Here is a 57,671-nt window from a genome sequence, read left to right on the forward strand (position 1 = left end):
GGTAACGCCTGTTCGGATATGATTGCCCTTAATAAGGGTGGTATGGCCAACTTTAACCCCGGGAACATCGGTAATGGCATTGAACAGGCCAACAGGTAACACACCAATGTTGATGCCATAGTCTCTGGCCCTCATTTTTTTTTGAGCAGCGCCAATCAGGGGAGACAATAAACACAAGAGGAACAAGGTCTTTCTTAACATGATGCAATATTAACGATAAGCCTGTTAAGATACAATTGATGTGTAGCCGGGGTGTAAATTTAAGCTGCGCTAAGCTATTGGGCTTGTAAAAGGCCTGGTGTAATATATATTTGTCTTTTAATGCCTTGGAACGGGAGAATTATTTAATGAAAAAAACTATGTATGTTATTTTGCTGATCGTTGTGCTGCTTGGGTTGACCACCATTTTGGTACTTCGCCTGCCCGTATTTGGGAGTGTGCCTGCCGGAAAGCGTTTGGAGCGGATAAAAAGCCTGGCCAATTATAAAGAGGGAGCCCTGCAAAACCTTTCGCCCACACCCATGAAACCGGATGGTGTAAGTTACTGGGACATGATCAGGGGAATGATCAAAGGTAATGAAAACAGTTCACCTAAAAAGCCTTTACCGCATAAGGTGCCGGATTTTAGTGGATCTGGGCAGACTAAACTCATCTGGTTTGGCCATTCTTCCTACTTTTTACAGATAGATGGGGTAAAAATACTGGTAGATCCGGTATTTAGTAAAAAACCTTCTCCATTTTCTTTTTTGGGCAGCAGCGCCTACAAGGGAACGGATTTTATCAAAGCAGAAGATTTTCCTGAAACGGATATTATTTTAATTACCCACGACCATTATGATCACCTGGATTATCAGAGTATCTTGAAACTGAAGGATAAGACCAGCTTGTTCATTACTTCTTTAGGTGCAGGTGCGCACCTGGAGCGATGGGGGGTACCTGCAGCTAAAATAAGGGAACTGGTATGGGGCGAAGAAACGCTGGCCAGAGGCTTAAAGTTTAGGGCAGCCCCAGCCCGCCATTTTACAGGCAGAACATTTACCAGAAACCAGACTTTGTGGTCGGCCTTTGTGCTGGAAGGTACAAAACACAAACTGTACCTGGGAGGAGATTCGGGGTATGATACCCACTTTAAGGAGGCCGGAGAAAAGTATGGGCCTTTTGATCTGGCCATACTGGAATGCGGACAGTACAATACTTACTGGCCATTGATACACATGTTTCCGGAACAAACGGTACAGGCTGCCAAAGATTTAAATGCAAAAGTGCTGATGCCGGTGCACTGGGCTAAGTTTAGCCTGGCCATGCATGCCTGGAATGAACCGGCCATCCGAGTGGTAAAAAAAGCAAAGGCAGAAAATTTTAAGCTCACTACACCTTTATTGGGAGAATCTGTTATTTTAGATGAAAGTTATCCTTCAAAAGAATGGTGGCTGGATTAGGCATTATTCATAAACAATAGTCGTGGTTTACTGTTGTAATAGCATATTAACCTGAGAAGATGAAAACAGACTTTATAGAGATATTTCAAACGATCAGGGCTGTTTTACAGCCTTACGCAACTTTGGGCTTTAGCAATCGGATAAACAGTGAGACCACTTACGACCTTTGGAGCGATAAAAATGTAGTAATTGATGGTGAAAAAAGAAATGAGTTATATTTTGCTGCAGTAATGATCCATAAAGGTCATGTAGGGTTTTATTATATGCCGGTATATGCCGAACCGGAAATGAAACGTATTTTTGACCCTTCACTTTTAAAGTTGTTGAAAGGTAAATCGTGTTTTCACATCAAAAAATTAGATGATGCACTTTTAGGGCATATTGAAAATGCGCTTGCTGAGGGTTACAGATTATATAAAGAAAAGGCTTGGGTATAAAATCGGTTTGGCAAAGTAAAGTAGTATTGGCGCTGGAAGAAACAGGCCTGTATGTTGAGCATCCTGAGCATGAAATATACCAGCTGTTACTTTGCAATCAAAAAGTGGTGCTCCATTTGGTACCCCTGGAAAATAATTATGATCCCGCTGGTCTTATTGCATTGCAAGCCGAATATAAGGCTATCGGTAAGATATTATTGCATTTGTGGGAGGATGTATGGCTGACAAGGCAAGTACAGGTGCTGGGCAGGATTTGTTCATTACTCGGCATAAACAAGCGCCTGCATGCGCGCAAGGCAAAAATAAGAGTGCTTACCCAAAAACAAGCCGCTGATTTTATGGACCAGCACCATTTACAGGCATCGGCCAGAGCCAGGTATAAATTTGCACTTTGTATAGATGAAAAAATTGTTGCAGTAGCTTGTTTTAGTGCTTTAAGGTCAATGAAAAACATTTCAGCTACTCATAAATCTGCAGAGCTGATCCGCTTTGCAAGCCTTACCGGCTTTACGATTACAGGGGGCTTTAGTAAGCTGCTTAAACATTTTATAACGCTGATGCAGCCAGATGATGTGATGAGTTATGCCGACCGTGACTGGTCGCTCGGCAATGCTTACGCCCAATCGGGCTTTGTGCTAAAGGAAACTACGGCGCCAGCAAAAATATGGCTGAACAAAAATGAGCTTTCCAGATACTTTGAACATCGCTTACCAGCTGATGCAGCTTCTTGTCTGGCAGATTATGTGCAGATTTTTAACACTGGTAATTTAAAATACATCTTATACTTGTAAATGGAAGCCTCTAAATTATTGATCGTGCTGGGCGCAACTGCATCGGGTAAAACAAAACTCGCCGTTGAGCTGGCCGATGTACTGGAGGCGGAAATCATCAGTGCCGACAGCCGACAGATATTTACCGGAATGGACCTTGGTACGGGTAAAGATCTGAAGGAGTACAATATCCAGGGAAAACAAATCCCTTATCACCTGATTGACATTAAAAAGCCCGGAGAAAAATACAATGTAAATGAATTTAAAGAAGATTTTTATAAAGTATTTGAGCAATTGAACAGTGAGGGCAAAAAGGCCATACTGTGCGGTGGCACTGGTATGTACATACACAGTTTACTGCAAAAACACGATTATACAGCAGTGCCGGTAGATCAGGAACTTAGGCAACAATTATTATCGCTGGATAAGGAGGAACTTAGGAAAAGATTGCTGGCCTATCCTGATGTATTTACAGGACATGCCGATCACTCTTCTGCAAAAAGGCTGATCAGGGCTATAGAAATTGCTTCCTATTTAAGCCGGTACCCACTGAATATACCCGAAAGAGCGGTCATTAAGCCTCTGGTTATCGGTCTTTTTTCGGATGTGGAGAAAAGAAGGGAAAGGATTTTTAAAAGACTGGAGCTACGGCTGGAAACAGGGATGATTGAAGAAGTTGAACAGCTTCTTGAAGCAGGGGTAAGTAAGGAAATGCTTGTTTTTTATGGTCTGGAGTATAAATTTATGGTGTCATATCTGGATAAGGAAATCACTTATACGGAACTTAAAGAGAAACTGGGGACCGCCATTTGCCAGTTTGCGAAAAGACAGATGACCTTTTTCAGGAAAATGGAAAAGGATGGGGTTAACATCCATTGGCTGAACACAGAGGGTAATACAGATCAGCTGGTTAGTAAAATAATCTCTTTGTATAAAATTTCTTAATTTAATGTGTTCATTTTTTCGGCTATGGCATGCTGTTTGCAAAGAACTATAGTGTACGGATTGTTTCTGTATTAAAAATTAAATTAAAACGAATCAAATGATGAAAAAAGTTACAAAATTTTTAGCTTCTGCAGTAGCTGCAGTAGCTTTATTGGTTAGTACAAATGTACATGCTCAGTCTGGAGATTCTAAAGCATGGCGCTTGGGCGTTGGGCTTAATGTAGGTGTGCCTACAACTACCGGATATAGTCTGGCAATAGGTGGAGATTTACGTTTACAAAAAGATTTTAGTTCCAATGTTTCAGGATTATTGTCTGCAGGTTATACCAGCTTCTCATTAAAGGATAGCTATGGTGGTGGAAGTTTCGGAATGGTACCTGTTAAAGCTGGTGTTAAAATTTTCTTAGCCGAGAGCCTGTATGCATCCGGTGAACTAGGTGCAGGGTTTGGTACAGAATCAGGTTCAAAAACAGCCTTTTTGTGGGCTCCTGGAATTGGTTATGGCTTTGACAATGGTATAGATCTTGGTCTGCGTTATGAAGGTGCTGAATTTAGCGGTGCATCATTAGGCCAGGTTGCACTTAGAATTGCTTACGGATTTAAGCTGTAACTGTACCATAGAGCATAAAATTTTACCAGGCTCCTGATTTTTTCAGGAGCTTTTTTATTTATTTAAAATTAAAATGCTATTTTAACCCAAAAATCAAAACATGAGGAAATATCTGGCAGTAATGCTCATCACAGGGATAGTTTCCTGCACCAATACAGAAAAGAAAGTAGCAGGGAATTCGGATACTACATCGGGCGTTGTTGATACCATCGCTAATCATATTGAACTGAAGGACAATAAAGTCCAGGCTATTTACAATGGTTATATCGCTTTGAAAGATGCACTGGTTGCTGCAAAATTTGAGGACGCACAAAAGACTGCCGCAGTGCTTAAAACCGATCTGGCCGCTTATAAAGGTTGTGAAAGCACAGCTTTAACTGCCGAAAAAATTGCTGTTGCAAAGGATATTAAAAACCAGAGGGCCTTGTTTACATCCCTGAGTGAAGATGTAATCGCCTTATTTAAACATGCAGACCTGATTAAAGGGAGCATTTTTGTACAGCATTGCCCAATGGCCAATAATGGCGTTGGGGGCGACTGGCTTGCTTCGGAAAAGAAAATACAGAACCCTTATTATGGAGATGAAATGATGGATTGCGGAAGGGTTGTGGAAGAGATCAGAACTGGTAAGTAATATTTTTGATTCTTACTTGTTTTTGACGCGCATTTAATAATAATTTAACAGCTTTGTTATAATAAGCTAAAAGCTAACCGGAATGGATTAGTTAAGTTTGTTTTTATAAATTTAAGAATATATATGTCAGATATTGCAGAAATTAAGATTGATGGAAAAGTGTATGAATTCCCCGTTATCACTGGAACCGAAGGGGAGAAAGCTATAGATATCTCTAAACTTAGAGATTTAACAGGTCATATCACTTTAGACTTTGGATACAAAAATACGGGCTCTACCAAAAGTGCAATAACCTTTTTGGATGGTGAACAAGGTATATTAAAATACCGTGGCTATCCGATTGAAGAACTGGCAAAAAAATCTACTTTCTTAGAAGTAGCCTATTTATTGATATATGGCGACCTGCCCACACAGGTGCAATTGGATGATTTTCAAAAACAGATCAGCAGACATACACTGATCCATGAGGATATGAAGAAATTTCTGGATGGTTATCCGTCGAAATCACATCCTATGGCCCAGCTCTCTTCACTGGTATGTTCTTTATCTACTTTCTACCCGGAGTCTTTAAATGCAAATTCATCGCCTGAGACGATGGACCTGACCATGATCAAACTGCTGGCCAAGTTTCCGACCATTGTTTCTTTCATATATAAAAAATCTTTAGGCCACCCGCTGATCTATCCTAAAAATAAATACGATTACATCAGCAATTTCCTGAACATGATCTTTGGTCAGCGTACAGAGGAAGTTGAGATTGACCCGGTTGTGGTAAATGCCATGAACACCTTATTGATCTTACATGCAGACCATGAACAGAATTGTTCTACCTCTACAGTAAGGATTGTTGGTTCTTCAGATTGTAACTTGTATGCATCGGTTTCTGCAGGTATAGACGCCTTATGGGGGCCACTTCATGGCGGCGCGAACCAGGCAGTAATAGAGATGCTGGAACTAATTAAACAAGATGGCGGGGATACAGAAAAATGGATCAATAAAGCCAAAGATAAAAATGATCCTTTCCGTATGATGGGTTTTGGGCACAGGGTATATAAAAACTTTGATCCAAGGGCTAAGATCATTAAAAAGGCTTGTGATGATATTTTAGAAAAACTGGGCATCAACGATCCGGTACTGGAAATTGCCAAGAAACTGGAAGAAGCAGCTTTAAGCGATCCTTATTTTGTACAACGTAAACTATATCCTAATGTCGACTTCTACTCGGGGATCATTTACAGGGCTTTAGGTTTCCCTACGGATATGTTTACTGTATTGTTTGCTTTGGGCCGTTTACCGGGATGGATTGCACAATGGAAAGAAATGCATGAAAACAAAGAGCCGATAGGACGCCCGCGCCAGATTTACGTTGGTCATACCGACAGAACTTTTACTGCAATAAAAGACAGGTAATACAGCTATTTAATTCCATAAAAAAAGCCCTGTCATTAACTGACAGGGCTTTTTTTATGGTTTATATTTTAATGGCGCATTGCTTCTATGGCCTTTTCTTCTGCCTTATTGTGTTTGTATTTGAATACAAATGGAAATACAATGGCAAGCAATAGGGTATAGGATGCAAATGTGATCCAGATGCTGTGCCAGTCCTTACTCTGATCGGTATGTGTAAAAAACTTATCAATGATAAAGCCACTGGTAAAGCTGCCGAAAAGTGCGCCAAAGCCGTTTACCATCATCATGAACAGGCCCTGAGCACTGCCACGTATTTTTGCATCGATCTGTGTTTCTACAAATAACGATCCGGAGATATTGAAAAAATCAAAGGCCATCCCGTAAATGATACAGGACAAAATGATCATCCATAGGCCACCGGCAGGATCGCCGTAAGCAAACAGACCAAACCGCAATACCCAGGCCAGCATGCTGAACAGCATTACGTATTTTATTCCAAACTTTCTTAAGAAAAAGGGGATGGCCAGGATAAACAGGGTTTCCGAAATCTGAGAAATGGACATAATGATGGCCGGATACTTTACAGCCAGCAGGTCCTGAAACTCGGGTACATTCTTAAAATCGTGTAAAAAGGTATCGCCATACGCATTGGTGAGCTGCAGGGCGGCACCCAGGAACATGGAGAAAAGAAAAAATACAGCAAATTTCTTTTGCTTAAACAAGGCAAAGGCCCTTAAACCCAGGGCATCAACAAATGATTTTGAATCTACCTTATTGGCCAATGGTGGACATTTAGGTAAGGTAAAGGCATAAAGTCCCAGCAGCAGGGAAACTGCCGAAGCAATGTAAAACTGGTTGGATGTGGCTTCGCTGCCGGAAATGCTGACTACCCATAAGGCAGCTATAAAACCTATCGTTCCCCAGATCCTGATGGGTGGGTAATCCTTTACTACATCTTTACCGTTGCTTTTTAAAGCAGAATAAGCTACTGTAATAGAAAGGGATAGGGTAGGCATGTAAAAGATCATGTTTAACAGTATTACCCAGAAAAAGGTATGGGGGTTATCTACCATTGGTAAACAGAACAATACAACTGCACCACAAATGTGCATCAGTCCGTATAGTTTCTCGGCATTGATAAAGCGGTCTGATATAATGCCGGTTAGTGCAGGCATAAAAATAGCGGAGATGCCCATGGTAGAAAAAATAGCACCAAACTCTGAGCCCGACCATTTCTTATTTTGAAACCAGTATACGCCAATAGTAATCAGCCATGAACCCCAGATAAAGAACTGCATAAAATTCATCAGGGTTAAGCGAAACTTAACATTCATCATAAGCTCATCTATTTTGATCCTCTTTTATTGATTTCATCACGTATCCTGGCTGCTTTTTCGTAGGCTTCTTCTGCAATTGCTTCCTGCAGTTTCTGGTTAAGCTCTTCCAGGGTAAGCGACTTATAACTTGATGAAGGGATAGAAGAGAGGTCTTCCGTGCCCTGTTCTTTAGATATGTTATCGATGTTTTCAAGAAAAAGGAAATCATTGCCTTCTATGACTATGCCTGCAGAGGAAAGGATGAACTCGTAGGTATAAATGGCTGCACTAAACCGGACAGCTAAGGCAATGGCATCTGAGGTACGGGCGTCAATTTCATGGGTTGTTTTTCCGTCAGTACAGATCAACTTGGCATAAAATACGCCTTCTACCAGGTTGTAAATGAGGATCTCCTGGATATCGATGTTATAAATCTGTGCAAAGGTTTTGAACAGGTCGTGTGTTAATGGCCTGCTTGGGGTCATCTTTTCTATTTCAATGGCTATCGCCTGCGCTTCAAAGGCACCAATAATGATCGGCAAACGCCTTCTGCCATTTACTTCTCCCAGTACCAGCGCATAAGCGCCCGACTGGGTTTGGCTATAAGATAGACCAACAATATCTAGTTTTACTTTTTTCATATGAAGTAAAACATACAGGAGCAATAAAATGATTACCCCCGTATGTTTAATTAACCTTTATGTGCTTTTAATGCTTCTATTAATTTTGGTACAACTTCAAATGCGTCGCCAACAATACCATAGTCGGCCACCTTAAAGAAAGGTGCTTCTGGGTCTTTATTGATTACCACAATTACTTTTGATGAACTTACACCCGCCAAGTGCTGGATCGCCCCAGAGATACCAATGGCAATATACAGGTTCGGGCTGATGGCAATACCTGTCTGGCCAACGTGTTCAGCATGTGGCCTCCAGTCGGCATCCGACACCGGCTTGGAACAAGCTGTAGCTGCACCCAGCAGTGCAGCAAGTTCTTCTATCATTCCCCAGTTTTCCGGGCCCTTTAAACCTCTCCCTGCAGAAACAACCAGTTCCGCATCCGGTAAGGATATTTTATTGGTAGCCCTTACTACTTCTTTTACAATAGCAGTAAGGTCTGATGGCTTTAGTTCCGGACTAAAAGCTTCTATGCTAATGTCGGACGCATTGTCCTTCACACCAAAAGCATTTGGGTTCAGGGCAATTACTTTAACTGCAGAGCTGAGTTCAGTTATGGCAAATGCCTTTCCGGAGAAGGCTGTTTTTTTAACCTGGAATTTTCCGGCATCAAGTTGTGGCAATTCTACAGCACCGTCTACCAGTCCTGCATTAAGTTTTACTGCAATTCTTGGCGCTAACCCTTTGCCTGAGAAAGAATTAGATAAAATAATAACATCAGCATTTTCTTTTTTTGCTGCCTCTGCAATCACTGCGGCGTAAGCCTGGTTTACAAAGTTTTTTAACTGCTCATTGGAAACGTTCAATACTTTTGACGCACCGTATTTACCCAGTTCCTTAAGTTCGCTGTCGCCAACGTTACCAATAGAAATCGCAGTTAAATTGCTGCTTTGTTTATCTGCAATGGCTTTTGCATAAGAAACTGCCTCGAATACAGATTTCTTAAATTTACCATCTACCTGCTCTACATATACTAAAACTGACATAAGATCTTTATTAAATGATTTTTTAAAATTTGAAACAGAATGGCTTAAATTACTTTGGCTTCCGTGTGTAACAGTCCGATTAAACTGGCAGCATCTTCTGCCGGTACCAATTTAACTGTTCCGCGTGGCGGAGGCGTTTCAAATTGCTGTATTTTACTCAATTGTGCTATTTCTTTGGCTTCAACCACCTGCAGAGGTTTGGTGCGGGCCGACATGATACCCCTCATATTGGGTATTTTCGGTTCTGCGGTACCCTCGGCACAGCTGGCAATAAACTTACCACTTATAGAAATGATTTCTTTACCGCCCTCTATTTCACGTTCTATGGTAGCTGTGGTTCCGTCATAATCCAGTTTTTTTATGATAGAAACAGATGGGATGTCAAGGAACTCGCCTACCATCGCCGCAACCTGCGAGCCATTGTAGTCGATAGACTCCCTGCCACATAAGATCATGTCAAATTCATTGCTCCTGGCATATTCAGCAATCTGATAAGCTGTAAAATAAGCATCCCTTGGTGCAGCATTGATCCTTACGGCATCATCGGCACCGATAGCAAGCGCTTTCCTGATGGTTGGTTCGGTAGCGCTTTCCCCAACATTAATTACAGTTACAGTTCCTTTACCACCTTCGCAAAGTTCAATTGCCCTGGATAGGGCGATCTCGTCATAAGGGTTTACAATGAACTGAACTCCGGATGTATTGAATTGTGTATTATCGTTGGTAAAAGTTATTTTTGTCGTTGTGTCTGGCACGTTACTGATACAAACTAATATTTTCATAGAGTTATAAATTGATTTTTAATGGTTATGAAGCTATCATGAGCTCAATCGTTTTTAGTTAATTTGTATCTCATGATGGTTTCATAGAGTTATAAATTGATTTTTAAGATGGTAATGGTTCGTTATAAACTACACATTGCCTTTTTGCAAATCTAATTAAAAAAGCAGGGATTTAAAATGCAAAGTACCCGAATAGCAAAGTTATTGGAGTTTTTACAGAGTGATCCGAATGATCCTTTCGTATTGTATGCACTGGCAACAGAATATAATACCTCAAATGATACGGAAAAAGCACTTGAATATTATTTGAGGCTAACCACTGATCATCCTGATTATGTGGGTACCTATTACCATTTAGGTAAACTTTATGAACAGCTGCAGCAAACAGAAAAAGCAATTGAAATTTACCAGAAAGGAATGCTGGCTGCAAGGAATAAACGGGATATGCATGCTTTTTCTGAACTGCAGGGTGCTTATAATTCTGCCGCAGGTTTAGATTACGAAGATGATTAACTGACAGGCAGGTGGGCAAAAGAAAATTGTTGTTTATCAGGAACGTAGTTCTTTTCACCTTTACTGCTTTTGGAGGGGCCCAGGCACACCTGGCACTCCTGCTTAAATATTTTGTTAAAAGCGTTCCTTTTGTTACAGAGGAAGAATTGCTGGAACTGAATGCACTGGCCCAGGTATTACCAGGTCCGGCTTCTACACAGACCCTTGTAGGTGTTGCTTATAAAGTTGGTGGCCTAAAGCTTTCCATCATTACTTTCCTGATCTGGATCCTTCCTTCGGCAGCCATCATGACTTTTGCGGCCATCAGTTTTGCAAAACTGGACCAGCAGGCAAAGTTTACCGAAATACTGGAATTCATACAGCCTATTGCTTTGGGCATTGTAGCTTATGGTGCTTATAACCTGGCAAAAAGAGTGCTGGTTTCACAACTCACGGTTTTTCTGGCCATATCTGCGGCAATTGTAACCCTGGTTTTAAGAAATGCCTACGTGTTTCCTATGGCCATCTTACTTGGGGGAATGGTGTCATCGGCCATAGGGACACCTGCAGAAGAAAGTACCATCAGGCTGAACCTCTTCTCTAATATCAATCCTAAAAAACTGACTTATTTTTTTGGTGTATTGCTGTTCCTGGCACTGCTGGGCGCAATCATCAACCGGACATCACCTTTTAGTCTGCCCATCAGGCTTTTCGAGAATTTTTACCGAAATGGCATTGTCATTTTTGGTGGGGGGCAGGTGCTGGTACCTTTAATGTTCACAGAGTTTGTACAGATGAAGCAGTACCTGAGCGCTTCAGGCTTTTTGTCGGGATTTGCCTTGCAGCAGGCATTGCCGGGGCCCACTTTTTCATTTACCAGTTATCTGGGCGCCCTAAGTATGCGGAATTTTGGTTTTGGGCCAACCGGACAGGTTTTAGGGGGATTGGTGGGGGTGCTCGGTATCAATTTACCCGGGCTGATCCTGGTGCTGTTTATTGTCCCTTTTTGGGAAGACCTTAAAAAGATAACCCGTATTAAACATTCCTTAACAGGCATCAATGCAGTAAGTGTGGGCTTTATTATTGCTGCATTTGTACTTTTACTGATGCCCGTGGCCCTGAATGGTCTGGCTATAGCTATTATGGTGGCTACCTTCCTGATTTTGAATTACACCAAAATCAGTCCGCCTTTTATTGTACTGGCCGGAATACTGCTGGGTTACTTTTTATAAGCGGTTAAAAAGGGGCATCGTCGTGCATATCGTCCATTCGTGATGGTTTAATGATGACATTTCCGGCAGGTCTGTCAAAATCCTGCGATGGAGCCATTCCGGCACTCGGACTGTCCATAGAAAACGAGGTAGGGGCTGCAAAACTTTCTTCCAGATCTGCAAATTTCACGTACTTGCCGATAAAGCGGAGCGGTACAATACCGGTTTCACCATTACGGTGCTTGGCAATGATGACTTCACCCACACCGGCCTGAGATCGGCCCTGTTCATCTTCGGTGATGCCGTAATATTCCGGTCGGTAAAGGAAGAGCACCATATCCGCATCCTGCTCAATAGATCCGGATTCACGTAAATCGGATAACATTGGCCGTTTTCCGTTTACACCTGGTCTGCTTTCTACCGCACGGCTCAGCTGCGAGAGGGCGAGCACAGGTACATTTAATTCCTTGGCCACCGATTTAAGTGCCCTTGAAATGCTGCCAATTTCCTGCTCACGGTTACCACCACCACTCTGACCTTCACCTTTGCCATGCATCAGCTGTAAATAGTCGATAATGATGAGCTGTATATCGTACTGGGCCTTTAATCTTCTGCATTTGGCCCTGAATTCAAAGATATTTAAGGCCGGGGTATCATCTATCAGCAGTGGCGCTTCGGTAAGCCCGCCGATCTTACTGTGCAGTTGCTGCCATTCCCATTCGGCAAGGTTCCCCTTTCTGATCTTTTCCTGTTCAATTTCAGCTTCTCCGGAAATCAGACGGTTAACCAACTGTACGGAAGACATCTCTAAAGAGAATACAACTGCCGGACGTTTAAACTGAACGGCTGCATTTCTGGCGCAGGTTAATACAAATGCCGTTTTACCCATGGCCGGACGTGCCGCAATGATGACCAGATCGGATGCCTGCCAGCCACCTGTAATGCGGTCCAGATCGGTAAATCCGGAAGGTACGCCTGTTAAACCATCACTTTTGCTGCGTAGCTCTTCCAGCGTGGCCAGAGATTGTTTTACAATCTCGTCCATCTTTTGTGTGTCCCGGCGCAGGTTGTTCTGGGCAATGTCAAACAGGTTCTTTTCTGCATGATCCAGGAGGTCAAAAATATCCGTCGTATCTTCATAGGCGTTTTGTATGATCTCTGAAGAAATCCTGATCAGCTCGCGCTGGATGTATTTCTGGGAAACGATCCTGGCATGAAATTCTATGTTGGCTGCTGAAGCCACCCTGTTGGTCAGGTTAGTAATGTAATAAGCCCCGCCAATCATTTCCAGTAGTCCCAATGTACGGAGTTCAGCGGTAACAGTAAGGATATCAACCGGTTTTGATTTCTGGAAAAGCCCCTGTATGGCCTCGAAGATCTTTTTGTGTGCTTCGTGGTAAAACATTTCGGGCTTAAGGATATCAATAACAGTCGATAAAGCATCTTTTTCGAGCATCAGCGCGCCTAAAATGGCTTCTTCAAGATCAATGGCCTGGGGTGGTATCCTACCCATAGTGCTCATGGTATTGCTTAACCTGGTTTTCCTTGCACTGAAATTTGCCTTATCTTGTCCTTGGGGTTGATCGTTACTCATAGGTACAAAAATAGACAAAAAATAAGTCCCTGCTCCATTTCTTTATGCACATTTCCACCGTATACAATATAACCATACCAATATCGTCCTCCTAAATTTTAGCTTTTTGTTCACAAAACTATGTGGAAAAGAATACCTATTTTTGCCGCTCAATTTAATAAAGATGGAAAATTCCAGGAGACCTGCAAGAGGTAAAGAGAGTAACGAGTTTATATTTGGTATACGTGCTGTAATAGAGGCAATTAAGGCTGGTAAAGAGATAGAGAGCATTTATATACAACGGGGCTTGACAGGCGGTATCATTATGGAGCTGAAGGCTTTGCTGAAAGAGGTGGATGCGCCTGTACACAATGTTCCGGTAGAGAAGCTTAACCGGATGACCCTGAAAAATCACCAGGGGGTTATTGCAGTAATTTCGGCCATCACCTTTCAAAAAATTGAAGACATTATTCCTGCAATATATGAGAAAGGAGAAACGCCATTGGTGTTGATCCTGGATGGCATTACCGATGTCAGAAATATGGGTGCCATTGCCAGGACAGCTGCCTGTGCCGGTGTGCATGCTATTGTGGTACCCAGTAAAAATTCGGCACAGATCAATGCTGATGCCATTAAAACGTCGGCTGGGGCTTTGTTTACCATTCCGGTTTGCAGGCACCCGAACTTGCATAAAACAGCATTATTTTTACAGGAATGTGGTTTGCAGATTGTAGCCTGTACAGAAAAAACCAACGACCTGATCTATGTGCCGGATTATACCGCACCTACGGCCATTGTAATGGGGGCAGAGGATGAAGGGATTTCGAATGAGCTGATGCGTATGGCAAACCACCTGGCCAAGATCCCGATGATCGGAGAGATCAGTTCACTGAACGTATCTGTTTCAGCAGGGATTATCCTTTATGAAGCCATCAGGCAACGGCAATAGCGATGTTCAATGGTATAAAAAGACCATACAGGATAAGCCTGTATGGTCTTTTTATATAAGATTGATTAAATGAACTTTGTGCCGAATTTAGCTTTTACATCTGCCACTACCTGTTTGATGGTCTGTTCTTCCGATCTTGGACAGATGAGCAGGGTGTTGTTGGATTCCACCACAATGTAATCGTGCAGTCCCTGTAATATGACCAGCTTGTCCTTAGGTACATTAACCATACAGTTTGAGGAATTGAACATCATGACCTGTTCTGCCGGGATTACTGCATTTCCTACATAATCATGTTCGGCAATGTCGTAAATAGAAGCCCAGGTGCCTAAGTCAGACCAACCGAAATCGGCGGGCAATACGTACACGTTATCTGCTTTTTCCATAATACCGAAATCTATCGAGATATTGGTGCATTGCTGATAGGCATCACTGATGAAATCTTTCTCGTTTTCGGAATTGTATACCGGACCACCTTGTAAAAAGATCTCATGCATTTCAGGCAGGTGCCTGGAAAAGGCTTTATTTATAGACCTGGCAGACCAGATAAAGATACCTGCGTTCCATAGAAAATCACCACTTTGTATAAAGGATTTAGCCAGTTCAAGATTGGGTTTTTCTGTAAATATCTTGACCTTATGAATCTGATTGTCTGTTTTTAAAGTATTTTCAATATACTGTATATAGCCATAGCCGGTATCAGGCCGGCTGGGTTTAATGCCAAGTGTAATCAGGCAGTCGTTCTCTGAGGCTGCCTTCAAAGACTGCCCAATCGCTTCGATAAAGGCTTCCTGATTGGTGATGGTATGATCTGAAGGGGCCACAACGATGGTTGCATCCGGATTAAGGCTTGCAATTTTCATAGAACCGTAAGAAATGCAAGGCGCAGTATTTCGCATGATAGGTTCGGCAAGAATCTGGTTTTCATGCAGGCCCGGCAATTGTTCCTTAATAATATCCGTATAGATCTCGTTGGTCACTACAAAGATGTTTTCGGGAGGGCAGATTTTTAAGAACCTGTCGTAGGTACTCTGAATCAATGTTTTTCCTACACCAAAGAAATCTATAAACTGTTTCGGATATTCAGTTCTGCTTACAGGCCAGAAGCGGCTGCCAACTCCACCAGCCATGATCAATGCGTAATTGTTCTTATTCATTATTAAATTGGAAAGGGTTAAATTATACCTTCCTGAAGAAGGTCGTGCAAATGTACGATACCAAAATAACTTCCGGCATCAGTAACCAATAATTGGGTAATGTTATTTTCTTTGATGATTTCAAGGGCATTCAGGGCCAAAAGATCCTTTTCAATCCTTTTAGGGTTCGGGTTCATTAAGTCGCTCGCTTTAATATTTGTTAAATCTGAATATTTTTCCAGCATTCTCCGGATGTCGCCATCCGTTATGATGCCCAGAATATCATTCCCATCAACAACAACTACTGCACCTAAACGGTTTTGACTAATTTCTATGATGACATCTTTTACAGATGCATCTGCACAGATACTGGGTTTTTGATTTTTTAAAGCCAGGTCGCCGGTTTTTAAGTACAGTTTTTTACCTAGTGAGCCGCCCGGATGGTACCTGGCAAAATCCTGTTCGTTAAAATCGCGGGCATGGAGTAAGCAGATGGCCAGTGCATCGCCCATGGCCAGTTGGGCGGTAGTGCTGGTGGTAGGGGCCAGGTTGTGTGGGCAGGCCTCTTTTTCTACATAGGTGTTTAACACCAGGTCTGCCTGCATGGCGAGTTCTGAATTCAATTGGCCGATCATGCCGATCATGGTATTGCCGGATTGTTTAAGCAATGGTGCAAGTACCTTAATTTCGGGTGTATTTCCGCTTTTGGAAATGCAGATGACGATGTCATCTTTCTGGATCATACCCAGGTCGCCATGAATGGCATCTGCGGCATGCATAAAAATAGCGGGTGTACCCGTAGAGTTAAAAGTAGCCACTATTTTTTGGGCAATGATGGCACTTTTTCCTATTCCTGTGACAATTACACGGCCCTTACTTTCGATAATCAGGTTAACAACCTTAACAAAATCATCATTTATATTATTAATCAGGCCTAAAATAGCCTGGGCTTCCAGCTGTAAAGTGCTGACACCAGCCTCGATAATAGATTTTTTACTTTTCAAACAGAATTAATTAGTATATTGATGCTTTGAATTAGTGCAAAATTATGTTATTTTGAAGTAAAAATAGCACTGAATATTTTATAGACGAAATGGATGTGAAAAAGTCGTTGTTTGACAACTTACAAACCTTTTTTGGTTTTGATAATTTTAAAGGTGACCAGGAGTCAATAATTACCAATGTTCTTGAAAAGAAGAACACTTTTGTTATTATGCCTACAGGTGGGGGGAAATCCATATGTTACCAGTTACCAGCATTGATCAATGAAGGGACCGCAATTGTGATTTCCCCATTGATAGCATTGATGAAAAATCAGGTAGATCAGCTACGGGCTTTTGGTGGGAGTGATAGTATAGCACATTTTTTAAATTCCTCTTTAAACAAGACGGAGATTACACAGGTAAAAAGTGATTTATTGAACGGACAGACCAAGCTGCTTTATGTGGCCCCAGAGTCGCTTTCCAAACAGGATAACATTGATTTCCTGAAACTCATCAAAATATCTTTTGTAGCAGTAGATGAAGCCCACTGTATTTCGGAGTGGGGACATGATTTCAGGCCTGAATACCGAAAGATCAGGCAGGTGATCAGCGGTTTGGGTGAAGGGATCCCTATTATTGCCTTAACTGCAACAGCAACACCTAAAGTTCAGCAGGACATCATAAAAAACCTGGGCATGAGTGACGCCACTTTATTTAAGTCGTCCTTTAACAGGCCCAATCTGTTTTATGAGATCAGGCCCAAGCGTGATGTGCTGAAAGAGATTATCCGTTATATTAAGTACAATACCGGAAAATCCGGTATTATTTATTGCCTGAGCCGTAAAAAGGTGGAGGAAGTAGCTGAATCTTTAAACCTGAACGGTATAAAGGCCCTGCCTTACCATGCAGGCCTGGAACCCAAGGTGAGGGCAGAGACCCAGGATAAATTCCTGATGGAGGATGTAGAAGTGATTGTAGCCACCATTGCATTTGGAATGGGAATAGACAAGCCAGATGTGCGTTTTGTGATCCACCATGATATTCCCAAAAGCATGGAAGGATATTATCAGGAAACAGGAAGGGCAGGCAGAGATGGCGGAGAAGGTGTTTGTATAGCTTTTTATGCGCAGAAGGATGTGGATAAACTGGCTAAGTTTATGAAGGATAAACCCGTTTCGGAAAGGGAAATTGGTACACAGATATTGAAAGAAGTAATTGATTATGCTGAATCCGGCGTTTGCCGAAGGAAGCAGATCCTGCATTATTTTGGGGAGAACTTTAACGAAACCGGCTGTAACTGCATGTGCGACAATTGCAAAAAGCCCAAAAAGCTTTTTGAAGCTGAGGAATCTTTATTGGTGCTCTTAAAACTGATTAAAAAAATCGGGGAAAAGTTTGATGATGCGCACATCATTAATGTGCTGATGGGGCTGGAAACGGCGCAGACCATTGCTTATGAGCACAGCAAGCTGCCGGAATTTGGATTGGGTGTGGTGGAAGGAGAAAACCACTGGAAATCTCTGGTACGGCAGGCAGTGCTGAATAATTTCCTGTCCAAGGACATAGACAATTACGGGCTGCTGGGACTTACCAATTCGGGACGTGATTTTATTGAAAACCCCTACAACCTTAAATTCATACTCAATGAGCCGATAGACAGTGCTGCCGACGATGATGAGGATGATGTAAAACATGGTACCGGAACTTTGGATACGCAGCTGCTGCAGCTGTTGAAAGACCTGCGCAAAAAAATAGCCAAACAAAAAAATGTTCCTCCGTTTGTGGTTTTCCAGGATCCGTCACTGGAAGAGATGTGTACGCATTATCCCATTGCGATGGATGAACTGAAGCAGATCTCTGGCGTGGGTAACGGTAAGGCCTTAAAATTTGGAGCCCCTTTTCTGGAGCTGATCAAAAAATATGTGGAAGACAATGACATTGAACGGCCAATAGACCTGATCATTAAAACCCAGGCCAATAAATCGCAGCTCAAAGTTTCAATCATTCAGAATATAGACAGGAAAATTGGTCTGGAAGACATTGCCAGGGCAAAAGGGATTACTTATGATGATATTTTAAAGGAAATTGAAGCAATAGTAAATTCCGGTACTAAGCTGAACCTCAATTATTTTGTAGATGAAATGATAGATGAAGATCGTCAGGATGAGGTATTTGATTATTTTCAATCAGCTGAAAATGACTCCATTGATGAAGCCCTGAAAGAATTGGGCGAAACAGATTATTCGCGTGAAGAAATCCAGCTGATGCGCATTAAATTCATGTCCGAATTAGGTAATTAACAGCATAACGACCATAATGATCAACTTTTCATTAGATAAATTAAAACATACAGCTTCGGGTAACTTCTTTTTAATGGCAGGCCCATGCGCTATAGAGGGTGAGGAAATTGCTTTGCGCATTGCCGAGAAAATTGTAAATATTACCGATAAACTTGAAATCCCCTTTATTTTTAAAGGCTCTTATCGCAAGGCCAACCGTTCCAAGGGTGGTTCTTTTACCGGTATTGGCGACGAAAAAGCACTTAAAATACTGGAAAAAGTAGGCAAAACCTTTAATGTACCCACAGTTACAGATATCCACGAAAGTGCTGAAGCTGCTATGGCAGCTGCTTATGTAGATGTGTTACAGATCCCTGCTTTTTTATGCCGGCAAACAGACCTGCTGATTGCTGCTGCGCTGACAGGTAAAGTGGTCAATGTAAAAAAAGGACAATTTCTATCTGCGGGATCAATGAAGTTTGCCGTTGAAAAGATTGTAGAATCTGGCAACAACAGGGTAGTGCTCACCGACAGGGGCAATACCTTTGGGTACCAGGATCTGATTGTAGATTACCGTGGACTACCCGAAATGCAGGGTTTTGGTGTGCCGGTGGTGATGGATTGTACACATTCCTTACAACAGCCCAATCAGAGTTCCGGGGTCACCGGTGGTAAGCCCGAACTGATTGAAACAATTGCAAAAGCAGCAATTGCTGTTGGTGCAGATGGTCTGTTTATTGAAACACATCCCGATCCTGCAAATGCCAAATCGGATGGTGCAAATATGCTGCAGCTCGATTTACTGGAAGATTTGCTGGTCAAACTTGTCAGGATACGAAAAGCAGTGATTTAAATGTTTGGGGTATTTGCCCCTGATGGTTTAAATTTTGGTAATGATGAAAGAAGTACGCCTGTTTTGTCTGCGGTGTGCATCGGTATCGTTGGCTGCGATAGGCTTATTTTCTCCATAACCTTTAAAGGTTAGCCGCTGCGGCTCAATCTTTTCCTGTACCAGGTAGTCGTAAACCGCTTTTGCCCTTTGTAAAGAAAGCCTTTCATTCTGCTGGTCGTTCCCTACATTGTCTGTATGCCCCTGTATCTCTATACAAAGGCTTGCATTGTTTTTAAGCAATTGCTGAAGGGTATTCAGTTCTGTTAAGGAGGCCGGTAAGAGTGTGTATTCATTGGTATTGAAAAATATATTCTTTAATACCATGTTTTTTCCTGTGCTCAGCTTCTCCAGGGCAACCTGTACAACATAAGGTTTGCTGATATAAGCACTGTCAAGCTGATAGTTTTCAGAATAAAAAAGATAACCGTCTGCACTTACGTTAAACGCATAATTTCCACCCAGGGGCATTACAGCCAGAAAATCACCGGTCTCTTTGGAAGTATAATCACTGTAATCTACTTTTTTTGTTTTTAAGTTGACCACCTGGACCTTAGCTTCCAGAAATACCTTGCTTTCCTTATCTGTCACAATTCCTTTCACATAAGTAATGGGAAGCGGTTTTTTATTTTCAGGCATTTTAAACTGGTAAATGTCCATATCTCCGTATCCACCCTTTAAATTAGAAGAGAACAGGCCGTAAGTGCCATCGGGAGTAACAATCAAACCGGTTTCTTCATTAAAGGTATTAATGGGGTAGCCCAGGTTTTCCGGACTGCTCCATTTGCCTGCTTCATTCATGCGGCTCATGAATATATCCTTATTGCCCATACCAGGCCAGCCATCTGATGAAAAGTAGAGTGTTTTGCCATCGGGGTGTATAAAAGGTGTGTGCTCATCATAGGGGGTATTGATCTCCGGGCCAAGATTTTCGGGCTGCGACCAGTAGCCGTCTGCTTTTAGCATACTTTTCCAGATGTCGTAGCCCCCCAGGCCTCCGGGCCTGTTGCTTACGAAATACAGGGTGCTGCCATCCGGACTGATTGCCGGCTGCGATTCCCAATAGGACGTATTTACCGGTGCACCCAGGTTAAATGGCTCGCCCCAGTCTTTGCCATTTTTATGGCTCACGTAAATATCGCAGCGCCCCAGTCCATCCGGACGGTTGCAGCCCGTAAAAAAGAGGTACAGCCCATCCGGGGAAATGGATTGTGCGCCTTCATTGTACTTTTGGGTATTGATCTTGTCACTTAACGGAAGTGGCGTACTCCATGATTTGTCCTTTTTTTCTGAAACAAAAAAATCCTCATTGCCATTGATGTTCCGGCTAAATATAAGTCTTGTCCCATCGGCAGTAACCGAGGGAAAATAATCGCGGTGCACCGAATTGATTTCAGGTCCCATATTGATCGGATCGTATTTTACGGGTTGTTTTAAAGCTACGATGGCAAACTCACAATCCCTCAGGTATTTTTTAGCCCTGTTCATGAAATCAGGATCATTGCCTTTATACTGCGCTATGAAAAGCTTAATGTTGTTTAATGCATTTGCATAATCGCCGGTATAGATCTGGGACTCAGCAAAGCCATAGTAGGCCCGGGCATCCGGAATTCCGCCCAATGCAATGGCACTGGTATAGTTTATTTTGGCCTGTTCGTATAATTTTTGTCTTCTGTTGATATCGGCAAGCTGAATAAAAGCAAACTGAAAAGCAGGATCAGCCTTTATGGCTTCCTGTAGCAGGGGGATAGCCTGGTCGTAATCGTTGTTTCTGAGGTACTCCTGGGCTTTATCAAAACTGTTCTGGGCTTTTTTTACAGTTGAAGTCTGGGCCCTGGCAATTTGAAGGATAAAACATAAGAAAAAAAGAAGCGTAACTTTCTTCATCAATGCTACTATAATTTAATAATAGATTAAATGTAGCTAAAAAATCAGAAGGGCAGCTAGGGGATATTTAAAAATTTGTGTGTTTGCAGAGATATTTCCCATTTGGGATTGGCCATGACATAATCGATGATCAGGGGGGTAATTTCTTTGGACTTTGACCATTCCGGTTGCAGATAGAGCTTGCAGTTTGCAGAAACCGTTTCTGCATATTTCTCGGCCCATTCAAAGTCGCTTTTATTGAACACAATAACTTTAAGCTCGTTGGCATAAGGCGTAATGTCCGGACGAGGTGCCTTAAATTTCTTGGGCGATAAACAGATCCAGTCCCAGTCGCCCGAAAGCGGATAAGCACCGGAAGTTTCAATGAAGGTCAGTATCCCTTTTTCACGAAGCCTCCTGGTCAGGTAATCCAGGTTATAGATGAGGGGTTCCCCGCCGGTAATTACTACTGCTTTGCCCGGATAACTTTCTGCTTTTGCCACAATGGCATCCGCGGGGGTTAAAGGATGCAGTTCGGCATCCCAGCTTTCTTTTACATCACACCAGTGGCATCCTACGTCGCAGCCACCTAAACGAATAAAGTATGCTGCTTTTCCGGTATTAAATCCTTCGCCCTGTATGGTGTAAAATTCTTCCATTAAAGGAAGTAAAGTGCCGTCTTCTGGTATTTGATGTGCCATATAAAGGGGGCAAAGGTAAATAAATATCCGTTGAAAATCAGATTATATGTATCTTGACCTGAGATATGACCGAGTTATGAATAAATTTAAATGGCATAAAGTTGAGGGGGAACCGCAGGGAGAGGATTTTGTGCGACAGATTCAGATAGAAGGGAAGAAGCTGTGTCTGGTAAAACACCAGAACGAATATTTCGTGGTACAGAATTATTGTCCGCATGCCGGTGGGGTATTGAGCGGGGGCTGGTGCAAAAACGGATACCTGGTTTGCCCTATTCACCGCTGGGAATATAATTTACATACAGGCAGGGGTGCAGAAGGGCAGGGCGATTACATCGATACTTATCCCGTTGAAATAAGGACCGACGGCATATATGTCGGGATAAAGGAAAGCTGGATCAGCAGGCTGTTTGGCCGCTGAACAATTAACTGTAAATTTCTCCTTTTGCAGATGCCAGTGTGTTTTTTAACAGGCCTACAATGGTCATTAAACCAACACCGCCAGGAACAGGTGTAATCCAGGAAGATTTAGCTGCAACATGTTCAAAATCGACATCTCCGTACAGCTTGTACCCGGATTTGGTCTGATCAGAGGTTTCCCGGTTGATGCCCACATCAATAATGATGGCGCCAGGTTTAACCATGTCAGCGGTTACAAAATTCTTTTTTCCAATTGCAGCAACAATAATATCGGCCTGCAGGACAAGTTCTTTTAAGTTGGAAGTTTTACTATGGGTAAGTGTTACCGTACAATTACCAGGATTGGCATTGCGTGCCATCAAAATACTCATCGGACTGCCCACTATATTACTGCGGCCAACTACTACGCAGTGTTTGCCGGTAGTATCGATCTGATAGGCTTGCAGCATCAATAAAATACCATAAGGTGTGGCCGGGATAAAGCAGGGCAGGTTGCGCATCATCCTGCCTAAATTTACAGGATGGAAACCATCTACATCCTTACGGTAATCAATTTTCTCGGTTACCTTTTCAGGGTCAATATGTTTGGGAAGGGGAAGCTGCACAATCAGGCCATCTACGCCTGCATCCTGGTTAATTTCTTCAATCTTTTGCAATAGTTCGGCTTCCGTTACGGTAACATCATACCTGATCAGTGAAGACTGGAAACCAACCTTTTCACAATTCTTCATTTTACTGGCTACGTAAGTCTCGCTTCCGCCATCGTTACCAACTAAAATTGCTATCAGGTGTGGCTTTCTGCCACTTTTAGCTAAAAAGTCTGCCGCTTCTGCTGCTATTTCCTGTTTAATCTTTTCTGATGCGAATTTTCCGTCTAGTAACTGCATGTATCAATGGTTTTGTTGTTGTTCAAATATAATGTGACTATTAATCCAGTTTTAATACGGCCATAAAGGCAGTTTGCGGGATTTCTACGTTGCCGACCTGGCGCATCCGTTTCTTACCCTGTTTCTGTTTTTCCAAAAGCTTACGTTTACGCGAAATATCACCACCATAACATTTGGCGGTTACATCTTTACGTAAAGCACTGAGCGTCTCGCGGGCAATCACTTTTGCACCTATAGAAGCCTGTATTTTAATTTCGAATTGCTGACGGGGGATTAATTCTCGCAGTTTTTCACAGATTTTCTTTCCAAAATCGTAAGCATTGCTGCGGTGGATGAGTGAAGATAAAGCATCAACAGGCTCTTCATTTAACAGCATATCCAATCTTACCAGATCCGATTTGCGGTAACCCACCTGATGGTAATCAAATGAAGCATAGCCTTTTGAAATTGTTTTAAGCTTATCATAGAAGTCGAAAACGATCTCACCCATAGGCATCTCAAAAATAAGTTCTACCCGGTCTGAAGTGAGGTACGACTGGTTAACGATGATCCCCCTTTTCTGGATACAAAGTGACATCACCGGCCCTACAAACTCGGCTTTAGTAATGATATTGGCTTTGATATAAGGCTCTTCTACAGAATCCAGCTTGCTTGGGTCCGGTAAATCTGATGGATTGTTTACAATAACTTCTTCGCCTTTGGTAGTTCTTGCAATATACGATACGTTGGGTACGGTTGTAATAACCGTCATATCAAATTCACGCTCCAGACGTTCCTGGATAATTTCCATATGCAACATGCCCAGGAAACCGCAACGGAAACCAAAACCCAGTGCAGCAGAACTTTCAGGCTCAAAAACTATGGAGGCATCATTCAGCTGCAATTTGTGCATGGCTTCACGCAATTCCTCAAATTCATCCGTATCAACAGGATAAATACCTGCAAAAACCATGGGCTTAACCTCTTCGAACCCTTGAATGGAGTCTAACGACGGCCTGTCAACAGTAGTAATGGTATCTCCAACTTTTACTTCACGAGCTTCCTTGATACCGGAAATGATATAACCCACATCACCGGTTTTAACTACGCTGCGTGGCGACATATCGAGTTTCAGGATACCCACTTCATCCGCCAGGTATTGTTTGCCTGTATTGATGAACTTAACTTTATCGCCTTTTTTAATCTCACCGTTTACTACTTTATAGTAAGCGATAATTCCCCTGAAAGGATTAAAAACAGAGTCAAAGATCAACGCCTGTAAAGGTGCTTCCGGGTCGCCAACCGGTGCTGGAACACGGTCTACAATAGCCTGGATGATATCTGGAATGCCCATACCTGTTTTGCCTGATGCAGGGATAATGTCCTCACGTTTACAGCCGATCAGATCAATGATCTGGTCTTTAACTTCCTCGGGCATTGCCCCAGGTAAGTCCATTTTATTTAAGATCGGGATAATTTCCAGATCGTGCTCTAAAGCTAAATATAAGTTTGAAATGGTTTGTGCCTGGATTCCCTGAGAGGCATCCACAATGAGCAGTGCACCTTCACAGGCTGCAATGGAGCGCGACACTTCATAAGAAAAGTCTACGTGTCCGGGTGTATCAATCAGGTTGAAATTGTATTCAATATCATCAACCTTATAATTCATCTGTATGGCGTGGCTCTTTATCGTGATCCCACGTTCACGCTCTAAATCCATGTTATCCAGTAACTGGGCCTGGGCCTCACGCTGGCTAATGGTTTTAGTGTATTCCAGTAAACGGTCGGCTAAAGTGCTTTTGCCGTGATCAATATGTGCAATTATGCAGAAATTACGTATGTGCTTCATCAGTGGCGCAAATATAAGATTTTGCCTTGATTATTTTATGGGAATTTAATTGCAGCGTATCTGTACCCTAAATGATCTTAAAGTGATCTGCATCTTTTAAAAAGGGGAAGTTCTGACGGGTTTTGGCCAGTTCTTCATAACCAATACTAAAAGTATAGAGGTCTTCATCTTCCGGCTTGTAATACACAGTTTTGCCCATTGGGTCTATACACATGGAATGTCCGCTATAGTATACTTCTTTGCCATCGTGTCCGATACGGTTGGCCGCGATGACATAACTCTGGTTTTCAATAGCCCTTGCAGGAATAAGTGCTTTCCAGTGTGCAGATCTTTTATCGGGCCAGCTGGCTATCAACAATAAAATATCATATTCTTCCTGTTGGTTGCGCAGCCATACCGGAAAACGAAGGTCGTAACAGATGGCCAGGCGGATCTTCCAACCTTTTAATTCAACAATTACTTTTTCGGTACCAGGACTGTAATTTTTATCCTCATCACCCAAACCAAACAAATGTCTTTTATCATAATGGCTTGATTTACCATCGGGCAGCATCCAGATCAAACGGTTGTAATAGTTGTTGTTTTCCTTAATGATCAGGCTTCCGGCAACAACACATTCATATTTTTCAGCAATCCCGGCCATCCATTGCATGGTCTTTCCATTCATTTCTTCGGCAAGCGCCTCCGCATTCATGCTAAAACCTGTATTGAACATTTCGGGCAGCACAATCAGGTCTGTTTTCTCTTTAACGCCGGTTGATAAACGTAAGGCAAGGTTTTGTAGGTTTTTATCAATGTTTTCCCAAAATAAATAAGCCTGGAAAATGGTGACTTTCAGGTTGTTTATATTTAAAAAGTTAGGGTGTTCCATCATTGTAATTTATAGGGCTGTAAATTATAATTTCATTAATCTTTCAACGGCTTTTTCCAATGTTTCTTGTTTTTTGGCAAAACAAAACCGCAATACCTGGTGGTCCGGGTTCCTGGTATAAAAGGCCGAGACGGGGATACTGGCCACACCATAATTCTTAACCAGCCTTATAGCCATGTCTGTATCCTTTTCTTCGCTTAGGTGCCCGTAACTAACACATTGAAAATAAGAACCGTTACAAGGTAATAAATTAAAATTGGTTTCTGCCAGCAGTTTCCGGAAGAAATCGCGTTTCTGCTGAAAAAAAGAAGATAAACCCATATATGTTCCGGCATCTTTCAGGTAATTCGCAATGCCCAGCTGCATGGGCGTATTTACACTGAATACGTTAAACTGATGTACTTTTCTAAATTCCTTCATCAGTTTTTCGGGGGCCAGGCAATAACCTAATTTCCATCCGGTTGCATGCAGTAATTTGCCAAAAGAAGCCGCAATAAAACTTCTTTCCCTTAATTCGGGATATAAGGCAATGCTTTGGTGTTTGTTGTTGTCAAATATGATGTGTTCATATACCTCATCACTTAAGATGAGGATGTCTGTGTTTTTGGTCAGTTTAATCAGTGCTTTAATATCCTTTTCTGATAAAATACAGCCTGTCGGGTTTTGCGGGCTGTTCAGAATGATCATTTTGGTGTTTGCGGTAAAGAGTTTCTTTACCATTTCCCAGTCAATTTCGTAATTTGGGGGTGCCAGTTCATAAGGTTTAACCAGTCCCCCTAATAATTTAACCGTTGGGGCGTAACAATCATAAGCAGGTTCAAAAATAATAACCTCATCGCCCGAACTGATACAGGAGCTCAGGGCAGTAAAAATAGCCTGGGTACCACCTGCAGTAATGGTTATTTCGGTGTCCGGATGATAATTTGCACCATACAGGTTACTCACCTTTTCTGCAATTAATTCCCTCAGTGCAGGCAAACCCGGCATTGGGGCATATTGATTAAAGCCCTTTTGCATGGCCTCTGTAACAAAACTTAATAACTTTGGATCGCAATCGTAGTCAGGAAAACCCTGAGAAAGATTAATTGCATTGTGTTCTTCAGCTAATTTTGACATTACTGTAAAGATAGTAGTGCCGGTGTGTGGTAATTTTGATTGTATTGCTATCATGTTACAACGAAAATAGAAATAATATTTTATCAGCTTATATCAGATTTATTTAATAATTTCAGCCTGCTATGACTTTTAAAACAAAAGAGAGTAAATTATTGCTCGTTCTCGGGTCTTTTTTTGTTGCCAATGCCATACTTTCTGAGTTCATCGGCGTAAAAATATTTACTGTAGAAGGAACCCTGGGCATCAAACAGTTTGACATTAACTTACTGGGGGTGCCCAACTTGTCCTTTAATATGTCTGCCGGCGTGCTTACCTGGCCCCTGATATTTATCATGACCGATATCATCAATGAGTATTTTGGTGTAAGGCAGGTTCGGTTCTTATCCGTATTAACCGCCATTTTAATCTCTTATGCCTTCATTATAGTAGGGGCTGCCATGCACCTTACGCCATCTGGTTTCTGGGTAAACCAGAACATTAACGGGCAAATGATAAACATGAACGCCGCATTTGCCGGTATTTTTGGCCAGGGTATGTGGATCATTGTAGGTTCTGTAGTGGCTTTTTTAGTTGGCCAGATCGCTGATGTGCTCATCTTTCACCATATAAAAAAAATTACCGGCGAAAAGGCATTGTGGCTTCGTGCCACGGGCTCAACCGTGGTTTCACAGTGTATAGACAGTTTTGTGGTTATCTTTATCGCCTTTTACCTGAACCCCCAGTACCACTGGAGCTGGCAAATGGTAGCAGCCATCGGCCTGGTTAATTATACCTACAAATTTATTGTGGCTATTTTGATGACCCCTATATTGTATCTGGTGCATGGCCTTATTGATGGTTATCTGGGTAAAGACCTTGCCCATCGCATGATCAAAATGGCCGGAAGGAGATAGGTTAACAGGCTTATAGCCTGTTAACTTCCAGTATTTTAAACTCCTGAATGCCGTCAGGCATCTCCCAGTTGATGCTGTCGCCGGTCCTGTAACCAAATAGTGCAATGCCAATGGGTGCAAAAACCGATACTTTCTGTGCTTTTATATTTGCCTCTTCCGGCATCACGAGTTTAAAGGTAAACTCTTTTCCCGTTTTTACATTTGCGATCCTGGCTTCCGATTTTAAGCAAACTACATCCGAGGGCAGCTCTTCTTCAGTATAGATGGTAGCGGCTTTAAGTTCTGCCTGTAATTTTTCTTTGTTATAAGCACTCATGTTGGATTTCTCCAGGTGTTCTTTTAAAAGTTTGAAATCACTTTTTGACAATGATAAGGATTTTGTTTCCATGATAATGATATATTAATAATGTATTTTGATGAAAGGTGGAAAGGCTAAACACTGCGTTTGACCGGTTTAACCGGAAGAACAGCATGTTGTTTAAAAATTAGCAAAAGAATAATTTATCAGAAAAATTCTGAGCCCCTGAACCGAAGAAGGTGAATTTGATTCGGGGCTTAAATAATAAAGTCTTTACTCGTAGTTTGAAAGGTAAAACCCAGTGGATAGTTTTCCCTGAAGAACTTTTTGAACAGGGCATAGGCCTGTAGCTGACTTTTATTGTAAGTCGCCATTAAAGCTTTATATATCCCTTTTTGTTCCATTGTTGCTAATGTCGTCAGCTTTTTTTTAAAATCAAAGTAAATTCAGTTAATTGACATGCTCAAGACTTAATTCGCTGCCAAGTTCTGTACGTTTATTTCTAAAAAAATATATATTTGGCTTAAATTAAAAATCAAAACATGGAAACTGTATAAGCAGGTTCCACACTATTAAAAGAAAAAACATGGAAAAATTTTCAAAAGTTAAAGAATTACTGGCTTCAATTGAAGCAGATGCTGAGAAATTTTACAATGCAGGTAACAACGCTGCAGGTACAAGAGTACGTAAAGCAATGCAAGATTTAAAAGTTCTTGCCCAGGACATCCGTACTGAGGTTACTGAGAAAAAAAACAGCGGTAAATAATAGCTGATCATCTAAATATCCGTAAGTGGTTTATACCGCTTACGGATATTTTTGTCTTAAAATATGTCCTATACACCTGATCCAGCCAGATATACGCAAATGAAATATCGCCGCTGTGGCAATAGCGGATTAAAATTATCTGCCATTTCCCTGGGCTTATGGCATAATTTCGGACATGTTGATCAGCTTGAAAACTGTAGCAACATCCTGAAACTTGCTTTTGACAGTGGCATTACCCATTTTGATCTGGCTAACAATTACGGGCCACCCCCGGGTGCTGCCGAAGAAAATTTTGGCCTGCTCTTAAAAAGGGATTTTCCAGGTTACAGAGATGAAATGATCATTTCAACAAAGGCGGGCTATACCATGTGGGATGGACCTTATGGCGACTGGGGATCTAAGAAATACCTCGTTTCCAGTTTAGACCAGAGCCTGAAAAGACTTCAACTGGATTATGTGGATATCTTTTACCACCATCGACCGGACCCCGAAACCCCGCTGGAAGAGACGATGTCTGCCCTGGACCTGATCGTCCGCCAGGGTAAAGCACTTTACATCGGAATTTCTAATTATAAACCTGCAGAAGCTGCAACTGCAATACAGCTTTTAAAGGAGCTGGGTACACCCTGTATTATTCATCAACCTAAATACTCCATGTACGAACGCTGGATAGAGGGGGGATTGCTGGAGCTGCTCGGAAATCAGGGAGTAGGTTGCATACCTTTTTCTCCACTTGCGCAGGGATTGTTAACGGATAAATATCTTAAAGGGATACCTGCTGATTCAAGGGCAGCAAAAACATCTGGTGCATTACAGCCAGATCAGATTACAGCAGAACGGCTTCGGCAGTTAAACCAGCTGAATGAGCTGGCACAGTCACGGGGACAAAAACTTGCGCAAATGGCCTTATCATGGATATTACGTGATGAGCGTGTGACTTCAGTATTGGTAGGGGCAAGCAAACCTGAACAACTTGCTGATTCTTTAAAATGTCTGGACAATACCACCTTCAGTACAGCCGAATTACATCAAATTGATTTGATACTTTCCGGTTCATCAACCTGACATATTTTATTTATAGCTGATGATTTATATCTTTAGAGATGGAACCATCACAAGCTTTACCTATACTAGACAGCACCGAACTTCGCGTTTTAGGCGTACTCATGGAAAAATCAAAAACAACGCCAGAGTATTACCCTATGACAATCAATGCCATAACACTGGCCTGTAACCAAAAGACATCCAGAAAACCTGTAGTCCAATATGACGAGCAAACCGTAATCCTGGCACTTGATACCTTAAAAAGAAAGAGTCTGGTGTCTACTGCTACCGGAGGTTCAAGCCGGTCTGTTAAATACAAACATAATTTTGCTATTGTATTTCCCGTATTGCCACAGGAGGTCGCAGTCATCTGCCTTTTGATGTTAAGGGGCCCTCAAACCCCGGGCGAATTGAACACCAATTCGGGAAGAATGTATGAATTTGAATCGCTTGATGAGGTACAGGAGGTATTGGAAAGACTTTCCGGACCCGAAATGCCGTATGTGATGCAACTACCCAAACGTGCAGGTCAGAAGGAAATAAGGTATGTTCATTTATTGGGCGGAACTCCTGACCCCGAACAATATGAAAGTCTGGAGCCCGGTTCAAAACCTGCAAATCAACTGGAAGAGCGTTTGACAAAAGTTGAAGAAGAATTTGCAGAACTGAAGACTGCCTTCGACAAACTCATGAAAGAATTGATGTAGATGGGATTTATAATCCTTCTTTTTTATACGTTCAGATTGTTTTTAGTTAATAAACTACTAAATCTATAGATTTTATTTGTTATTCTTAAAAATGCAGTTACATTTGTAAAAAAAAGAGGAAATTATTTTGAACAAAAAAAATGAAAAAACATTTACACCAACAACAAGAAAATAATTTTAATGCTCAGAACAAGATGAAGTTCTTCATCTGCTGTTGTTGCAGTTTCATGCAATAGCATTTCCGTAAACCCTGAAAAAACAAAAGCGGGAATTTCCCGCCTTTGCCTGGTGTTCAGTACGTAAGGCCAATCACTTACTGATACAACCATTGTTTTAACCAATCGATTATTATTAATTAAAACTTTTTAAAGTTATGCAAAATTTTAAAAAGGAGGGGTATGTATCTTATACCGGTTCCTTGTTAAAAAAACTATTGCTGCTAAAAGGCAGTATACTGGTACTCTCATTGTTACCCTTTGTAGCTGCCGCGCAGACCCAGCCACTTATCAATTCAACACTTAAAGGACAGGTAGTAGATTCACTTACAAAACAAGGGATCCCGGGCGTAAGCATACACATTACAGGAACTACCCATACTGTGCAAACGGACGGAGAGGGCAGGTTTGATTTTGTAACCGGACAAAAATTTCCTTATACGCTTGAAATCAGACATGTTTCCTATAGTAAGAAAGATGTTGTCGCCAATGGCAGCCCAATACTGGTGAAATTAAAGGAGCTCACCGGTCAGCTCAATGATGTGGTCATTGTAGGTTATGGTACCCAGCAGCGTAAAGATCTGATTGGTTCAGTTTCCAAGATAGACCCCTCAGGTACAAAAAATATTCCCGAAGCAGGCTTCGATTCCCAGTTACAGGGCAAGGCTGCTGGTGTACAGATCAATTCAAATACAGGTGTACCCGGTTCGGATATATTTATCAGGGTAAGGGGCGCAACTTCCATTAATGCCACCAATGATCCGCTGTATATAATAGATGGCGTTTGGGTAAATAACAGCAGTCTCCAGAACATTGCACAGGAGCGGGGTACCTCTCCACTTTCTGACATTAACCCTGCTGATATAGAAAGTATTGAAATATTGAAAGATGCCACCGCTATCGCTATTTATGGATCCAGAGGAGCAAATGGTGTGGTGCTGGTCACGACAAAAAGGGGCAATTACGGGCAAAAAACAAAGATAGATTTTAATGGATCGGAAGGTTTGGGCAGGGCCCCGGCAGACAGGGTATGGAAAACCACCACCGGACCCGAGCACGCCCGTCTGATTAATGAATACAGCAGAAATATGGGCAAGCCTGAGCCATTCAGGCCGGTAACTGAAGTCATTAACGGCGTTGCCGGCAGGGGATTGCCTGACGGACAGCCAACTTACGACCGCATGAGCTATTTAAACCGTACGGCCACACTCCGCAATTACGATCTCTCGCTGCAGGGCGGATCTGACAGAACACGCTTTTATCTTGGGGGTGGTTATACCTTTCAGGAATCAATCTGGAAACCCATGTCTTTCGACCGTGCAGGTTTAAAAGTTAACCTCGACCATAAACTGAGCTCAAAAATTGCAATCGGTACCAGCAATACCATTTCAAGAAGTCACCGCGACCAGGCACGTCCTGCAAATGGTGCAAACGGAACACTGCTGCAGGCCTCATTGAACATACCTACCTATCTTCCCATCTTTGATGCCAATGGAACTCCTTTAAAATGGGTTAATTTCGACAATATCGATGTGCTGACCAGTACAGTAAACCTATGGTCAAACAGTTATCATTATATTGGCAATATTTACCTGGATTATGCCATCACACCCAAATTAAAGTTCCGTTCTACCTTTGGTGTCGATTACAACAACTATGAAGAGAACGAATACTGGGATACCCGGACCATTCTTGGTAACAGTGGGGGAAGGGGTACACAAAGCATCACCCAGTCTTCCACAGCTATAAACGAACAGACCCTGGCCTACAATGATAAGGCCGGGAAACATAGTTTTGGCATACTGATCGGTAATACCCTGCAGGGTGCCGAAGTGAAGAACGTATCGGCCACAGGTACAAATTTTCCAAACAATTCTTACACACAGATTTCCTCGGCCGCCACACAAATTGCATCGCAGTTTAAAACAAACAGTACCCTGGCCTCTTTTTTCTCGAGGGCAGATTATAATTATGCCGGTAAATATTATGCAGAGTTTACAGTAAGGGCAGATGGTTCTTCCAAATTTGGTAAAAACAATAAATGGGGCTATTTTCCTGCAATCGGTGCTGCATGGCGTATCAAAGAAGAAAATTTCCTTAAAAACGTTTCCCAGATCAGTAACTTAAAATACAGGGTCAGTTATGGCATCACCGGAAACCAGGCCGGTATCAATGATTTTGCTTCTCAGGGCCTTTGGACAGGGGGTTTTGGCTATGCTGATGTGGCCGGCGGGGCCGAATTACCTGGTACAGCCCCTTTACAGCTGGCCAATCCCGACCTGAAATGGGAGAGTACGGCCCAGTTCAGCACCGGACTTGACATTGGCTTGTTCGAAGACAAACTGAACATAGAGTTTAATTATTATAACAAATATACCAGGGATGCTTTATTGCAGGTTGCTGTTCCGGGTACATCTGGTTTTTCTTCCTATCTCACCAATTATGGCGAGATCAGTAATAAAGGATTTGAATTGTCTATCAGTTCCATAAACCTCAGGACAACCGGCTTTACCTGGAAAACGGATTTTAACATTGCCAGAAATAAGAATACCATCGAAAAGATACCTGCCGACATCCCCTTTGCAGGAAGGGACCTCATCCGTTTGCAGCAAGGAAAGGAATTGTATTCCTACTGGTTATATAAACAGCTGTATGTGAATCCTGATAATGGTGAAGCGGTATTTGACGATTATAATAAGGATGGTAAAATAACTGCCGACGACCGTCAGATTGTTGGTAGTACCTGGCCTAAGTTTTTTGGTGGGCTTACCAATAATTTCAGCTATAAAGGGTTGGACCTTAGTATCTTTTTTACTTTCTCTTATGGAAACTATTTATGGAACCACAACAGGATGCTCGGAGAAACAGGGGGTACACTGGATGCGGGCCGGGTATTGCTGAAAAGCCAGCTGGACCGCTGGACTACACCAGGACAGGTTACAAACACCCCAAAACTTAACGACGCCAATTATGCCAGGCAAGAGAACAGCCGCTTTTTTGAAGATGCTTCATTTTTAAGGTTACGTGCTTTAACCCTTGGCTACACCCTGCCTGCAGTGTTTACTGAGAGGGTCAGGATCCGGAAAGTGAGATTTTATGTAAGTGGCAGTAACCTGTTGCTATTTACGAAATATACAGGTGCAGATCCTGAATCAAACCTGGGCACCCAGAACATACAAGGTTATGACTATGGTACCCCGCCACAACCACGTACCGTACAACTGGGCCTTAACCTTACACTTTAATCATTACCGATATGAAACTTATAAAATACATCATCTTCTCATTTTTACTGAGCACCCTCAGCTCCTGCGAGAAGTTTTTAACTACAGAACCCGTAAATGCGGTATCGGATGAAAACCCGATCTACGATAAAGGATCAAGCGAAACTGCCTTAAGGGCTGTTTACAGACAAATGGGCAATATCGGTTATTATGGCGAAACCTATGTAACTTTTGGCTATTTCCCCAGTGGGGACATTAAAAACCTGACCACAGGTGGTTCTGCCAACCTGGTCAATGTAAATTTCAGAACGGATGAGGTGTTTTTCAACACGGCCTGGATTGCCATTTACAACACCATTAACCGGGCCAACCAGGTAATCAGTAAAGTGCCGGGCGTAAACGATCCTTTATTGACACCGGCACTTAAAAACCAATACATTGGCGAGGCTAAATTCATAAGGGCACTGGCGTATTTTGACCTGGCCAGGGCCTGGGGTGGTGTTCAGCTGATCCTGGAACCTACAATATCACTGGAAAACCGGCCCAAAGTGAAAAGAAGTACACTAGCCGAGACCTATGCGCAGGTACAGAAAGACCTGGAAGATGCTGAAGTACTGCTGCCTGATGTTGTAAACCGAATCAGGGCTACCAGGCGTACCGTTTGGGCCCTAAGGGCCAGACTGCACCTTTATAAGCAGGAATGGGCACTGGCCGAAGAATATGCCACCAGGTTAATCGATAAAACAGCCGATTATACGCTGGTAAAACCTTTTAGTGCCTGGTTTGCGAATAATGTAACAGCCAGCAGGGAATCCATTTTCGAATTGCAGTACAGTGTGATCAATCCAAATGCCATCCGTATCCAGATGCAGCACTCTACCAATGGAGGGCAGTACCGCTACGCACCGAACGACAGGTTTGTACAGCTGCTGAATGATCCTGCCGTATCGGGTGGAAGGAGTGCCCTTATCGGTAGTGTTACACAAAGTGGCATCACCAATTGGTTTGGCAATTTGTATTACAGGAAAGACGCTACAGATCCCACCTACATTTTCAGGATTGCAGAGATGTATCTCATCCGCGCAGAAGCAAGGGCCCAGCTCAATAATCTATCGGCCACCAGCGGAGCGCTGTCCGATCTGAACCAGGTGCGTGACCGTGCAGGTATTTTACCTTCAACGGCAGCAGGAAAAGACCAGATCTTACTGGCTATAGAAAATGAACGCCGTATAGAATTTGCCTGGGAAGCACACCGTTGGTTCGACCTGGCAAGAACCGGTCGTGCCAAAGTGGTGCTCGAAGCATTGGATCCCAATACCAAGGTGTCAGCGCACGAATATGTTTTCCCGATACCGGTAACACAGATCCAGCTGGATCCAAACCTGGAACAAAACAAAGATTATTAATTAAAAACAAAAGCCATGAGTTTTTTTAATACCAAAGAAGGCCAGTCCGAAAACTGGAAAAAATACGAAAAAGTACTGCTGCGCTTTCTGTTCCTCTATTTTTTCATCCAGGCCGTACCGCTCGACTGGAAGTTTTACCGCGACCTGTTCTCCATCAACTGGCTTGAACTGCCTTTTTTCGACCTGTTCAAACTGAGTACTTATAGCCCACAGTTCTTTTCTTTAACGGGCTATGCCAACTGGGCAGTTGTTTTGATCATTGCAATAGCCGGTACGTTTGTGTGGCCGCTTGTCTGCAAAGACCAAAAAACGGATTACCATAAGCTGTATTATTTGCTGCGCGTTATTTTACGTTACAGGCTTGCTATTGGCATTATCGCCTATGGGTTTATTAAATTGTTTCCGTTACAAATGCCTTATCCTTCGCTCAGTAACCTGCACACCAATTATGGTGATTTCCTGCCCTGGAAAATTTACTTCCATACCCTGGGCATTGCACAGCCTTATGAAGTATTTTTAGGGGCCGTGGAGGTACTGGCAGGGCTTCTGCTCCTTTGCCGGCGTACCACAACTTTTGGGGCCGGTATTATACTTGGGTTTACCGGCAATGTGTTTATTGCAAATCTTTCTTACCATGCAGGGCAGGAAGTGTACAGTGCTTACCTGAGTCTGATTGCTGCGGTATTGTTTGCTTACGATGTACCCAGATTATACCGTTTGCTTATCCTGCAGCAATATACCCTGGCCAATAAATTTCAACCCATTTTACATAAAACCTTTGTAAAGGCCAGGTTTGTACTCAAAACACTTGCCCTGCTGTTTATTGTGCTGCTGGGTTTCAGCACCTACGCCAATTATAAATATCATCCCTATAAAATTCCACAAACTGCAGGCTTAAAGGGTAGTTATGGATATTATAATGTCCGGGAGTTTAAATTAAACAACCGGACCATCCCTTATTCTACAACAGATCCCGACCGCTGGCAGAATGTTGTTTTCGAAAAATGGGCAACCATCAGCATCAAAACAGCCAGGCCCATTCAACTAGACAACTCTTACGGCGATGGGTTTCATCAGCAAGATATCGATCGTAATTATGAATCCGCTGGTGTTGCCGGCCGCCGTTATTATGCCTACACTGCAGATACCTTGTATAAAAAACTGCAGCTGGCCAATAAAAATAAGCACTACCCGGCTGAACGCTATTCCTTAACCTATAATTTTTTAAACGATTCTACAATTGTGCTGCAAGGCGTAAACGGACAAAAGGATTCTGTTTATGCCATCCTGGACAGGATCAATAAGAAATACCTGCTGTTTGAAGGACGCAGAAAACCAATTAAATTATAAGAGATGAGTCTGGAAACAACAAAAATAACTGACGAAAGGGTTGAACAACGAAACTGGAACAATATTGAAAAGTACTTTTTCCGCACGTTTTTCATCTTTTTCTTTGTGCTCATTGTGCCCTTAAACCTGGCCTATTACCAGCAATGGTTCCATACCGACTGGGCAAACCTGCACATCCGTGATATGGGTAAACTCAGTGGCTCCTCCTTTAACCCGATTAAAGTTGCAGGGCAGCGTCCCGGAGCCAATGATACAGGTGGTATTCCTGTTTCAAAACAGAGTTTACTTACCATTTACCCCGAAAGCGGCGAATTTGGCCTGGCCAGTTATATCAACTGGGGCCTTGCCTTTGTTATCGGTTTAGCAGGTGCTGCAATATGGACAGTGGCCGACAGGAAAACGAAGAATTACAATACCCTTTATTACTTTTTAGCCGCTGGCGTCAGTTATGCCATGTTGATACAGCTCCAGGGCTTAACCTTTTCGAAAATCTTTCCTACGCAAATGCCCCAACTGGCACTCACCCAGCTCAATACCCCATTCGGCGATTTTGTAGCGCAGAAGCTATACTGGATCCAGTTCAGCTTTGTGCACGATTATGAAATCTTTGCCGGTTTTGCAGAATTGCTGATCATGCTCTTTTTATTTTTCAGGCCAACACGTGCTTTGGGTGCGGCACTGGCACTGGCCATGATCGGTAATATTGCTTTCGCCAATCATGCTTATGATGGCGGTATCCACCTGGCGGCTACTTTTTATGCGCTTGGTGGTGCTTTTGTATTGTGGCGCTATGTTCCGCCCTTATGGAAGTTAATTGTAAAGGAAGAAAATGCTGAACTTAAAATGGTCTATTATCCATTTAGTCGACCATGGGAAAAATACGGGCGTATCGCTTTCAAGCTTTTTGTATTTGGTTTTTTCTTTGTTACAAGCGCCTGGCTGCACTGGCAAAATTACAGGTACGATTCTTATAAAGTTCCATCCCGTCCCGGACTGGCCAATGCAAGGGGTTTGTATGATGTTGCTGAATTCCGCATCAACAATAAAATTATCCCTTATTCCCCGCTCGATTCGGTAAGGTGGCAGGATGTGACCTTCGAAAAATGGTCTACCTTATCATTTTCCGTATTCAATACCTTTATGATCCACGGCGAGGCGGGTCGCGGTAAACAATTTAAAGATGTAGACCGGACTTACGAATCGGCAGGCACAGGCGGGGGGCGCAGGCACTTTTATTATGAAGCCGATACCGTTAATCATATCCTGTACCTTCAAAACAAAAACAAAGTATATGCGCATCAGCATTTTGAGCTCCGTTATTCACGCCCAACTGCATCACAGGTTATTTTATGGGGTAAAAATGAGCATCACGACTCCATATACGTGGTTTTGAACAGGAAAGACAAGACCTATCCATTATACCAATATCAATAAGAATTTTATGCCTACAGAAGAAGAAAGAGCTGAAATTTACAGCAATGCGCAGTGGACAACATTAGAAAAACTGGTCTTCAGGGTAGCCTTTATTTTTATCGGGCTGTTTTGTATCCCGCTGGATACAGGGTTCTACCAGATGATCTTTAATTTTGATTATGCACATCTTAATTACCGGGACCTGACGGAAGTGGTGGCTTTTTTTAACCCCCAGTTTATCAATATATTTTCAGAAAGCGGCTTTTTTGGCCTGGCCAGCTATGTCAATTACCCTTTTATACTGTTCATTGCTATCATTGGGGCGGTTATCTGGACAAGCCTCGATCGTAGCAGCAAACAATATCAGGTACTTTATTACTGGCTTCGCGTGCTGGCCAGGTACCGTGTGGCTTATGCCGGAATTGGCTGGGGCTATAAAAAACTGTTTATCATGCAAATGCCGCGTGAATACGAGGGATTATGGCATACTGAACTGATTGATTTTTTTGCCAAAAGGTTATATTGGGAGGCCCTTAGCGTGGTACCGCGTTACGAGATATTCCTTGGCTTTGCCGAATTCATTGGTGGTTTTTTACTGCTTTTCAGACGTACAACGGGCATTGGTGCTGCCATTACATTGGTCGTATTTGGTAATATTGCCATTTCCAATCATGCTTATGATATTGGTGAGCAGGTTCCAAGTGCAGCAATGGCCATGCTTTCTATATTTATCCTTTGGCATGATATACCGGGAATATGGAGCCTGATCGTTAAAGAGCAGGACGCCCGGATCGTTCACTATTATCCACAATTTAAGATAGCCTGGCAAAAATATAGCCGGCTGGCCATCAAGTATGCTTTCAACTTTGTGTTCGTGGTCCTGTTCTTCATCTTTGAAGTTTATGGCTATACACATAATGATTTTTACAAGATCCCGAATACCCCCGGGATTAAGGGAGCCGCTGGTTTTTATGAAGTCAGTGAATTCAAACTGAACCATAAAGTTATTCCGTATCACCCCGAGGATTCTCTTCGCTGGCATAATGTAACTTTTGAAGACTGGTCGTCTATAAGTATAAAACTGGCCAACCGGCCCCAGGATATTGAAATGTTTGCTGCCGGGAGTTACCCGCACCGTACCGAAGTATATGATGGCAAATGGCATTTTCACTGGCAGGGGGATATCCGTCGTTACGGCGACCCTAAAAAACATAAAAAGAAGGACCGCTCCAAGAGAGACCTGAACATCACCTGGGAATCCAGTGGCATGGCCGGCAGGCACTGGTATTATTATAAGGCCGGTACACTGAACCATATCCTGTACCTGCAGAACAAAAACAGGACAAACCGTCACCTGAAACAGGTATTATATTATTCAAGGCCATCCGCTAACCGGATCATACTTTCTGGTGTCAACGAGTTCAGAGATTCCATAAAGGTAACGTTAGACCGTTCAACCAGAAAATACCCTTTATTATCAGGAGTTGAAAATCCTGAACAGGCTTACTAAATTATCCATATCTTCAGCACAACAACAGATACATTACACGATGAATAAAGTAATAATTAAATGAGCAGTACAGAATTTGATGCAGTAGTTGTAGGTTCCGGCCCCAATGGCCTTGCAGCAGCAATAGCTATGCAGCAACAAGGTTTATCGGTATTGATCATTGAAGGCAAAGCCGAGATCGGAGGGGGATTAAGGTCGGCCGGACTAACCTTACCTGGTTTTGTACATGATGTTTGCTCGGCCGTTCACCCTCTGGCTATAGGCTCTCCATTTTTTAATACATTGCCACTGCAGGATCATGGTTTGATTTACGCATTTCCGGATCTGGCTGCAGCGCACCCTTTTGATGATGGTACTGCTGCGGTACTGGGCGGTTCAATAGAGGAAACGGCGAAATTGCTGGGTAAAGACGAACAGGCTTATTTAAAACTGATCGGGCCTTTACTGCGCGACTGGCCGGATATTGCTGACGATGTTCTGGGGCCGCTGCATTTCCCTAAACATCCGCTTGCCATGGCCAGGTTTGGCTTAAATGCACTTACTTCGGCTACTTATTTAGCCAGGCGTTTTAAAACGAAGGCTGCCAAAGGCTTATGGGCCGGGATGGCGGCGCATGCTATCCAGCCTTTAAGCAACCTCAGTACATCGGCCATCGGTCTGGTACTCATGGCTGCTGCCCACTTAAAAGGCTGGCCTATACCTGTCGGGGGCTCAAAAGAAATTGCCAATGCCCTGTCCTCTTATTTTATCGCCATAGGCGGAAGAATTGAAACCGGCAGGTACATCAAATCTTTAGAGGAGCTGCCCGCTGCAAAGGCAGTGCTTTTTGATGTCACGCCGAAGCAATTGCTGCAAATTGCGGGACATAAATTTTCTTCAGTTTACAAATGGCAGCTGGAACGTTATCGCTATGGAATGGGTGTTTTTAAGGTCGACTGGGCCCTGGATGCCCCAATTCCTTTTACTGCTGCCGAGGCCCGAAGGGCCGGCACAGTTCATATTGGCAACACCATCGAGGAGATCAGCTTATCCGAAAAGCTGAGCTGGCAGGGCAAACATGCCGAAAAACCATTTGTATTGCTGGCCCAGCAAAGCCTGTTTGATGATACACGGGCACCCGAAGGAAAGCATACGGCCTGGGCCTATTGTCATGTGCCCAATGGCTCACAAAAGGACATGACCACAGCTATAGAACAACAGGTAGAACGCTTTGCACCAGGTTTCAGAGAAAGGATCCTGGCCAGACATACGATGAATACGGCACAGGTTGAAGACTATAATCCCAACTATATTGGTGGCGACATCAATGGAGGGGTAATCGACCTGGGACAGATTTTCACCCGTCCGGCCTTAAGAAGTTCCCCTTACCGGACATCTGCCAAAGGACTTTACATCTGTTCTTCATCAACACCACCAGGGGGTGGGGTACATGGCATGTGTGGTTATCATGCCGCAAAAAGGACCCTTAAAGATATATTTTCCATTTCCATTTAAAATTCCGTTAAAACCAAAACACACAAATCAATCACTATGTCTGTAAACAATAAATTAAACATTCATGAAGACTGGGTAGTCGTAATACTCGGTGGCTTAACCATTCTGCTTACGCTTTCAGGGCTTTTACTGCCCATTCCTGCATTTAGCTGGAAAAATTTTGCCGAACTGTCGGATACTGTGCTTTCTCCTTCCAACCTTAAATTCATAGGCCTTCAATTTCTGTTTGTTATCGTTATTGCAACTATCGGTGCTTTTTTAACAGGTAAATCTGTAAAATCGTCGCTGCAAACATTTCCTGTAGTCTATATATTAACTATTGTGGCATTGGTTCTTGCCGGAAACAGCAAAGTAAAAGCCCTTAACCTGGAAGCCGTGATCTTTAGTCTGGCAATTGGTTTGGCCATCAGCAACTTCTTTAAATTGCCCGAATGGTTCAAAACAGCACTGTCAACCGAGCTTTTTGTTAAAATTGGCCTCGTTTTACTCGGAACTACAGTCATCTTTTCCGATGTGTTGAAAGCAGGGTCCCTGGGCCTTATACAGGCCCTGGTAGTGGTACTGTCTGTATGGTATTTTGCCTTCTGGCTGTGTAAAAAATTAAAGGTAGACGAGGAGCTGACCATGATGATCTCCAGTGCGGTCTCTATCTGCGGGGTTTCTGCAGCTATAGCAACCTCCGGGGCCATCAAGGGCGATTCCAAAAAATTGTCCTATGTCATCTCAATGGTATTGATCACAGCCATCCCCATGATGATCTTTATGCCCTATATTGCTGCGTATTTTAACTTTCCGCAAGCGGTAACGGGGGCCTGGCTGGGTGGAAGTATTGATACAACCGGAGCGGTAGTTGCTTCTGGCAGTCTGGTAGGAGAGGAAGCCTTGAAAATCAGTACCATAGTCAAATTTTCCCAAAATGTATTACTCGGAATTGCTGCCTTCGCCATTTCAGTTTACTGGACCTACACCCAGCATCCTGCAGGAAAGGACAAGGAATCTAAACCTACACTAAAGGTGATCTGGGAACGCTTTCCTAAGTTTGTATTGGGCTTTATAGGAGCCTCAGTATTGTTTTCCTTCTTTATTTCTGCCGAAGTAAATGCAGAGGTAAAAGGGAGTTTAAAGAACTTACAGGGCCTTTGGTTTGCCCTTGCATTTACAAGCATTGGCCTGGAAACGAACTTTAAAGATCTTTTTGGTAAAAACAGTAAAAAGCCTTTTTATGCTTTCCTGATTGCCCAGGCATTCAATATTGTGATCACTTTGATCATTGCATTTTTATTGTTCAGGTAGTATTCCGGTTAAATCTGCTTTTCCACTTTTCAGGAATTCGTAGGTTATCCGGTCTGCCTTGCAGTTAACAAACTTGATCCGTTTAAACCTGTTGTTTTTAAAAAAGGTATTGATAAGTGTTGCATTCTGAAATTTCACCCAGTTAAATACGCAGTTTTCAAAATAGCAATCCTCCAACCTGCCCTCAAATACAATATCGGCAATCTGGGTGTCAATAAAAGCGCTGTGGTTCCATACTGCAGCAGCAACCTTATTGTTCCCAAAGCCTCCTGATTTAAATTCCAGTCCGGTAAAATTGGCGCCAGAGAAATCGCAGCCTTCAATATGGCTTTTTAAAAACGCAGCTTCTTTCAGGGAACAATCCTTAAACAGATTGTTCCCTATGTGGGAATACTGGATCTGGCTGTTGCTGAGGTCACAACCTGAGAAGTCACAGGAATTCATATAGCTTTTTAAAAATTTAACTGCTTTCAGGGAACTGTTCTTAAATACATTGTTGTCTAAATTGGACGCCTGAATACTGCTGCTGCTCATGTCGGAACCTGAAAAATCACAGCTGTCAAGATTATTACTTTTTAGCAAAAGCCCCGACAAATCCGAAGCCATAAACTTACAGTGCTGCATATTGGAAGCGCTGAACTTTTCATGCAGATTTTTCAGGCCGGAAAAGTCAGCATCCACCCAGTTTCCACCTGACATATTCCAGCTGAACTTTTTATCCTGTTTTCCGGATGGCAATTTAATCGGCATGGCCCCTGATTGGAAGCTTTCTGAAAAATAGTTAAGATCAACGCCCAGAATCTCCGAAAGCCGGTTAAAAGTAATGATGTCCGGCATGGATTCTCCGCGCTCCCATTTTCCGACTGCCTGAGGACTGATGAACAGACGCTGAGCAAGCTGAACCTGGGAAATATTTATTTTCTTTCGGGCTTCGGTAATTTTATTGCCGATCATTTTAGTATTTAACATGATGTATGGTCTTTTTGTTTAGACAAACAAAGATATTCAGATTCAGCTCCCGAATCCCTAAAAAACAAGAACTTATAGTTGTATTTACACTACTTATAGTTGTAATTCACAACTATAAGTAGGGGAAGGGCGGAATCACCCCCAATCCGTTATTAATCGTTTTCTTTGATGGCATTGCCATATGTTTTCAAAGCTCTTTCTCTTGCAAAACTATGTTCCACGATTGGTTCTGGATAGTTTTCTGTTTCGAACTCGGGAATCCATTTTTTGAGGTAAGCGAAGTTTTTATCGAATTTTTCGGTTTGAAGCGTTGGGTTAAACACCCTGAAATAAGGTGCAGAATCGCAACCCGAACCTGATGCCCATTGCCAGTTACCATTATTGGCCGACAAATCGTAATCGTTCAACTTTTGTGCAAAATAAGCTTCACCCCAACGCCAGTCAATCAGTAAATGCTTGCACAAAAAGCTTGCTGCAATCATCCGTACCCGATTGTGCATAAAACCTGTTTGGTTCAACTGTCTCATTCCTGCATCTACAATCGGGTAACCTGTTTTCCCTTCGCACCATCGATCAAATTCATGCTCATTGTTTCGCCATTTGATATTATCGTATTTCGATTTGAAAGATTGATCGACCACTTTAGGGAAATGATACAAAATTTGCATAAAAAATTCCCGCCAAATTAATTCATTCAGCCAGGTTTGATTGTGTTTCAATCCAAAAGCTACGCATTTGCGAATGCTGATGGTGCCAAACCGAAGGGCAATCCCCAACTGTGTGGTGCGTTGCATTGCAGGATAATCTCTGTATTTATCGTATTCATCAATGATTGTAGTAGTCAATTTCGGGGTTTCAAAGGCGATGTCTGTTTTTTCAAAACCAATATCGTTCAAGGAATGAATTCCGGTAAACTCTTGCCTGAAAAAATTATTATAATCAGGATGGTACGACCTGTAATGTTCTTCCTTCAATAGCTCTTTCCATTTTTTTGAATAAGGTGTATAAACCGTATAGGGGGTCCCATCATTTTTTAAAACATCACTTTTGTCAAAAATAACCTGGTCTTTAAATGCCTTAAACGGAATTTGGTTCCGTTTAAAAAACTCATAAATTTCCACATCTCTTTGAATAGTTAGCGGTTCATAATCCCTGTTGCAAAAAACAGCCTGGACAGCATATTGCTCTGAAAGCATATTGAAAATTTCAATCGGATTTCCGTGAAATGTGTTCAGCCTTGTTTTGGATAATTTTAGTTGGGTATTTATTTTCAAAAGTGCCTGATCAATATAATCCACTCTTCTGTCTTTTTTATCCCCAAGCTTTCCTAAGATATTTTCATCGAAAATAAAAATAGGAAGGACAGGAAACCCTGAAGATAAGGCATGATATAAACCCACATTATCTTCTAAACGCAAATCTCTGCGAAACCAAAAAATCGAAACTTTACTTTTCATTCAGAAATGGATTATCTTTTCTGCTAAATTTTATTTTTGCTTTCATCCTGCGCATGTTTAAATTTTCTAAAAAAATAAAGCACCAAAAGAAATTGTGTGTATCCGTAAACCATATCTTCGATCGGTATCGTTAGCATTCTTATGCCCAGAAAATCCCCGGCATTGTAATTCACTATTGGTGTGGCCAGTCCGGTCCCTGTAAGCAGGCCATTTACAGGAAAAAACCCCAGCATCAATATCGTAAACACCAGAGATGCCTTGCCAATCCAATCTGCACGGACAATAAAGTGCAGATAGATTAAAGTTGTTATGGTAGCGAGTGCCGTTACCAATGTATAGATTTTGTCATAGTGCAGCAAAGCCACAACCGAACAGACAATTACACTGAAAAAAACGATCAGGTTATTAAAACCTGAAAGCCCTTCCAACTTAAAAAACTTGTCAAAACAGAAATAGGTAAACACGCATGAAAACGGAATGCAGATAAAGAAAAGCCATTCTTCAAGCGGTAATCCGGCTATCACTATTCCAAGTGTGTAAGCTGTATTGAACCACCAGACACCTTTTGCCGTAAACCATACATCCCAGGAAATAAACGGAATTGCAACCAGGATTGCAGCCTTTATAAAGGGTCCAAAATAACGGTTAAAAAGAATTCGCTTATCAAAAGATGCCAGGAAACAAATGATGAACGTAAAAAATAATATCAATGAATATGTATATGCCATCATTTTTCAGAAGAATTAAAATACATTTTAAAATACTTGAAGGGCACATACAAAAAACCAAAACATTCACCATCTTCTTTGCTGATATGCTTATGATGTTGTTTGTGTGCTCTGCGAAGTGCTAAAAAATAAGGGCTTTTGGTTTTGGTCAATAATTTAATCCGTTGGTGGATAAAAACATCATGTACAAAAAAATAGGCCATTCCATATAGCATAATGCCCAGTCCGATAAAAAACAAATAATTGAAATTTTCAATCGAACCGAAGTACATTAAAGCAATCGTAGGTATAGCAAATATCACAAAGAAATAGTCATTCTTTTCAAGAGCACCTTCTTGGCTGTGGTCGTGATGGTCTTTGTGTAAACCCCACAGAAAACCGTGCATAACATATTTGTGGATCACCCAGGTTGCCCCTTCCATCATTACAAATGCCCCCAATGCGATTAAAAAGTTCATATACGTTTTTTTATTTCCTATTAAATAATTTTTCTAAAACGCCATAGCGGAAATCAAAGATGTGAACCAGTTTTTTTTTCACAAAGACCCAATGTGCAATGTCTCCTAAAATACCGAACGGCAATTCATAATGTACAGTATCTTTTATAAGTACGCCCGCTCTATTTGGAATAAACTCGTGAAAATGGCTCCAATATTTATAAGGGCCTTTCTCCTGAAAATCGGTAAAACTCCTGTTCAACTCCACCTGGCTAATCCGCGTTCTCCATTTTAAGGGAATTTTCAGCATAGGCGAAACCGTATAATCAATAATCATTCCTTCAAAAATATGTTCATCATTATAGTTCGACAATACTGTAAAACCCATATCCTTAGGTGTGATTTTAGAAAGATTTGCCGGGGATGAGAAAAAACGCCAGGCTGTTTCAATACCACAATGCAATTGTTGTTCTCTATATAATTGATGTTTCATAGATTAGTTTACTAAAAGCGTTTCTATATTTTTATGCAGAATATCTGAACTGATTTGATTCTTGTTTTTCTTGATAAATTCAGTATCCTCATTTATGCTTGATTTATACCCTAAAAAAGAGGGGGCATTTTTTTGAACTGAAAGTCGGATAAATCTCAATTCTGCATTATTGGGCTCATTTTTGATTGCCTGTTCGATGTTTTTCTTTCCTTCTTTGAATGTATTGAGTTTACTTATCGGGCTAAAAACGTGATTTGTCCAAATCGTTTGTAAACCACCTAAATAAGCCAGATGCGTAGCCGAATTGTTTTTTGTTTTCTCCAATTCAGCTATCATTTGTTTGCACATTTTTTTGTCCGATACTACTTTGTAATAATTCGCTCTTACCACATCCAAATTGGTTGTATCCACACTTATCAGCAAGAATATAGCAGACATCAGCAAACCTGGAACCTTTATCATAAAAAAGCAGTTTTATATCTTACATAACTTTTGAAGGCCACGAACGCCTTTTCAGAATTGGGAATTCGGACCCTGTTATTCAAGATGTCTTTAGAAGATTTTCTTTTTATTTTCTTGAACAAAGATAAATAGTATTTGTAAGCCAGATACACCCCAAACATTGAAGAACCTGGTAGTTTCTTAATTCCGATTAACGCCTCTTTAAATTCTTCTTCTATTTCCTTTTCAATCAGGCATTTCACATGGTTATCAAATACCCCCATATCAATATTCGGGAAATATGTCCTGCCTAAAATCTGATAATCATCTCTCAAATCCCTTAAAAAATTAATTTTCTGGAAAGCTGAGCCCAGTTTCATCGCATAAAGTTTAAGGTCTTCATATTTTTCTCTATTCCCATCCGTAAAAACCTGCAGGCACATTAGCCCAACCACTTCTGCAGAACCATAAATGTATTCATTGTACAAATCGGAATTGTAATCTATTTTCTGCAAATCCATTTCCATACTGTGCAAAAAATCCTCAATCAGCTTTTTTTCAATTCGGTACTTATGTACGGTTTCCTGAAAAGATTGTAAAATCGGGTTTAGTGAAATACCTTCCTGCAACGCATTTTCTGTTTCTTGTTTTAATCTGTTCAGCAACTTCTCTTTATCGTAGCCCTGAAAACTATCAACAATTTCATCTGCTAATCTTACGTACCCGTATATCGCATATATAGCAGAACGAACAGATGGTTTCAGTGCCAAAATTCCTAAAGAAAAACTCGTACTATACTTTTGGGTTGTTATCTTGCTAACTGAGTAAGAAAGCTCATCAAATAGGTGTTTCATAATACTTCGTTTTTAAATTTAATTATCTCATTTGCTACAATTTTTCCCGATATAATGGAGGGAGGAACTCCGGGCCCTGGAACAGTTAACTGACCCGTATAGAATAAATTTTTTAATTTCTTGTTTCTTATTTTTGGTTTCAAAACCGCAGTTTGACTAAGCGTATTTGCCAATCCGTAAGCATTGCCACCATAGGCATTGTAATCTGAAATAAAATCGCTGACACAATAGCTTTTTCTGTATTCAATCTTTGACAGTAAATTGGTTAGGCCTGTATGTCTTTCAATTCTTGAAATCATTTCTGCTAAATATTTTTTTCGTACGGATTCGTCATCGTTTATTCCGATGGCCAAAGGCATCAAAAGAAATAGGTTCTCTTTGTCTTTGGGCGCAACGGCATGATCTGTTTTTGATGGGCAGCAAACATAAAACAGTGGTTTTTCAGGCCATTTTTTCTCGCCATAGATACAATCAATATGTTCGTCTAAATCATGCTCAAAAAATAGGGTATGGTGCTTTAGGCCGGGAATAGTTTGATTGATGCCCAAATAATAGATCAAGCTGGATGGAGCAAATGTTCTGTTTTGCCAGTATTCTTCTGAATAATTTCTATACGCTTTATTTAAGAGTGTTTCTGTATGGTGATAATCCGAAGACGCAACTACAGCATCAAATTCATAGGTTTCGCCATTGATGGTTAAAGATCGTACCTTACCATTATCCGTATTTATATTTTCAACTGTCTTGTTAAAATGAAAAGCTGCACCTTGGTTCTCGGCTACTTTTTTCATCGCCAATACCAATTGATAAAAGCCACCCTTCGGATAATGCGTTCCTAAAGCATAGCCCCCGTAATTCATCAAACTATATAATGCCGGAATGTTTTTTGGAGAAGCGCCCAGAAAAATTACAGGGAACTCCATCAATGTTCTTAATTTTTCATTTTTAAAATATTTGCCAACATAGGTTCTGAAATTCGTCAGCAAATCCAATTTCAATGCACTTTTAGCAATTTTAGGAGAAATGAATTCCAACCAATTATGGCAAGGTTTGTTCACAAAATCCTTCATCCCGACTTCATATTTAAATTTCGCCGATTGCATAAATTTCTCTAATTGCAAGCCTGCACCTTTTTCAATTTGTTCAAACAAGATTTTTAGTTCCTCTATACTTTCAGGTACATTGATTTTCTCTTCCGAAAAAATGAGCTCAAACTGTGGGTTTAAGGAAATCAACTCAAAAAAATCTGCAGTTTTGTAACCGAAATCAGCAAAAAAACTTTCTATAACATCAGGCATCCAGTACCAGCTTGGCCCCATATCAAAAATGTAACCTTGTTGGGTAGAAAATTGCCTTGCTCTTCCTCCCGGCTGGTCGTGCTTTTCAAAAACCTGAACATCGTTTCCCGCTTTTGCCAAATAAGCGGCAGCAGACAATCCCGAAAAACCAGAACCGATAACGGCTATTTTCTTCTTCATCACCTTTTGTTTTTTAAAACTTCATTTAATAAATATTCAGGCTCAATATTTTTATCATAGATGGGCTGATGAAAATCATTGAGTTTATTTAGTAATCTAATTAATTCCATTTTTTCCTTACGTGTTAAATCTCCTGTCACAACTTCAGTTGCTTTTCTGATTTTGCCCATTTGATTTTCTAAAACTTTAATGCCCTCATTGCTGATTTTTAAAACTTTACTTCTTTTGTCAGTTTCAGAATCAGTTTGATCTACCCAGCCTTGTGCAATCAACCGATTGATAATCTGCATTCCGGCAGGTTTTTCATGGACATTCTTTTTTATCAAGTCCATTTTGGTCATCTCACCGAATGCTTTTAGGTTAATGAGGTAAATAAATTCTTCCTGGGTAGAAAAATTTGAACCGGATATTGCCGATTTTGAATAACTCTTGGCATACCTGTTCAAATGAACGATTAAAGTATTAATGACACTTTCAGCACTACGTCCCTTTTCTTTGCCTTCCCAATTGGGTTCATTATCTATTTCTGCGCTTTTATAATTGACAACTACCCATCTTTTAAAACCTTCGATATCATTAGGATATGTTTTTCCTGAAAAATTCTCCGACTCAAATTCTTCAAGAAGATGGATGACATTTTTTAAAATATCGTATTTCATATATTTATTTTAGGATATAAATATACTATTATTTTTTATATAAAGTATAAATATATACTTTTATTATCATTGATCTTTTTCAATGTTGAGGCAGTAAAGTTCGGTAAGAGCCTGCTTTTCCAAAGTCTCTGTTTTTGGAAATATATTGGAAGTGAAGAAAGAAGCGATAAAAAATGATATACCGTATGTATAAAGAAAAAGCCCCAACTTATGTTGAGGCTTTCTGTGATCCCGCTGGGATTCGAACCCAGGACCACTACATTAAAAGTGTAATGCTCTACCAGCTGAGCTACGGAATCATCTTCTGTTTGAAGAGGGTGCAAAGATAGAATTATTAATTTATTTTGCTAAATAAATTTTAAAATAATTATGATCAGCTGATTCCCAGTATGGTTTTCGCCAGATTGATGGTCTGAATATCACCTGTATACTTACCTTCTTCGTCAGATAATTTAACAACTTTCGTCCACTGCCCATCCTGAGGATGGGCTTCAGTCATTTTAATCACAATGTTCATGGGCGGCAATCCGGCATCATTGGTAAAATTAGTGCCTATTCCGAACGACATGCCTACCCGGCCAAGGCAATGTCTGGCAATACGCTCAACTTTTTCATAATCAAGCCCGTCAGAAAAAATAATGGTCTTTGATTTAGGATCAATGCCCATACGTTCATAATGGCTGATCACTTTATCGGCAAATACCAAAGGATCTGCGCTATCGTGCCTCACCCCATCAAATAATTTAGCGTACATCCTGTCAAACTGCTTAAAGAAAACATCAGTAGTGTAGGTGTCAGACAGGGCAATGCCAAGGTCGCCCCGATAAACCTGTACCCAATGTTCAAGCCCCATTGCATTGGCCATTGTAAAACCATACCTGGCGGCATGAAACATAAACCACTCATGTGCATGCGTACCTATCGGTTTGGTTTGGTGCAACATGGCCAGGTGCATATTGCTGGTCCCTATAAAAGATCCGGCACCATACTGGCTCAAGGATTGTAATACCAGGCGCTGAACATCATATGCATACCTTCTTCGGGTACCAAATTCAGCTATGGTTACGCCCAGGGCTTTGTAAGCTTCAATTTTTTTGCGGGTAACCTCAATGATGGCCTCATTGCTGATCCTTTTAGCACCCGTTAAAACATAGTACAGTTCACAGATGAGCGACATGAGCGGAACTTCCCACAAAATGGTACGGTACCAAAACCCTTCAACTTTTACCTGGAGCTGATCTTCATGTTGTTCAATGTGTACCTCTTCGGGGTTAAAGCGGTAGCCTTCCAGAAAATCAAGGTATACCGGGTCAAGATAGGGGCAGTTTACCTGAAGAAAATGCTTTTCTGCCTTACTCAGCTTCAGCAAAGCCATTTCGTCTACAGCTTTGCGCAGCGCGACAGCGAAGCCTTCCGGAAATGAATGTTTACCACGATTGATAAACTGATACCTTGCTTTAGCCGCAGGAAACAAGCGTACAACACCCTGCTGCATGGTAACTTTGTAAAAATCATTGTCTAAAACTGATATCATCAAGGCCATAATTTATAAGCTTAAAGCACTATTAAATGATCATTTGTATAGCCCTGCATTAAAGGGCTCCCGGCAGGTAATTCGGTAATGAGGTAGTCAATATCGTCAGGGCCACAGATCCTTATCCTTTGTGCAGTATTTAATTTTTCAGAAATGCTCAGTACTGCTGTTTTTTTCGACGACCTGATGATCGCTTTTTTTACCTGTACAATGTCCCAGTCCATATCGGTAAGGCCTTCTTCTGCCGAAAATGCATTGGCCCCCAGTAAACAGAGATCGGCCCTCAGGTCTACCAGCTGGTTAATTACACTTGCCCCAACGTGCAGGTTTGCATTTTTATTGAGTTTACCGCCGATGGTAATGACCTCAAGGTTGCTGTGGTCTGATAAGGTAATGGCTACCTGCGGACTGATTGTAAAAAAGGTAACTTTCAGGTTTTCAGGAATCATTCTGGCCAGCTGCAGTATAGTGGTGCCACCCTCGGTAAGGATCACCATTTCGTTCTTTATAATTTTCAGTGTTTTCTTTGCAATTACATTTTTCTCATTGAGTGCATATATCTCATGCTGTGCATTAAAGGGTGCTACAAATGATTTACTTGCCGCACCACCATGAACCTTTAACAGTTTACCTGTTTCGGCAAGCTCTTTAAGGTCACGTCTTACGGTATCATCTGAAATGTTTAACAGTACACTCAGATCGGTCGATAAAACCTTATTGTGAAGGTTTATCTCTCTCATGATCAGCTTGTGTCTTTCTTCTTTACGCATGGTTCCGCAATGGTTTGTCCATTGGTAAAGTTAATGCAACTCAATTGAATGTACTGCATTTATCTGCTTCAAAAATAACTCATCATGAGACACCAGCAGCAGTGTTCCCTTATAATCACCAATTGCAGCAGTCAGGATCCCTGTATTTTGAATGTCCAGGTTATTTGTGGGTTCATCCAGTACAATCAGGTCGGGAGCGGCATTGCTTATCGTTAGCGCGCAAAGCATCAGGCGCATTTTCTCGCCGCCGCTCAGCGCTGCACAGGATTTGTTCCAGTAGGCTTTGTCAAATAAAAAGCGGTTTAAGCGGATCTTTATTTCATGTTCCTGCAATTCACCCGAATTATAGGCCTGTGCCTGTTCATATACACTCAGGTTGTTGTCAATCAGCGAGTAATCCTGGTCAATGTAAATGGTTTTAATGCCGCTAAGACTGTTTAATGTTCCTGAACTGGGTTGAAGCCAGCCTAAGATCATTTTGATCAGTGTTGTCTTACCGGACCCGTTCGCGCCCCGGATGACCATACGTTCGCCACTGTTAAGCCGAAAATTCAAAGGCTCCTTCCAAAGCAACTGATGGTAGTATCCAAAATTTATATTTTTTGCGCTGACCAATGTTTTTCCCCTGTGCAGGGCAGAATTGTTCAGGTCCATTTTCATTTTATTGATGTCAGGCAATGCTGCACGCAACTGGCCCAGTTCCTGCGAAAGCACAGCCTTTTTATCTTCATGGACACTTTTTATACGGGAGCTGCTTTTTTCTGCATTGTTTTTAAAGGCATGCATCACAATAGTAGGCAAACCCGCTTTTTCCTGTTTCTTTTTGCCACGGGCGTCCAGTTTTTGTTGCCTTTCCAGTACTTCTTTTTCAGTTTCCCTGGCTTTACGAAGTGCCTTTTCCCTGCTGTTCAGGTCCTGTTTCAACGCTTCGCTTTCCAGCTTTTTCTGTGCCACATAAAAATCGTAATTGCCTCCATACACGGTTATGCCCCGCTTATCCAGTTCAAAAACGCGTTCCGGAAGCTTCAGTAAGGTTTTATCATGGCTTACCACCACCAGCGTGTTAGTGGCCGAGGCAAGGTCATCATACAGCCGCTTTCTGCTCCATAGGTCTAAATGGTTACTGGGCTCATCAAGTAAAACTATCTCAGGCCGGTGTATGCGTATCCCTGCTAAAAAAACTTTGGTTTTCTGGCCACCACTAAGGCTGCCCATTTTTTGGGCCAGGTCCAGTCCCTCAAGGTTCCAATGTGCAAGCGCATTTTTGCAGCGTTCCTCAACCGCCCAGTCGTCATTCAGCAGAACCATATTTTCAGTCGTCATCCGGCCATCCAGAATTTCATTCAAGGCTTTTAATTTACCTTCAACCTGCAGCGCCTTTGCAATGCTGTAATCATTAAACTGTCCGAAAATCTGTGGTACATAATAGGGGATTGAACTCATTTTAACGCTTCCTGAGGCAGGTTGTAAATTACCTGCCATCATATTTAGCAGGCTTGATTTTCCTGTGCCATTGTCGCCAATAAGCGCAATTTTGTCTTTTTTGTTAATGATGAGGTTTAAACCCCTAAACAATACATCCCGGTCGGGATGTGTATACGTAATATCCTGTAGGGTAATCATAATTCTTTCTAAAAGGTTGAACAATACCAGGGGCTGACTTACCGGCCCTGTTTATTTTTCTGAAAGAAACTGAATCCTACATGTAGTGTTTTTTTGTTTACGGCTGCAAATTTAAGAAAATTTATAAGACAATCCCAAATGCTGTCCTTATATCAAAATTTCTTAAACATTGGCAAACTTAAATTGTTTACAGGTGTTGTTCCATAAATGTTCTTTTGCCTTATTGAATCTAAATGAATTACCATGAAACAAAACTACGCAGTTTGCCGTCTTTTTGTGTTACCCGGTTTGTTACTGATTGGCAGTCTTAACCTTAACGCTCAGGAAAAAACTAAGTTTTTGAATGCCGCAGAAAGCGACCCTATAAAAATGGGCTGGATGACCGGTGCGCCCCCCGCAAAAGACCGGACGGTATATTTTGAAGATGGCAGCTTTTTTCAGTTTCCGGCCCTGCGCTGGAGTGCTGCCCACATGCGCCAGTTTATGCCCACTACCAATGTGTCGCGCGGGCTGGGCAATGTAAATCCCCTGGCAAAAAACATCCGTAAAGAAATTGATCAGATAAAGTTCATTCCCCTGGGCGAAACTAAAGCCATGACCTGGCAGGAATCCCTGCAAAAGGTTTATGCCGATGGGGTAATTGTCATGCAGCATGGAAAAATTGTGTATGAGCAGTACTTTGGCGCATTAAAAGAAGATGGTCAGCATGCCGCCATGTCGGTCACCAAATCCCTTACCGGTACCCTGGGCATTATGCTGGCCAAAGAAGGACTGATAGATACCTCAAAGCTGGTTTCGCATTATATCCCCGAGCTTAAAAATTCTGCCTTTGGTGATGCTACCGTCAGGCAGGTGATGGATATGACCACTGCTTTACAGTTTAGTGAAGATTATGCCGATCCGAATGCCGAGATATGGAAGTTTTCTGCCGCAGGCAACCCATTGCCCAAACCCAAAGATTATAATGGTCCTAAAACCTATTATGAATACCTGCCTACCGTTAAAAAGAATGGTGTACATGGCACTGCCTTTGGTTATAAAACTGTAAATTCTGATGTATTGGGCTGGATCATTGCCCGCGTTACCCGTAAAACAGTAGCAGAGGTCCTATCAGAAAAGATCTGGCGCAAACTAGGTACAGAACAGGATGCCTATTATTCTGTTGATGCCGTTGGAACCCCTTTTGCCGGGGGAGGCTTTAACATGGGTTTAAGGGATATGGCCCGCTTTGGTCAGCTGGTACTGAACAACGGTTTTGCCAATGGCAAACAGATCATTCCCAAATCAGCAATCGATGACATCAGGAAGGGCGGGAGCAAGGCTGCCTTTGAAAAAGCAAATTATACCTTACTTAAAGGCTGGAGCTACAGGAATATGTGGTGGATAACCCATAACGAAGATGGCGCTTTCTGTGCCAGGGGTGTGCATGGTCAGGTGATCTATATAGACCCAAAAGCAGACATGGTCATCGTACGTTTTTCTTCAAATCCGGTAGCCAGTAATTCGGCCAACGATCCTTATTCCCTGCCCGCTTACCATGCCCTGGCTAAATTTCTGATGGCCAATAAATGATAATCTAATTATTTCTCAACTTAAACCACAACAAAATGAAAAGATTTCTCACCTTATTTGCAGCGGTTTTATGCTATCTTTCTGTTTTTAGTCAGGGCCATTATACGGGTTCCTCTTTTAATCCCGGTGATTATTTTGCCCCTCATCCCGGATGGATCATTCCGGTTTGGTACGGCTACGCAAATATGGATTACCGCAATGCCTCGGGCAACAAATCCGATGTACTCATTAATCCTGCACCAGGCAATCCAACCTCACTTCACATTAAACAGAATGTGGTTACCAATTCTTTTATTTTAATGGCCATTTATGGGGGGAAAGGTAAAATACTGGGTGCAAACTGGGGAATGATGGCCATCCCTATGCTCAACAGTCCTACAGCTAACATTGCTTTAGACTATTATTCCAGCCAAACCGGTTCGGGAAACTACGTCTTTACCAACAAAAGCCTGGGATTTGGCGACATGTATGTTCAGCCCGTATGGCTATCCTGGACAAAGGGTAAATTCATTTATGCAGTCAATTATGGTTTTTGGGCACCTACAGGCAGATATAAACCCCATGATCTGGACAATGGCGGGCATGGCTACTGGTCGCACAACATCAGGGTGGCAGGCAGTGTAAAAACAGATCCTAAAGTGAGCGTTACACTGGCCGCAACCATGGAATTAAATTCATGGCAGCACGACACTGATTTTAAAGAAGGAAGCCACCTGACATTTGATCTGGGGAGCTCTTATTTATTGAATAAGCGTGGAGATATGGTGGGCCTGTTTAGCCACTATACTACCCAGGTAAGTGATGATAAAGGTACCAATGGTGGCTTTGTGTCTGACAGGATAGCAGGATTAGGCGGCTTTGTCTCCTACTGGATCACACCAATGAAAATAGGGGTGATGGGCAGGCTAACTCAAAATTTTGCCGGAAAAAACAGATTTGCCGGTACAGCTGTACAGGCCGGTGTAAACATTTTGATCCCTAATGGCTCGCATTAAGCGGCTCATTTCACATAAACCGTTTTAATGTTTACAAATTCATGAATACCAAACAGGCCCAGTTCGCGCCCGTAGCCGCTTTGGTTAATGCCCCCAAAGGGTAGGCGGGGATCGGATTTTACCAGCGAATTTACAAAGCAGGAACCAGCCTGAAGGCGGGTCCTTGCTATTTCTTCACCCAGTTTTTCATTAGCTGTAAATACGGCAGCTCCAAGTCCGAATGAAGTATCGTTGGCCAGCTCAATGGCTTGTTCCACATCTCTGGCCGTCAGTATGGCCGCCACCGGGCCAAACATTTCCTCGCTGTAAGCAGGCATCCCTTTTTTTATTCCGCTAAGTACAGTAGGTTCATAGTAGGCATGCTGGCCTTTAAACGCAGGAATCCGGCCGCCAAGCAGGCATTTTGCACCCATTTCTATATTCTTCAGTACCTGCTGGTGCAGCTCGTCACGTAAATCTGCACGGGCCATAGGACCCAGGTTGATATCCGCTTCCAAAGGGTTACCCAGTTTTTTCTGTTTCATTTTTTGCACAAAAAGCCTGGTAAATTCCTTTTCTATCTTTTTTACAACAATAAATCTTTTTGCTGCAATACAGCTCTGCCCGTTGTTGATCAGCCTGCTGTTTACGCAGGTTTCGGCTGCAAATTCCAGGTCGGCATCTTCCAGTACCAAATAAGGATCACTGCCCCCCAGTTCAAGTACTGTTTTTTTCAGCAGCATGCCTGCCTGTGCGGCAACTTTCATTCCTGCCTGCGTGCTTCCGGTAAGGGTTACCGCCTTTATGAGCGGATGGGCAATCACTTCGTTTACCACGTTACTGCCAATCATCAGGGTTTGAAATA

General features: G+C 42.0%; 54 protein-coding genes and 1 tRNA gene (2 of these 55 only partly in view). 26 read left to right on the forward strand and 29 right to left on the reverse strand.

What is annotated here, in order from left to right:
• A protein-coding gene (locus PHEP_RS10145; protein WP_015807864.1) for a DmpA family aminopeptidase crosses the window boundary here: on the reverse strand, positions 1–201 show its start. It extends 930 nt beyond the left edge of the window; the window shows 201 of its 1,131 coding nt (coding positions 1–201); the start codon lies at positions 199–201; its stop codon lies beyond the left edge, outside the window.
• 146 nt (positions 202–347) lie between these two features.
• Between PHEP_RS10145 and PHEP_RS10150 the strand changes: the two genes are divergently transcribed.
• From PHEP_RS10150 to PHEP_RS10180, 7 genes are all read left to right on the forward strand, one after another.
• Positions 348–1,439, forward strand: coding sequence for an MBL fold metallo-hydrolase (locus PHEP_RS10150; RefSeq protein ID WP_015807865.1), 1,092 nt, complete (start codon positions 348–350; stop codon positions 1,437–1,439).
• A 59-nt stretch (positions 1,440–1,498) separates the two neighbouring features.
• Positions 1,499–1,876, forward strand: coding sequence for a hypothetical protein (locus PHEP_RS10155; protein WP_015807866.1), 378 nt, complete (start codon positions 1,499–1,501; stop codon positions 1,874–1,876).
• On the forward strand, positions 1,867–2,667 hold the full coding sequence (locus tag PHEP_RS10160; RefSeq protein WP_015807867.1) for a hypothetical protein: 801 nt from the start codon (positions 1,867–1,869) through the stop codon (positions 2,665–2,667). The genes PHEP_RS10155 and PHEP_RS10160 overlap by 10 nt, the downstream gene beginning before the upstream one ends.
• A complete protein-coding gene (gene miaA / locus PHEP_RS10165) occupies positions 2,668–3,591 on the forward strand; it encodes a tRNA (adenosine(37)-N6)-dimethylallyltransferase MiaA (protein WP_015807868.1) in 924 nt (307 codons plus the stop codon).
• Between the two features lie 97 nt (positions 3,592–3,688).
• Positions 3,689–4,201 carry an outer membrane beta-barrel protein gene (locus tag PHEP_RS10170; RefSeq protein ID WP_015807869.1) on the forward strand — a complete coding sequence of 171 codons (513 nt, stop codon included), beginning with the start codon at positions 3,689–3,691 and terminating at the stop codon, positions 4,199–4,201.
• Between the two features lie 100 nt (positions 4,202–4,301).
• Positions 4,302–4,835 (forward strand): DUF3347 domain-containing protein, encoded by a 534-nt coding sequence (locus tag PHEP_RS10175; protein ID WP_015807870.1) that lies wholly within the window; start codon positions 4,302–4,304, stop codon positions 4,833–4,835.
• A 123-nt stretch (positions 4,836–4,958) separates the two neighbouring features.
• Positions 4,959–6,245, forward strand: a complete 1,287-nt coding sequence (locus tag PHEP_RS10180) for a citrate synthase (RefSeq protein WP_015807871.1) — start codon at positions 4,959–4,961, stop codon at positions 6,243–6,245.
• Between the two features lie 68 nt (positions 6,246–6,313).
• Here PHEP_RS10180 and PHEP_RS10185 read toward each other — a convergent pair whose 3' ends face one another.
• The 4 genes from PHEP_RS10185 to PHEP_RS10200 are packed head-to-tail and all read right to left on the reverse strand — an operon-like array spanning position 6,314 to position 10,006.
• Complete coding sequence (locus PHEP_RS10185) at positions 6,314–7,579, reverse strand: nucleoside permease (RefSeq protein ID WP_036674455.1); 1,266 nt, start codon at positions 7,577–7,579, stop codon at positions 6,314–6,316.
• Between the two features lie 11 nt (positions 7,580–7,590).
• The gene (locus tag PHEP_RS10190) at positions 7,591–8,202 is read right to left on the reverse strand and encodes a bifunctional nuclease family protein (protein ID WP_015807873.1); all 612 of its coding nucleotides are present in this window, start codon (positions 8,200–8,202) and stop codon (positions 7,591–7,593) included.
• A gap of 50 nt (positions 8,203–8,252) precedes the next feature.
• Entirely contained in the window at positions 8,253–9,224 is a 972-nt protein-coding gene (locus tag PHEP_RS10195) for an electron transfer flavoprotein subunit alpha/FixB family protein (RefSeq protein WP_015807874.1), read from the reverse strand.
• Between the two features lie 44 nt (positions 9,225–9,268).
• A complete protein-coding gene (locus tag PHEP_RS10200) occupies positions 9,269–10,006 on the reverse strand; it encodes an electron transfer flavoprotein subunit beta/FixA family protein (RefSeq protein WP_015807875.1) in 738 nt (245 codons plus the stop codon).
• Positions 10,007–10,183: 177 nt separating this feature from the next.
• Here PHEP_RS10200 and PHEP_RS10205 point away from each other — a divergent pair, with 177 nt between their 5' ends.
• The gene (locus tag PHEP_RS10205) at positions 10,184–10,519 is read left to right on the forward strand and encodes a heme biosynthesis protein HemY (RefSeq protein WP_015807876.1); all 336 of its coding nucleotides are present in this window, start codon (positions 10,184–10,186) and stop codon (positions 10,517–10,519) included.
• Positions 10,520–10,530: 11 nt separating this feature from the next.
• Positions 10,531–11,730: a chromate efflux transporter gene (gene chrA, locus PHEP_RS10210; RefSeq protein ID WP_036674008.1), complete on the forward strand. Its 1,200-nt coding sequence runs from the start codon at positions 10,531–10,533 to the stop codon at positions 11,728–11,730.
• Positions 11,731–11,734: 4 nt separating this feature from the next.
• Here the strand turns inward: chrA and dnaB are convergent, their stop codons facing one another.
• Positions 11,735–13,303 (reverse strand): replicative DNA helicase, encoded by a 1,569-nt coding sequence (gene dnaB, locus PHEP_RS10215; protein ID WP_015807878.1) that lies wholly within the window; start codon positions 13,301–13,303, stop codon positions 11,735–11,737.
• Between the two features lie 163 nt (positions 13,304–13,466).
• Here dnaB and rlmB point away from each other — a divergent pair, with 163 nt between their 5' ends.
• Positions 13,467–14,231 (forward strand): 23S rRNA (guanosine(2251)-2'-O)-methyltransferase RlmB, encoded by a 765-nt coding sequence (rlmB, locus tag PHEP_RS10220; RefSeq protein ID WP_015807879.1) that lies wholly within the window; start codon positions 13,467–13,469, stop codon positions 14,229–14,231.
• Positions 14,232–14,296: 65 nt separating this feature from the next.
• Here the strand turns inward: rlmB and PHEP_RS10225 are convergent, their stop codons facing one another.
• Together PHEP_RS10225 and PHEP_RS10230 are read right to left on the reverse strand one after the other, a co-directional pair.
• Positions 14,297–15,388, reverse strand: coding sequence for a mannose-1-phosphate guanylyltransferase (locus PHEP_RS10225; protein WP_015807880.1), 1,092 nt, complete (start codon positions 15,386–15,388; stop codon positions 14,297–14,299).
• Positions 15,389–15,405: 17 nt separating this feature from the next.
• Positions 15,406–16,371 (reverse strand): KpsF/GutQ family sugar-phosphate isomerase, encoded by a 966-nt coding sequence (locus PHEP_RS10230; RefSeq protein ID WP_015807881.1) that lies wholly within the window; start codon positions 16,369–16,371, stop codon positions 15,406–15,408.
• An 89-nt stretch (positions 16,372–16,460) separates the two neighbouring features.
• Here PHEP_RS10230 and recQ point away from each other — a divergent pair, with 89 nt between their 5' ends.
• Complete coding sequence (gene recQ, locus PHEP_RS10235; RefSeq protein WP_015807882.1) at positions 16,461–18,650, forward strand: DNA helicase RecQ; 2,190 nt, start codon at positions 16,461–16,463, stop codon at positions 18,648–18,650.
• Positions 18,651–18,666: 16 nt separating this feature from the next.
• Positions 18,667–19,482 carry a 3-deoxy-8-phosphooctulonate synthase gene (kdsA, locus tag PHEP_RS10240; protein WP_015807883.1) on the forward strand — a complete coding sequence of 272 codons (816 nt, stop codon included), beginning with the start codon at positions 18,667–18,669 and terminating at the stop codon, positions 19,480–19,482.
• A gap of 27 nt (positions 19,483–19,509) precedes the next feature.
• Here the strand turns inward: kdsA and PHEP_RS10245 are convergent, their stop codons facing one another.
• Together PHEP_RS10245 and PHEP_RS10250 are read right to left on the reverse strand one after the other, a co-directional pair.
• The gene (locus tag PHEP_RS10245) at positions 19,510–21,405 is read right to left on the reverse strand and encodes an OmpA family protein (RefSeq protein WP_015807884.1); all 1,896 of its coding nucleotides are present in this window, start codon (positions 21,403–21,405) and stop codon (positions 19,510–19,512) included.
• Between the two features lie 56 nt (positions 21,406–21,461).
• Positions 21,462–22,085 carry a 7-carboxy-7-deazaguanine synthase QueE gene (locus tag PHEP_RS10250; RefSeq protein WP_015807885.1) on the reverse strand — a complete coding sequence of 208 codons (624 nt, stop codon included), beginning with the start codon at positions 22,083–22,085 and terminating at the stop codon, positions 21,462–21,464.
• Positions 22,086–22,161: 76 nt separating this feature from the next.
• Between PHEP_RS10250 and PHEP_RS10255 the strand changes: the two genes are divergently transcribed.
• Complete coding sequence (locus PHEP_RS10255; RefSeq protein ID WP_036674010.1) at positions 22,162–22,503, forward strand: Rieske (2Fe-2S) protein; 342 nt, start codon at positions 22,162–22,164, stop codon at positions 22,501–22,503.
• A 4-nt stretch (positions 22,504–22,507) separates the two neighbouring features.
• On the opposite strand, the gene PHEP_RS10260 is transcribed toward PHEP_RS10255, so the two are convergent.
• The 4 genes from PHEP_RS10260 to PHEP_RS10275 all read right to left on the reverse strand — a co-directional run bounded on the left by PHEP_RS10260 (position 22,508) and on the right by PHEP_RS10275 (position 27,258).
• Positions 22,508–23,389, reverse strand: coding sequence for a bifunctional 5,10-methylenetetrahydrofolate dehydrogenase/5,10-methenyltetrahydrofolate cyclohydrolase (locus PHEP_RS10260; RefSeq protein WP_015807887.1), 882 nt, complete (start codon positions 23,387–23,389; stop codon positions 22,508–22,510).
• Between the two features lie 40 nt (positions 23,390–23,429).
• On the reverse strand, positions 23,430–25,217 hold the full coding sequence (lepA, locus tag PHEP_RS10265; protein ID WP_015807888.1) for a translation elongation factor 4: 1,788 nt from the start codon (positions 25,215–25,217) through the stop codon (positions 23,430–23,432).
• A 67-nt stretch (positions 25,218–25,284) separates the two neighbouring features.
• Positions 25,285–26,091, reverse strand: a complete 807-nt coding sequence (locus PHEP_RS10270) for a nitrilase family protein (RefSeq protein ID WP_015807889.1) — start codon at positions 26,089–26,091, stop codon at positions 25,285–25,287.
• A 21-nt stretch (positions 26,092–26,112) separates the two neighbouring features.
• Entirely contained in the window at positions 26,113–27,258 is a 1,146-nt protein-coding gene (locus tag PHEP_RS10275) for a methionine aminotransferase (RefSeq protein WP_015807890.1), read from the reverse strand.
• A 68-nt stretch (positions 27,259–27,326) separates the two neighbouring features.
• Here PHEP_RS10275 and PHEP_RS10280 point away from each other — a divergent pair, with 68 nt between their 5' ends.
• Positions 27,327–28,097, forward strand: a complete 771-nt coding sequence (locus PHEP_RS10280; protein ID WP_015807891.1) for a queuosine precursor transporter — start codon at positions 27,327–27,329, stop codon at positions 28,095–28,097.
• Positions 28,098–28,107: 10 nt separating this feature from the next.
• On the opposite strand, the gene PHEP_RS10285 is transcribed toward PHEP_RS10280, so the two are convergent.
• Positions 28,108–28,485, reverse strand: coding sequence for a GreA/GreB family elongation factor (locus PHEP_RS10285; protein ID WP_015807892.1), 378 nt, complete (start codon positions 28,483–28,485; stop codon positions 28,108–28,110).
• Positions 28,486–28,981: 496 nt separating this feature from the next.
• Between PHEP_RS10285 and PHEP_RS10290 the strand changes: the two genes are divergently transcribed.
• The 10 genes from PHEP_RS10290 (at position 28,982) to PHEP_RS10340 (ending at position 42,817) form a co-directional block, all read left to right on the forward strand.
• A complete protein-coding gene (locus PHEP_RS10290; RefSeq protein WP_015807894.1) occupies positions 28,982–29,161 on the forward strand; it encodes a histone H1 in 180 nt (59 codons plus the stop codon).
• Between the two features lie 63 nt (positions 29,162–29,224).
• Positions 29,225–30,226 (forward strand): L-glyceraldehyde 3-phosphate reductase, encoded by a 1,002-nt coding sequence (gene mgrA, locus PHEP_RS10295; protein ID WP_015807895.1) that lies wholly within the window; start codon positions 29,225–29,227, stop codon positions 30,224–30,226.
• A 38-nt stretch (positions 30,227–30,264) separates the two neighbouring features.
• Entirely contained in the window at positions 30,265–30,912 is a 648-nt protein-coding gene (locus PHEP_RS10300; protein WP_015807896.1) for a YceH family protein, read from the forward strand.
• A gap of 373 nt (positions 30,913–31,285) precedes the next feature.
• Positions 31,286–34,372: a SusC/RagA family TonB-linked outer membrane protein gene (locus PHEP_RS10310; protein ID WP_015807897.1), complete on the forward strand. Its 3,087-nt coding sequence runs from the start codon at positions 31,286–31,288 to the stop codon at positions 34,370–34,372.
• A gap of 11 nt (positions 34,373–34,383) precedes the next feature.
• Positions 34,384–35,757 carry a RagB/SusD family nutrient uptake outer membrane protein gene (locus tag PHEP_RS10315; RefSeq protein WP_015807898.1) on the forward strand — a complete coding sequence of 458 codons (1,374 nt, stop codon included), beginning with the start codon at positions 34,384–34,386 and terminating at the stop codon, positions 35,755–35,757.
• 15 nt (positions 35,758–35,772) lie between these two features.
• Entirely contained in the window at positions 35,773–37,107 is a 1,335-nt protein-coding gene (locus tag PHEP_RS10320) for a DoxX family protein (RefSeq protein WP_015807899.1), read from the forward strand.
• A 3-nt stretch (positions 37,108–37,110) separates the two neighbouring features.
• A complete protein-coding gene (locus PHEP_RS10325) occupies positions 37,111–38,541 on the forward strand; it encodes a hypothetical protein (protein ID WP_015807900.1) in 1,431 nt (476 codons plus the stop codon).
• Between the two features lie 7 nt (positions 38,542–38,548).
• Complete coding sequence (locus tag PHEP_RS10330; RefSeq protein ID WP_015807901.1) at positions 38,549–40,030, forward strand: hypothetical protein; 1,482 nt, start codon at positions 38,549–38,551, stop codon at positions 40,028–40,030.
• Between the two features lie 60 nt (positions 40,031–40,090).
• Positions 40,091–41,524 (forward strand): phytoene desaturase family protein, encoded by a 1,434-nt coding sequence (locus tag PHEP_RS10335; protein ID WP_015807902.1) that lies wholly within the window; start codon positions 40,091–40,093, stop codon positions 41,522–41,524.
• A gap of 36 nt (positions 41,525–41,560) precedes the next feature.
• Positions 41,561–42,817, forward strand: coding sequence for a YeiH family protein (locus PHEP_RS10340; protein ID WP_015807903.1), 1,257 nt, complete (start codon positions 41,561–41,563; stop codon positions 42,815–42,817).
• Here the strand turns inward: PHEP_RS10340 and PHEP_RS21630 are convergent.
• The 13 genes from PHEP_RS21630 to PHEP_RS10405 form a co-directional block, all read right to left on the reverse strand.
• Positions 42,803–43,786 carry a helix-turn-helix domain-containing protein gene (locus PHEP_RS21630; RefSeq protein ID WP_015807904.1) on the reverse strand — a complete coding sequence of 328 codons (984 nt, stop codon included), beginning with the start codon at positions 43,784–43,786 and terminating at the stop codon, positions 42,803–42,805. The genes PHEP_RS10340 and PHEP_RS21630 overlap by 15 nt on opposite strands.
• 152 nt (positions 43,787–43,938) lie before the next feature.
• Positions 43,939–45,243, reverse strand: a complete 1,305-nt coding sequence (locus tag PHEP_RS10350) for a cryptochrome/photolyase family protein (RefSeq protein ID WP_015807905.1) — start codon at positions 45,241–45,243, stop codon at positions 43,939–43,941.
• 23 nt (positions 45,244–45,266) lie between these two features.
• On the reverse strand, positions 45,267–45,974 hold the full coding sequence (locus PHEP_RS10355) for a lycopene cyclase domain-containing protein (protein WP_015807906.1): 708 nt from the start codon (positions 45,972–45,974) through the stop codon (positions 45,267–45,269).
• A complete protein-coding gene (locus PHEP_RS10360; protein ID WP_015807907.1) occupies positions 45,971–46,429 on the reverse strand; it encodes a sterol desaturase family protein in 459 nt (152 codons plus the stop codon). The genes PHEP_RS10355 and PHEP_RS10360 overlap by 4 nt, the downstream gene beginning before the upstream one ends.
• A gap of 10 nt (positions 46,430–46,439) precedes the next feature.
• Complete coding sequence (locus PHEP_RS10365) at positions 46,440–46,901, reverse strand: SRPBCC family protein (protein ID WP_015807908.1); 462 nt, start codon at positions 46,899–46,901, stop codon at positions 46,440–46,442.
• Positions 46,902–46,904: 3 nt separating this feature from the next.
• Positions 46,905–47,363, reverse strand: a complete 459-nt coding sequence (locus PHEP_RS10370) for a hypothetical protein (RefSeq protein WP_015807909.1) — start codon at positions 47,361–47,363, stop codon at positions 46,905–46,907.
• A complete protein-coding gene (locus PHEP_RS10375; protein ID WP_015807910.1) occupies positions 47,360–48,196 on the reverse strand; it encodes a phytoene/squalene synthase family protein in 837 nt (278 codons plus the stop codon). Before PHEP_RS10375 ends, PHEP_RS10370 begins: the two co-directional genes overlap by 4 nt.
• Positions 48,193–49,674: a phytoene desaturase family protein gene (locus PHEP_RS10380; RefSeq protein ID WP_015807911.1), complete on the reverse strand. Its 1,482-nt coding sequence runs from the start codon at positions 49,672–49,674 to the stop codon at positions 48,193–48,195. The genes PHEP_RS10375 and PHEP_RS10380 overlap by 4 nt, the downstream gene beginning before the upstream one ends.
• Positions 49,674–50,333 carry a MarR family winged helix-turn-helix transcriptional regulator gene (locus tag PHEP_RS10385; protein WP_015807912.1) on the reverse strand — a complete coding sequence of 220 codons (660 nt, stop codon included), beginning with the start codon at positions 50,331–50,333 and terminating at the stop codon, positions 49,674–49,676. Before PHEP_RS10385 ends, PHEP_RS10380 begins: the two co-directional genes overlap by 1 nt.
• 226 nt (positions 50,334–50,559) lie before the next feature.
• Positions 50,560–50,632, reverse strand: a tRNA-Lys gene (locus PHEP_RS10390).
• Positions 50,633–50,706: 74 nt separating this feature from the next.
• Positions 50,707–51,876: a nicotinate phosphoribosyltransferase gene (pncB, locus tag PHEP_RS10395; RefSeq protein ID WP_015807913.1), complete on the reverse strand. Its 1,170-nt coding sequence runs from the start codon at positions 51,874–51,876 to the stop codon at positions 50,707–50,709.
• A gap of 11 nt (positions 51,877–51,887) precedes the next feature.
• On the reverse strand, positions 51,888–52,637 hold the full coding sequence (locus PHEP_RS10400) for a DeoR/GlpR family DNA-binding transcription regulator (protein WP_015807914.1): 750 nt from the start codon (positions 52,635–52,637) through the stop codon (positions 51,888–51,890).
• Between the two features lie 30 nt (positions 52,638–52,667).
• Entirely contained in the window at positions 52,668–54,260 is a 1,593-nt protein-coding gene (locus PHEP_RS10405) for an ABC-F family ATP-binding cassette domain-containing protein (protein WP_015807915.1), read from the reverse strand.
• A gap of 243 nt (positions 54,261–54,503) precedes the next feature.
• Here PHEP_RS10405 and PHEP_RS10410 point away from each other — a divergent pair, with 243 nt between their 5' ends.
• Positions 54,504–55,832, forward strand: a complete 1,329-nt coding sequence (locus PHEP_RS10410) for a serine hydrolase domain-containing protein (RefSeq protein WP_015807916.1) — start codon at positions 54,504–54,506, stop codon at positions 55,830–55,832.
• A gap of 35 nt (positions 55,833–55,867) precedes the next feature.
• Positions 55,868–56,827, forward strand: a complete 960-nt coding sequence (locus tag PHEP_RS10415) for a SphA family protein (protein ID WP_015807917.1) — start codon at positions 55,868–55,870, stop codon at positions 56,825–56,827.
• Positions 56,828–56,832: 5 nt separating this feature from the next.
• Here the strand turns inward: PHEP_RS10415 and PHEP_RS10420 are convergent, their stop codons facing one another.
• On the reverse strand, positions 56,833–57,671 hold the 3' portion of the coding sequence (locus PHEP_RS10420; RefSeq protein ID WP_015807918.1) for an NAD-dependent succinate-semialdehyde dehydrogenase. Its footprint extends 535 nt past the window's final position; the window shows 839 of its 1,374 coding nt (coding positions 536–1,374); the start codon falls outside the window, past its right edge; it ends in the stop codon at positions 56,833–56,835.

Origin of the sequence: Pedobacter heparinus DSM 2366 (genome assembly GCF_000023825.1) — a bacterium.
In the GTDB taxonomy this organism is placed as follows: domain Bacteria; phylum Bacteroidota; class Bacteroidia; order Sphingobacteriales; family Sphingobacteriaceae; genus Pedobacter; species Pedobacter heparinus.

What these genes read in the sequence shown, in the direction of transcription:
- PHEP_RS10185 (WP_036674455.1), bottom strand. Translation starts at nt 7,579, where the DNA reads ATGAATGTTAAGTTTCGCTTAACCCTGATGAATTTTATGCAGTTCTTT.
- PHEP_RS10255 (WP_036674010.1), top strand. Translation starts at nt 22,162, where the DNA reads ATGAATAAATTTAAATGGCATAAAGTTGAGGGGGAACCGCAGGGAGAG.
- PHEP_RS10315 (WP_015807898.1), top strand. Translation starts at nt 34,384, where the DNA reads ATGAAACTTATAAAATACATCATCTTCTCATTTTTACTGAGCACCCTC.
- PHEP_RS10365 (WP_015807908.1), bottom strand. Translation starts at nt 46,901, where the DNA reads ATGAAACATCAATTATATAGAGAACAACAATTGCATTGTGGTATTGAA.
- PHEP_RS10335 (WP_015807902.1), top strand. Translation starts at nt 40,091, where the DNA reads ATGAGCAGTACAGAATTTGATGCAGTAGTTGTAGGTTCCGGCCCCAAT.
- PHEP_RS10300 (WP_015807896.1), top strand. Translation starts at nt 30,265, where the DNA reads ATGGAACCATCACAAGCTTTACCTATACTAGACAGCACCGAACTTCGC.
- PHEP_RS10310 (WP_015807897.1), top strand. Translation starts at nt 31,286, where the DNA reads ATGCAAAATTTTAAAAAGGAGGGGTATGTATCTTATACCGGTTCCTTG.
- PHEP_RS10290 (WP_015807894.1), top strand. Translation starts at nt 28,982, where the DNA reads ATGGAAAAATTTTCAAAAGTTAAAGAATTACTGGCTTCAATTGAAGCA.
- PHEP_RS10170 (WP_015807869.1), top strand. Translation starts at nt 3,689, where the DNA reads ATGATGAAAAAAGTTACAAAATTTTTAGCTTCTGCAGTAGCTGCAGTA.
- PHEP_RS10150 (WP_015807865.1), top strand. Translation starts at nt 348, where the DNA reads ATGAAAAAAACTATGTATGTTATTTTGCTGATCGTTGTGCTGCTTGGG.
- PHEP_RS10360 (WP_015807907.1), bottom strand. Translation starts at nt 46,429, where the DNA reads ATGAACTTTTTAATCGCATTGGGGGCATTTGTAATGATGGAAGGGGCA.
- PHEP_RS10275 (WP_015807890.1), bottom strand. Translation starts at nt 27,258, where the DNA reads ATGATAGCAATACAATCAAAATTACCACACACCGGCACTACTATCTTT.
- PHEP_RS10385 (WP_015807912.1), bottom strand. Translation starts at nt 50,333, where the DNA reads ATGAAATACGATATTTTAAAAAATGTCATCCATCTTCTTGAAGAATTT.
- dnaB (WP_015807878.1), bottom strand. Translation starts at nt 13,303, where the DNA reads ATGAGTAACGATCAACCCCAAGGACAAGATAAGGCAAATTTCAGTGCA.
- PHEP_RS10245 (WP_015807884.1), bottom strand. Translation starts at nt 21,405, where the DNA reads ATGAAGAAAGTTACGCTTCTTTTTTTCTTATGTTTTATCCTTCAAATT.
- PHEP_RS10375 (WP_015807910.1), bottom strand. Translation starts at nt 48,196, where the DNA reads ATGAAACACCTATTTGATGAGCTTTCTTACTCAGTTAGCAAGATAACA.
- PHEP_RS10180 (WP_015807871.1), top strand. Translation starts at nt 4,959, where the DNA reads ATGTCAGATATTGCAGAAATTAAGATTGATGGAAAAGTGTATGAATTC.
- PHEP_RS10400 (WP_015807914.1), bottom strand. Translation starts at nt 52,637, where the DNA reads ATGCGTAAAGAAGAAAGACACAAGCTGATCATGAGAGAGATAAACCTT.
- PHEP_RS10155 (WP_015807866.1), top strand. Translation starts at nt 1,499, where the DNA reads ATGAAAACAGACTTTATAGAGATATTTCAAACGATCAGGGCTGTTTTA.
- PHEP_RS10280 (WP_015807891.1), top strand. Translation starts at nt 27,327, where the DNA reads ATGACTTTTAAAACAAAAGAGAGTAAATTATTGCTCGTTCTCGGGTCT.
- PHEP_RS10260 (WP_015807887.1), bottom strand. Translation starts at nt 23,389, where the DNA reads ATGCAGTTACTAGACGGAAAATTCGCATCAGAAAAGATTAAACAGGAA.
- lepA (WP_015807888.1), bottom strand. Translation starts at nt 25,217, where the DNA reads ATGAAGCACATACGTAATTTCTGCATAATTGCACATATTGATCACGGC.
- kdsA (WP_015807883.1), top strand. Translation starts at nt 18,667, where the DNA reads ATGATCAACTTTTCATTAGATAAATTAAAACATACAGCTTCGGGTAAC.
- PHEP_RS10250 (WP_015807885.1), bottom strand. Translation starts at nt 22,085, where the DNA reads ATGGCACATCAAATACCAGAAGACGGCACTTTACTTCCTTTAATGGAA.
- PHEP_RS10325 (WP_015807900.1), top strand. Translation starts at nt 37,111, where the DNA reads ATGAGTCTGGAAACAACAAAAATAACTGACGAAAGGGTTGAACAACGA.
- rlmB (WP_015807879.1), top strand. Translation starts at nt 13,467, where the DNA reads ATGGAAAATTCCAGGAGACCTGCAAGAGGTAAAGAGAGTAACGAGTTT.
- recQ (WP_015807882.1), top strand. Translation starts at nt 16,461, where the DNA reads ATGGATGTGAAAAAGTCGTTGTTTGACAACTTACAAACCTTTTTTGGT.
- PHEP_RS10355 (WP_015807906.1), bottom strand. Translation starts at nt 45,974, where the DNA reads ATGATGGCATATACATATTCATTGATATTATTTTTTACGTTCATCATT.
- pncB (WP_015807913.1), bottom strand. Translation starts at nt 51,876, where the DNA reads ATGGCCTTGATGATATCAGTTTTAGACAATGATTTTTACAAAGTTACC.
- PHEP_RS10320 (WP_015807899.1), top strand. Translation starts at nt 35,773, where the DNA reads ATGAGTTTTTTTAATACCAAAGAAGGCCAGTCCGAAAACTGGAAAAAA.
- PHEP_RS10190 (WP_015807873.1), bottom strand. Translation starts at nt 8,202, where the DNA reads ATGAAAAAAGTAAAACTAGATATTGTTGGTCTATCTTATAGCCAAACC.
- PHEP_RS10270 (WP_015807889.1), bottom strand. Translation starts at nt 26,091, where the DNA reads ATGATGGAACACCCTAACTTTTTAAATATAAACAACCTGAAAGTCACC.
- PHEP_RS10200 (WP_015807875.1), bottom strand. Translation starts at nt 10,006, where the DNA reads ATGAAAATATTAGTTTGTATCAGTAACGTGCCAGACACAACGACAAAA.
- PHEP_RS10350 (WP_015807905.1), bottom strand. Translation starts at nt 45,243, where the DNA reads ATGAAAAGTAAAGTTTCGATTTTTTGGTTTCGCAGAGATTTGCGTTTA.
- PHEP_RS10195 (WP_015807874.1), bottom strand. Translation starts at nt 9,224, where the DNA reads ATGTCAGTTTTAGTATATGTAGAGCAGGTAGATGGTAAATTTAAGAAA.
- PHEP_RS10285 (WP_015807892.1), bottom strand. Translation starts at nt 28,485, where the DNA reads ATGGAAACAAAATCCTTATCATTGTCAAAAAGTGATTTCAAACTTTTA.
- PHEP_RS10405 (WP_015807915.1), bottom strand. Translation starts at nt 54,260, where the DNA reads ATGATTACCCTACAGGATATTACGTATACACATCCCGACCGGGATGTA.
- PHEP_RS10410 (WP_015807916.1), top strand. Translation starts at nt 54,504, where the DNA reads ATGAAACAAAACTACGCAGTTTGCCGTCTTTTTGTGTTACCCGGTTTG.
- mgrA (WP_015807895.1), top strand. Translation starts at nt 29,225, where the DNA reads ATGTCCTATACACCTGATCCAGCCAGATATACGCAAATGAAATATCGC.
- PHEP_RS10330 (WP_015807901.1), top strand. Translation starts at nt 38,549, where the DNA reads ATGCCTACAGAAGAAGAAAGAGCTGAAATTTACAGCAATGCGCAGTGG.
- PHEP_RS10380 (WP_015807911.1), bottom strand. Translation starts at nt 49,674, where the DNA reads ATGAAGAAGAAAATAGCCGTTATCGGTTCTGGTTTTTCGGGATTGTCT.
- PHEP_RS10370 (WP_015807909.1), bottom strand. Translation starts at nt 47,363, where the DNA reads ATGATAAAGGTTCCAGGTTTGCTGATGTCTGCTATATTCTTGCTGATA.
- PHEP_RS10175 (WP_015807870.1), top strand. Translation starts at nt 4,302, where the DNA reads ATGAGGAAATATCTGGCAGTAATGCTCATCACAGGGATAGTTTCCTGC.
- PHEP_RS10340 (WP_015807903.1), top strand. Translation starts at nt 41,561, where the DNA reads ATGTCTGTAAACAATAAATTAAACATTCATGAAGACTGGGTAGTCGTA.
- PHEP_RS10415 (WP_015807917.1), top strand. Translation starts at nt 55,868, where the DNA reads ATGAAAAGATTTCTCACCTTATTTGCAGCGGTTTTATGCTATCTTTCT.
- PHEP_RS10225 (WP_015807880.1), bottom strand. Translation starts at nt 15,388, where the DNA reads ATGAATAAGAACAATTACGCATTGATCATGGCTGGTGGAGTTGGCAGC.
- PHEP_RS10205 (WP_015807876.1), top strand. Translation starts at nt 10,184, where the DNA reads ATGCAAAGTACCCGAATAGCAAAGTTATTGGAGTTTTTACAGAGTGAT.
- miaA (WP_015807868.1), top strand. Translation starts at nt 2,668, where the DNA reads ATGGAAGCCTCTAAATTATTGATCGTGCTGGGCGCAACTGCATCGGGT.
- PHEP_RS21630 (WP_015807904.1), bottom strand. Translation starts at nt 43,786, where the DNA reads ATGTTAAATACTAAAATGATCGGCAATAAAATTACCGAAGCCCGAAAG.